At 61.7% G+C, this 56,980-nt stretch carries 55 protein-coding genes and 1 riboswitch (2 of these 56 running past the window's edge); of the genes, 27 read left to right on the top strand and 28 right to left on the bottom strand.

Annotated elements, in window-relative coordinates; genetic code table 11:
- A protein-coding gene (locus AC02Y0_RS18195) for a hypothetical protein (protein WP_476380240.1) crosses the window boundary here: on the bottom strand, positions 1-92 show its 5' end (the start). 1,606 nt of this gene lie to the left of the window's left edge; 92 of the gene's 1,698 nt are visible here — the first part of the coding sequence; the start codon lies at positions 90-92; the stop codon falls past the left edge of the window.
- A gap of 243 nt (positions 93-335) precedes the next feature.
- Between AC02Y0_RS18195 and AC02Y0_RS18200 the strand changes: the two genes are divergently transcribed.
- On the top strand, positions 336-1,733 hold the full coding sequence (locus tag AC02Y0_RS18200) for a nicotinate phosphoribosyltransferase (RefSeq protein ID WP_476380242.1): 1,398 nt from the start codon (positions 336-338) through the stop codon (positions 1,731-1,733).
- Positions 1,734-1,735: 2 nt separating this feature from the next.
- Here the strand turns inward: AC02Y0_RS18200 and AC02Y0_RS18205 are convergent, their stop codons facing one another.
- Complete coding sequence (locus AC02Y0_RS18205) at positions 1,736-1,987, bottom strand: hypothetical protein (RefSeq protein WP_102020535.1); 252 nt, start codon at positions 1,985-1,987, stop codon at positions 1,736-1,738.
- Between the two features lie 155 nt (positions 1,988-2,142).
- Here AC02Y0_RS18205 and AC02Y0_RS18210 point away from each other — a divergent pair, with 155 nt between their 5' ends.
- Positions 2,143-2,466 carry a DUF6665 family protein gene (locus AC02Y0_RS18210; protein ID WP_476380244.1) on the top strand — a complete coding sequence of 108 codons (324 nt, stop codon included), beginning with the start codon at positions 2,143-2,145 and terminating at the stop codon, positions 2,464-2,466.
- Between the two features lie 33 nt (positions 2,467-2,499).
- Here AC02Y0_RS18210 and AC02Y0_RS18215 read toward each other — a convergent pair whose 3' ends face one another.
- On the bottom strand, positions 2,500-3,123 hold the full coding sequence (locus AC02Y0_RS18215; protein WP_476380246.1) for a ribonuclease D: 624 nt from the start codon (positions 3,121-3,123) through the stop codon (positions 2,500-2,502).
- A gap of 598 nt (positions 3,124-3,721) precedes the next feature.
- On the opposite strand from AC02Y0_RS18215, the gene AC02Y0_RS18220 reads away from it, so the two are divergent.
- Both AC02Y0_RS18220 and AC02Y0_RS18225 read left to right on the top strand, forming a co-directional pair.
- Positions 3,722-5,146, top strand: coding sequence for a phosphomannomutase (locus AC02Y0_RS18220; protein ID WP_476380248.1), 1,425 nt, complete (start codon positions 3,722-3,724; stop codon positions 5,144-5,146).
- A 53-nt stretch (positions 5,147-5,199) separates the two neighbouring features.
- The gene (locus AC02Y0_RS18225; protein ID WP_476380250.1) at positions 5,200-5,952 is read left to right on the top strand and encodes an SDR family NAD(P)-dependent oxidoreductase; all 753 of its coding nucleotides are present in this window, start codon (positions 5,200-5,202) and stop codon (positions 5,950-5,952) included.
- Between the two features lie 33 nt (positions 5,953-5,985).
- Here the strand turns inward: AC02Y0_RS18225 and AC02Y0_RS18230 are convergent, their stop codons facing one another.
- From AC02Y0_RS18230 to AC02Y0_RS18240, 3 genes are read right to left on the bottom strand one after another with little or no spacing between them, the layout of a single operon-like run.
- Positions 5,986-7,203 carry a class I SAM-dependent methyltransferase gene (locus tag AC02Y0_RS18230; protein WP_476380252.1) on the bottom strand — a complete coding sequence of 406 codons (1,218 nt, stop codon included), beginning with the start codon at positions 7,201-7,203 and terminating at the stop codon, positions 5,986-5,988.
- Positions 7,200-7,994 carry a DUF1365 domain-containing protein gene (locus AC02Y0_RS18235; protein ID WP_476380253.1) on the bottom strand — a complete coding sequence of 265 codons (795 nt, stop codon included), beginning with the start codon at positions 7,992-7,994 and terminating at the stop codon, positions 7,200-7,202. Before AC02Y0_RS18235 ends, AC02Y0_RS18230 begins: the two co-directional genes overlap by 4 nt.
- Positions 7,991-9,349, bottom strand: a complete 1,359-nt coding sequence (locus tag AC02Y0_RS18240) for an NAD(P)/FAD-dependent oxidoreductase (protein ID WP_476380255.1) — start codon at positions 9,347-9,349, stop codon at positions 7,991-7,993. Before AC02Y0_RS18240 ends, AC02Y0_RS18235 begins: the two co-directional genes overlap by 4 nt.
- Before the next feature lie 241 nt (positions 9,350-9,590).
- Here AC02Y0_RS18240 and AC02Y0_RS18245 point away from each other — a divergent pair, with 241 nt between their 5' ends.
- Genes AC02Y0_RS18245 through AC02Y0_RS18265 form a run of 5 tightly spaced genes read left to right on the top strand, consistent with a single transcriptional unit; the run spans position 9,591 to position 13,940 of the window.
- Positions 9,591-10,160 (top strand): sigma-70 family RNA polymerase sigma factor, encoded by a 570-nt coding sequence (locus tag AC02Y0_RS18245; protein ID WP_102020527.1) that lies wholly within the window; start codon positions 9,591-9,593, stop codon positions 10,158-10,160.
- Entirely contained in the window at positions 10,157-10,831 is a 675-nt protein-coding gene (locus AC02Y0_RS18250; RefSeq protein WP_476380257.1) for a ChrR family anti-sigma-E factor, read from the top strand. Before AC02Y0_RS18245 ends, AC02Y0_RS18250 begins: the two co-directional genes overlap by 4 nt.
- 39 nt (positions 10,832-10,870) lie before the next feature.
- Complete coding sequence (locus AC02Y0_RS18255) at positions 10,871-11,272, top strand: DUF2177 family protein (protein ID WP_476380259.1); 402 nt, start codon at positions 10,871-10,873, stop codon at positions 11,270-11,272.
- A 39-nt stretch (positions 11,273-11,311) separates the two neighbouring features.
- The gene (locus AC02Y0_RS18260) at positions 11,312-12,325 is read left to right on the top strand and encodes a ligase-associated DNA damage response exonuclease (protein ID WP_476380261.1); all 1,014 of its coding nucleotides are present in this window, start codon (positions 11,312-11,314) and stop codon (positions 12,323-12,325) included.
- A gap of 1 nt (position 12,326) precedes the next feature.
- Complete coding sequence (locus tag AC02Y0_RS18265; protein WP_476380263.1) at positions 12,327-13,940, top strand: cisplatin damage response ATP-dependent DNA ligase; 1,614 nt, start codon at positions 12,327-12,329, stop codon at positions 13,938-13,940.
- A gap of 21 nt (positions 13,941-13,961) precedes the next feature.
- Here the strand turns inward: AC02Y0_RS18265 and glpK are convergent, their stop codons facing one another.
- From glpK to AC02Y0_RS18335, 14 genes are all read right to left on the bottom strand, one after another.
- Positions 13,962-15,455 (bottom strand): glycerol kinase GlpK, encoded by a 1,494-nt coding sequence (gene glpK, locus AC02Y0_RS18270; protein WP_476380264.1) that lies wholly within the window; start codon positions 15,453-15,455, stop codon positions 13,962-13,964.
- A gap of 81 nt (positions 15,456-15,536) precedes the next feature.
- A complete protein-coding gene (locus AC02Y0_RS18275; RefSeq protein WP_476380266.1) occupies positions 15,537-17,258 on the bottom strand; it encodes an ABC transporter substrate-binding protein in 1,722 nt (573 codons plus the stop codon).
- An 83-nt stretch (positions 17,259-17,341) separates the two neighbouring features.
- Positions 17,342-17,623 carry a DUF2160 domain-containing protein gene (locus AC02Y0_RS18280; RefSeq protein ID WP_102020520.1) on the bottom strand — a complete coding sequence of 94 codons (282 nt, stop codon included), beginning with the start codon at positions 17,621-17,623 and terminating at the stop codon, positions 17,342-17,344.
- Between the two features lie 10 nt (positions 17,624-17,633).
- The gene (locus AC02Y0_RS18285) at positions 17,634-18,452 is read right to left on the bottom strand and encodes a carbohydrate ABC transporter permease (protein ID WP_102020519.1); all 819 of its coding nucleotides are present in this window, start codon (positions 18,450-18,452) and stop codon (positions 17,634-17,636) included.
- A gap of 11 nt (positions 18,453-18,463) precedes the next feature.
- On the bottom strand, positions 18,464-19,330 hold the full coding sequence (locus tag AC02Y0_RS18290) for a carbohydrate ABC transporter permease (RefSeq protein ID WP_102020518.1): 867 nt from the start codon (positions 19,328-19,330) through the stop codon (positions 18,464-18,466).
- 3 nt (positions 19,331-19,333) lie between these two features.
- Positions 19,334-20,404: an ABC transporter ATP-binding protein gene (locus AC02Y0_RS18295; RefSeq protein WP_476380267.1), complete on the bottom strand. Its 1,071-nt coding sequence runs from the start codon at positions 20,402-20,404 to the stop codon at positions 19,334-19,336.
- Between the two features lie 11 nt (positions 20,405-20,415).
- Positions 20,416-21,495: an ABC transporter ATP-binding protein gene (locus tag AC02Y0_RS18300; RefSeq protein ID WP_476380269.1), complete on the bottom strand. Its 1,080-nt coding sequence runs from the start codon at positions 21,493-21,495 to the stop codon at positions 20,416-20,418.
- A gap of 51 nt (positions 21,496-21,546) precedes the next feature.
- Complete coding sequence (glpD, locus tag AC02Y0_RS18305; protein WP_476380271.1) at positions 21,547-23,058, bottom strand: glycerol-3-phosphate dehydrogenase; 1,512 nt, start codon at positions 23,056-23,058, stop codon at positions 21,547-21,549.
- Positions 23,059-23,149: 91 nt separating this feature from the next.
- The gene (locus tag AC02Y0_RS18310) at positions 23,150-23,938 is read right to left on the bottom strand and encodes a DeoR/GlpR family DNA-binding transcription regulator (protein WP_476380273.1); all 789 of its coding nucleotides are present in this window, start codon (positions 23,936-23,938) and stop codon (positions 23,150-23,152) included.
- A 72-nt stretch (positions 23,939-24,010) separates the two neighbouring features.
- Entirely contained in the window at positions 24,011-25,006 is a 996-nt protein-coding gene (locus AC02Y0_RS18315) for a FecCD family ABC transporter permease (protein WP_476380275.1), read from the bottom strand.
- A 69-nt stretch (positions 25,007-25,075) separates the two neighbouring features.
- A complete protein-coding gene (locus AC02Y0_RS18320; protein WP_476380276.1) occupies positions 25,076-26,032 on the bottom strand; it encodes an ABC transporter substrate-binding protein in 957 nt (318 codons plus the stop codon).
- Between the two features lie 21 nt (positions 26,033-26,053).
- Positions 26,054-26,848, bottom strand: coding sequence for an ABC transporter ATP-binding protein (locus tag AC02Y0_RS18325; protein WP_102020511.1), 795 nt, complete (start codon positions 26,846-26,848; stop codon positions 26,054-26,056).
- A gap of 202 nt (positions 26,849-27,050) precedes the next feature.
- A riboswitch (cobalamin riboswitch) is annotated at positions 27,051-27,283 on the bottom strand.
- Positions 27,284-27,388: 105 nt separating this feature from the next.
- A complete protein-coding gene (locus tag AC02Y0_RS18330; RefSeq protein WP_476380278.1) occupies positions 27,389-28,747 on the bottom strand; it encodes an NAD(P)/FAD-dependent oxidoreductase in 1,359 nt (452 codons plus the stop codon).
- A 222-nt stretch (positions 28,748-28,969) separates the two neighbouring features.
- On the bottom strand, positions 28,970-29,521 hold the full coding sequence (locus AC02Y0_RS18335) for a DUF4142 domain-containing protein (protein WP_476380280.1): 552 nt from the start codon (positions 29,519-29,521) through the stop codon (positions 28,970-28,972).
- 126 nt (positions 29,522-29,647) lie between these two features.
- Here AC02Y0_RS18335 and AC02Y0_RS18340 point away from each other — a divergent pair, with 126 nt between their 5' ends.
- The 17 genes from AC02Y0_RS18340 (at position 29,648) to hutC (ending at position 49,306) form a co-directional block, all read left to right on the top strand.
- Positions 29,648-30,601, top strand: a complete 954-nt coding sequence (locus AC02Y0_RS18340) for a sugar-binding transcriptional regulator (RefSeq protein ID WP_476380282.1) — start codon at positions 29,648-29,650, stop codon at positions 30,599-30,601.
- Between the two features lie 148 nt (positions 30,602-30,749).
- Positions 30,750-32,063, top strand: coding sequence for an ABC transporter substrate-binding protein (locus AC02Y0_RS18345; protein ID WP_476380284.1), 1,314 nt, complete (start codon positions 30,750-30,752; stop codon positions 32,061-32,063).
- Positions 32,064-32,207: 144 nt separating this feature from the next.
- A complete protein-coding gene (locus AC02Y0_RS18350) occupies positions 32,208-33,080 on the top strand; it encodes a carbohydrate ABC transporter permease (protein WP_476380286.1) in 873 nt (290 codons plus the stop codon).
- Between the two features lie 11 nt (positions 33,081-33,091).
- Positions 33,092-33,916: a carbohydrate ABC transporter permease gene (locus tag AC02Y0_RS18355; protein ID WP_102020506.1), complete on the top strand. Its 825-nt coding sequence runs from the start codon at positions 33,092-33,094 to the stop codon at positions 33,914-33,916.
- A gap of 12 nt (positions 33,917-33,928) precedes the next feature.
- Positions 33,929-34,927, top strand: a complete 999-nt coding sequence (locus AC02Y0_RS18360) for an ABC transporter ATP-binding protein (RefSeq protein ID WP_476380288.1) — start codon at positions 33,929-33,931, stop codon at positions 34,925-34,927.
- Entirely contained in the window at positions 34,924-35,700 is a 777-nt protein-coding gene (locus AC02Y0_RS18365; protein ID WP_476380290.1) for an L-iditol 2-dehydrogenase, read from the top strand. The genes AC02Y0_RS18360 and AC02Y0_RS18365 overlap by 4 nt, the downstream gene beginning before the upstream one ends.
- Positions 35,701-35,734: 34 nt before the next feature.
- A complete protein-coding gene (locus AC02Y0_RS18370) occupies positions 35,735-37,219 on the top strand; it encodes a mannitol dehydrogenase family protein (protein WP_476380292.1) in 1,485 nt (494 codons plus the stop codon).
- 6 nt (positions 37,220-37,225) lie between these two features.
- Positions 37,226-37,933, top strand: coding sequence for an HAD family hydrolase (locus AC02Y0_RS18375; protein ID WP_476380294.1), 708 nt, complete (start codon positions 37,226-37,228; stop codon positions 37,931-37,933).
- The gene (locus AC02Y0_RS18380; RefSeq protein ID WP_476380296.1) at positions 37,926-39,551 is read left to right on the top strand and encodes an FGGY family pentulose kinase; all 1,626 of its coding nucleotides are present in this window, start codon (positions 37,926-37,928) and stop codon (positions 39,549-39,551) included. The genes AC02Y0_RS18375 and AC02Y0_RS18380 overlap by 8 nt, the downstream gene beginning before the upstream one ends.
- 114 nt (positions 39,552-39,665) lie before the next feature.
- Positions 39,666-41,039 carry a formimidoylglutamate deiminase gene (gene hutF / locus AC02Y0_RS18385; protein WP_476380298.1) on the top strand — a complete coding sequence of 458 codons (1,374 nt, stop codon included), beginning with the start codon at positions 39,666-39,668 and terminating at the stop codon, positions 41,037-41,039.
- A gap of 60 nt (positions 41,040-41,099) precedes the next feature.
- Positions 41,100-42,608, top strand: a complete 1,509-nt coding sequence (locus tag AC02Y0_RS18390; RefSeq protein WP_476380299.1) for an HAL/PAL/TAL family ammonia-lyase — start codon at positions 41,100-41,102, stop codon at positions 42,606-42,608.
- Positions 42,605-43,825 (top strand): imidazolonepropionase, encoded by a 1,221-nt coding sequence (gene hutI, locus AC02Y0_RS18395; RefSeq protein WP_476380301.1) that lies wholly within the window; start codon positions 42,605-42,607, stop codon positions 43,823-43,825. The genes AC02Y0_RS18390 and hutI overlap by 4 nt, the downstream gene beginning before the upstream one ends.
- Positions 43,822-45,357, top strand: a complete 1,536-nt coding sequence (hutH, locus tag AC02Y0_RS18400) for a histidine ammonia-lyase (RefSeq protein WP_476380303.1) — start codon at positions 43,822-43,824, stop codon at positions 45,355-45,357. Before hutI ends, hutH begins: the two co-directional genes overlap by 4 nt.
- Position 45,358: 1 nt before the next feature.
- A complete protein-coding gene (gene hutG / locus AC02Y0_RS18405; protein WP_476380305.1) occupies positions 45,359-46,159 on the top strand; it encodes an N-formylglutamate deformylase in 801 nt (266 codons plus the stop codon).
- Between the two features lie 12 nt (positions 46,160-46,171).
- Positions 46,172-47,845, top strand: a complete 1,674-nt coding sequence (gene hutU / locus AC02Y0_RS18410) for a urocanate hydratase (RefSeq protein ID WP_476380307.1) — start codon at positions 46,172-46,174, stop codon at positions 47,843-47,845.
- 17 nt (positions 47,846-47,862) lie between these two features.
- Positions 47,863-48,480 carry a HutD/Ves family protein gene (locus AC02Y0_RS18415; RefSeq protein WP_476380309.1) on the top strand — a complete coding sequence of 206 codons (618 nt, stop codon included), beginning with the start codon at positions 47,863-47,865 and terminating at the stop codon, positions 48,478-48,480.
- A gap of 88 nt (positions 48,481-48,568) precedes the next feature.
- Entirely contained in the window at positions 48,569-49,306 is a 738-nt protein-coding gene (gene hutC / locus AC02Y0_RS18420; protein ID WP_476380311.1) for a histidine utilization repressor, read from the top strand.
- A 36-nt stretch (positions 49,307-49,342) separates the two neighbouring features.
- Here hutC and AC02Y0_RS18425 read toward each other — a convergent pair whose 3' ends face one another.
- The 8 genes from AC02Y0_RS18425 to AC02Y0_RS18460 are packed head-to-tail and all read right to left on the bottom strand — an operon-like array spanning position 49,343 to position 56,745.
- A complete protein-coding gene (locus AC02Y0_RS18425) occupies positions 49,343-49,675 on the bottom strand; it encodes a cupin domain-containing protein (protein WP_102020493.1) in 333 nt (110 codons plus the stop codon).
- A complete protein-coding gene (locus tag AC02Y0_RS18430; RefSeq protein WP_476380312.1) occupies positions 49,668-50,333 on the bottom strand; it encodes a cysteine hydrolase family protein in 666 nt (221 codons plus the stop codon). Before AC02Y0_RS18430 ends, AC02Y0_RS18425 begins: the two co-directional genes overlap by 8 nt.
- Positions 50,333-51,985 (bottom strand): ABC transporter ATP-binding protein, encoded by a 1,653-nt coding sequence (locus AC02Y0_RS18435; RefSeq protein WP_476384081.1) that lies wholly within the window; start codon positions 51,983-51,985, stop codon positions 50,333-50,335. The genes AC02Y0_RS18430 and AC02Y0_RS18435 overlap by 1 nt, the downstream gene beginning before the upstream one ends.
- Complete coding sequence (gene biuH, locus AC02Y0_RS18440; RefSeq protein WP_102020490.1) at positions 51,868-52,545, bottom strand: biuret amidohydrolase; 678 nt, start codon at positions 52,543-52,545, stop codon at positions 51,868-51,870. The genes AC02Y0_RS18435 and biuH overlap by 118 nt, the downstream gene beginning before the upstream one ends.
- Entirely contained in the window at positions 52,542-53,558 is a 1,017-nt protein-coding gene (locus AC02Y0_RS18445; protein ID WP_476380314.1) for a formamidase, read from the bottom strand. Before AC02Y0_RS18445 ends, biuH begins: the two co-directional genes overlap by 4 nt.
- Before the next feature lie 11 nt (positions 53,559-53,569).
- A complete protein-coding gene (locus AC02Y0_RS18450) occupies positions 53,570-54,490 on the bottom strand; it encodes an ABC transporter permease (protein WP_476380315.1) in 921 nt (306 codons plus the stop codon).
- Positions 54,487-55,599, bottom strand: coding sequence for an ABC transporter permease (locus AC02Y0_RS18455; RefSeq protein ID WP_476380317.1), 1,113 nt, complete (start codon positions 55,597-55,599; stop codon positions 54,487-54,489). The genes AC02Y0_RS18450 and AC02Y0_RS18455 overlap by 4 nt, the downstream gene beginning before the upstream one ends.
- A gap of 21 nt (positions 55,600-55,620) precedes the next feature.
- Positions 55,621-56,745: a BMP family ABC transporter substrate-binding protein gene (locus AC02Y0_RS18460; RefSeq protein ID WP_476380319.1), complete on the bottom strand. Its 1,125-nt coding sequence runs from the start codon at positions 56,743-56,745 to the stop codon at positions 55,621-55,623.
- Positions 56,746-56,916: 171 nt separating this feature from the next.
- Here AC02Y0_RS18460 and AC02Y0_RS18465 point away from each other — a divergent pair, with 171 nt between their 5' ends.
- Positions 56,917-56,980 carry the 5' end (the start) of a LysR family transcriptional regulator gene (locus AC02Y0_RS18465; RefSeq protein ID WP_476380321.1) on the top strand. The gene runs 845 nt beyond the window's last position, so the window shows 64 of its 909 coding nt (coding positions 1-64); the start codon lies at positions 56,917-56,919; its stop codon lies beyond the right edge, outside the window.

A 56,980-nucleotide genomic window follows, 5' to 3' on the forward strand; every position in this document is an offset into this window, starting at 1 on the left:
GTCGGACGTGCCGAGACCGTCTGATCCGGGCGCTGTTTTGCCTCGGTTGCCGAAGCATAGGCATTTGCGGACGCAAGGACTGGAGGAAGCATGGGCCACCTCTCCGGTTCTGGTGCCTCTGGACTAAGACCGCGATCGGAACGCTGGGATTGAGGTCCACCTGTTGTGGCTGACGCACCGACCTTTCGGCTCCGATCCTCAATCGTCGCTCGATATGGTTAACCAAATGCTAATCGCGCCAACAATCTGCAGGACACCAGCCTCGCGCATAGATTGACAGGCATCATGGAGACGGCGGCAGACTGTCGCCCGATGGACCAACGACAGGCGCAGGCATGACACGCAATCTTCTCCTGAATACGGACAGCTACAAGCTCGGCGTCTTTCTTCAGTATCCCAAGGACACGCGCTCCGTCAGCGCCTTCGTCACGACGCGCGGCAACTCCTTCCGTCCGGAGGTGATGTTCTTCGGGCTGCAGATGTTCCTAAAAGACTATCTGTCGACGCCGATCACGCTTGCCGATATCGACGAAGCGGAAGACGTGACGCGTGCGCATGGCCAACCTTTCGACCGTAGCGGCTGGGAGCATATCCTCAACGCCCATGGCGGAACGCTGCCGCTCAGGATCGAAGCGCTCCCGGAAGGCACGGCGATTCGCCGGGGTGTGCCGGTCATGCAGGTGGTGAACACCGATCCGCGCGTGCCATGGCTGACCTCTTACATGGAAACCGCACTTCTTCGTGCCGTCTGGTATCCGTCAACCGTTGCGACCACCGCCTGGCGGCTCCGTCTGGCGATCCAGCCCTTCCTGGAGCGGACGACCGATGATCCAGCGGGACTGCAGCCGAGCCGAATCAGCGACTACGGTTGCCGCAGTACATCCAGCGTCGAACAGGCCGCAATCGGCGGGGCGGCGCATCTGGTGCACTTCCACAGTTCCGATTCGCTTCCCGCCATCATGCAGGCGCGGCGCTTCTACAAGACATCCATGCCAGCCTATTCCGTGCCGGCAGCCGAACACGGCACGATCATCGCCTGGGGCCAGGCGCATGAGGCCGAGGCCTATTCCAACATGATCGACAATTTTGCGAGCTTCGGCGCCTATTCCGTCGTCTCCGACAGCTTCGATCTGCACAATGCCGTCGCTGAAATCTGGGGCAAGAAGCTGCAGACCAAGGTGCGCGCGGCTGGCGGCGTTCTTGTCGTGCGCCCCGACAGTGGCGATCCGATCGACACGCCGGTCCAGGTCGTTGCGCAGTTGGCCTATGCCTTCGGCACACGCCTTAACGGCAAGGGCTTCAAGGTCCTTGATGGCAATGTGCGGGTCCTGCAGTCAGACGGCGTCTCGATCCAGGACATTCAGATGATCCTCGGGCGGCTCGAGGGCATGGGCTTCTCGGCGGAGAACATCTCTTTCGGCATGGGTTCCGGACTGCTGCACAAGATCAACAGGGACACCATGTCCTTCACGATGCGCACGAGCGCGGTCGAAGACAGCGCGGGACAATGGCGGCCGGTGGCGCGTCGACCTTCCAATCCGCAGGAGAAAACGCCGATGGCCGGGCGCGTGGCCGCGATCGCTGACGGCTATGACATCGCGACCGTACCGCTGGAAGATCTCGGCGGACGGGCCAATCTGCTTCGGCCCGTCTGGCAGAATGGGGAACTGCTGGTGGACTGGAGCCTGGACGAGATCCGGGCAAGGGCGACTGCCGCCAGCCTGCCCCGCTAGGATCAATCAACCAGTCGCATGTAACGCGGGTAGAGACCGGCTTCGTCGGATGGTACAGGCACGCGTTCGCCAAATGCCTCGTCGGAACGGCTGCGCTCATCGACGATGAACGCATCCAGCCAGTTGGCAGGTGCGTAGCGAGGACCTTCGTCTTCACTGTTTGCGTGGTCGACAGGCGCTTCGATCAGGTCGAGGTCGTAGGTGGATGGATTACGCGATACCTGGTCGAGGAGGATACTGGATGCTTCCGTCATGGTCGCCTGATCAACGCCTTTATGGGAGCGGGCGACTTGAAAGACCCGATCCGTTACCGATTTTTGTTGGAGCGATGATGCGAAGTCTCGGTTAACGAAACCTTGGCAGATGCTCTTCTCTTTGGGTCAATTCTCATCGATGAAAAGATAGAGGCATGAGTTTCAGACCTCCCGTTTTTCTGCTGTCGTCATCTACAAACGATACGATGACACCACTCGACATCGAGCTTGCGGGCGAAAAGGCTGATGCGCTGGCGCGCGCCGGTCGGAAGACCGAAGAGGCGCTCAGCCGGCTTGCAGCCGCACGAAATCAGGACAAAGCGTCGCTGGATGCTCTGATCGATACGGCAGCCGATGCGGTTTTTTCGCTGACCATTCAGCGGGAACTGTGCGGCTTGAGAAACCAGCAGGACATGATCCGCCGATACGAAATTCCGGGCGATGTCATGGCGCGAGTCGGGATTACCCGGAAAGGGTAGAGAGGCGCACCGGCCGCCATGCGTGCCCTGACGTCAGCTATGCGCGAAAATGTCGGTTTCTTCCCAGCCCAGCAGATCCAGCTTGGCGCGTGTCGGCAGGAACTCGAAACAGGCCTTTGCGTGCTCCAATCGTCCATCTCGCACGAGGCGGTGCATCAGCTTGTCGCGAAGTGCATGCAGATGCAGGACATCGGATGCCGCATATTCGAGCTGGGCCTGGCTCAGTGTTTCGGCCGCCCAGTCGGAGGACTGCTGTGCCTTGGAGATGTCGATCTCCAGCATCTCCTTCAGATTGTCCTTCAATCCGTGCCTGTCGGTGTAGGTCCGGGTCAGACGAGATGCGATCTTCGTGCAGAAGACGCCGGTGGTGGTGACGCCGAAGGTTTGAAAGAGGACGGCGATGTCGAATCGGCCGTAGTGGAAGATCTTCACGCGCGCCGGATCCGCCAGCATGGCAACCAGATTGGGGGCTTGCGCCTGCCCGGCAGCAATCCGGATGACATCGGCTGTGCCATCACCCGGCGAAAGCTGGACCACGCAAAGGCGATCCCGGCGCGGGACCAGACCGAGGGTCTCCGTATCGATTGCTATGGCATCCGTATAGCGGGCTGCATCTGCGGCGGAGATATCTCCGTCGTGATAGCGAATTTTCGTCATTTTTGCCTCCGGAAGCCATCAATCAGTTCCTGCCCGCTATAGCGGAAAGCTCCCGGCAGCACCATCCCGGGCCGGAACGGCGGGTCTGCTCACCATCAGGAGGGAGGTGAGATGAGGTTCGAAGGCGATGACAGCTTTGTGACAGGTGCATGCAGCAATTCGTGCAGGGGTCAAAACTGATCAATTTGTGATCAAACGCGTGTTCGAATTCGGCGAATCGAAAGAGACGAAAGGCATTCGCGCGCCATTTGTCGAAGTCGAAACCCGTCCCTGCCCAAAGCTATGCAATAAACGCACTGCTGCGTTGCAACAACCGCGATTGGCAAATCAGAGCGATGTGCATATAACAAAACCATCGAAGCGGCGCACTCCTCCTCCCAGTGCCGCTCGGTAGGATCGGCAATACTCCTCCTCCTCCCAATTGCCGATCAAGTTTAAGAGCCTGGCGCATCCTCCTCCCGCGCCAGGCTCTTTTCATTTCTGGCTCCCCCATTCCGATATCATCCTCCATGCCGGTCGCACCGCAGAGTGTTCTGCTTGCTGCAGAGGCGTGCGGACCCATATAAGGCCTTCAGGCGAAACCGCTGAGGAGGCATACATGTCGGTAAAGTTCGGGACGAGTGGATTGAGAGGACTGTCGACGGAGCTCGTCGGTTCTGTTTCGGCGCTCTACGCCACCGCCTTTGCGCGGCAGATGCTGGACAGCGGCGCTCTGCAGGCGGGATCGCCCGTGGTTATCGGCCGTGACTTTCGACCATCGAGCCCCGAAATCGCCGGCACAATCATGGCGGCTGTGAAGCGCCTTGGACTTGAACCCATCGACTGCGGCACAATCCCGACACCGGCACTCGCTCTCTACGGGGCCTCGATCGGGGCTGCAGGGATCATGGTGACGGGTTCCCATATTCCCGCCGACCGGAATGGCATCAAGTTTTACCGACCTGACGGCGAAATCAACAAGACCGACGAAGAGGCGATCACTCGGCTCGCCAACGAGCTCAAGGATAGTGCCGAGGCCAACATGGTCGATGCCGGCGTCGGAGCGAACCACGAAGCCGACGCGACGAAACTGTTCGTCGATCGCAATCTCGGCGTCCTTGCGGCAGGCTCGCTCGACGGAAAACGGATCGGGATCTACCAGCACAGCTCGGTTGCCCGGGACATGCTGGTCACCGTCTTCGAGCATTTCGGTGCCACCGTCTTTCCGCTCGGACGCTCCGAGCAGTTCATCCCCGTCGATACCGAGGCCGTTTCTCCCGACACCGTGACACAGCTTGCCCGATGGACGGACGAACTGGCGCTCGATGCGGTTCTTTCGACAGACGGGGACGGCGACAGGCCGCTGGTCGCGGACGAGCATGGCATGCCGCTTCGCGGCGACCTGCTTGGGCTGGTCACCGCACGTTTTCTTGGGGCAGCCGTCGTCGCGACACCTGTGACCTCGAATTCCGGCCTTGAACAGGATGGTGGCTTCAGCGTTCGGCGAACCCGGGTTGGGTCCCCCTATGTGATCGCCGCCATGGAAGAGGCGCTCGCGAGCGGCGAACGCGGCGTCATCGGTTTCGAGGCGAATGGCGGCCTGATGCTGGGATCGGACTTTGCGATCGGAGAAACGCTGCTCAAGGCCCTGCCGACCCGCGACAGTTTCCTGCCGGCGCTAGCCGTGCTTGGCACGGCCGCACAACGGGGCCTGTCGCTCTCGGCACTGGTCGATGACTTCAGTCTCCCCGTGGCGCTCAGCGACCGCCTGGAAAACTATGCGAGCGAGCGCAGCGCCTCTTTGATGGTGCATCTGCGCGGCTCCCGGCAGCAGTTGGAAACACTCGTCTCGCCGATCGGCACCGTCGAGACGGTGAGTGACATCGACGGGCTGCGGGTGACGTTGACCGATGGTCGCGTCATCCATTTCCGTCCGTCCGGCAATGCTCCGGAAATGCGGTGCTATGTCGAGGCGGCCGACGCGGACAGTGCTGCGGCCCTGCTCAAGCAGGGTCTTTCGCTGCTTGCAAGCTGGTCGATCTGAACCGAGCCGCCTGACGGGGCGTATTGGTTGATGACAGAAAACATGAGGACGTCATGACCAAGATTGCCTGGATTACCGGCTCAAGCACCGGCATCGGCCGCGCGCTGGCGGAACGACTGATACGCGACGGATACCGCGTGGCCGTCAGTGCACGCAGCGCCGATGCGCTCGCTTCGCTGGCCGCGAGCCACACGGGCAAGGTCGGCGTCTATCCGCTCGATGTGACCGATCCTGTCGCAGTAAAGCAGGTCTTCGCCTCGATCGAGAACGAGATGGGCCCGGTCGATCTCGCGGTCTTTGCGGCCGGCTCCTATACGCGCGACTATGCCGAGGATTTTGACAGCGCCCGCACGCGGCAGATGTTCGAGCTCAACGTGCTCGGCACGGCGTCATGCCTGGAAACGGTGATGCCGGCGATGATTACCCGCCGAAGCGGTCATATTGCGGTGGTGGCGTCTGTTTCGGGTTATGTGGGACTGCCGGGCGCGGCGACATACGGCGCGACGAAGGCCGCACTCAATGTGATGTGCGAAGCGCTTTATCCGGAGCTTGAGCGCCACGGCGTCAAAATGACGATCATCAATCCGGGTTTCGTCGACACGCCGCTGACGAAGAAGAACGACTTCCCGATGCCGTTCCTAGTGTCATCGGAAGAAGCGGCCGATACGATCGCCAAGGGACTGGCGAAGGGGAAGTTTGAGATCATCTTCCCGTGGAAGATGGCTCTTGCCATCCGCTTCCTGCATGCCCTGCCCCATTCGCTGCGCTTTGCGCTGACGCGAAAAATGCTGCGCCCAAATCCCTGAACGCAGCATTCATTCGACATTCGAGTTCAAAGTTCAGGCTGGCTTGTCCAGCCTGAACTGCACGACGTCGATGCGACCGAAGCGGAAGCCGACGGCGCAATAATGCAGGTAAAGACGCCACATGCGGTAGAAGCGGCGATCGAAGCCCAAGGGCTCGATTTTCTGCCAGTTGGCGGTGAAGGCGTGGTCCCAGGCGATCAGCGTGCGATCATAGTCGCGGCCGAACCGGAAGCGGTCGCCAATCTTCAGACCGGCAGCTTCCGCATCCCGCTCGAAGACGGTGACCGAAGGCAGCATGCCACCTGGAAAGATGTAAGTCTGGATGAAATCAGCGCTGCGGCGATAATAGTCGAAGCGGCTTTCGTCGATGGTGATCGTCTGGATGAGCGCCTTGCCACCCTGAACCAAGCGTTCCTGCACGGATTTGAAATAGACCGGCCAATTCTCTTCGCCGACGGCCTCGAACATCTCGATCGAGACGATCTTGTCGAACTGGCCGCGGCAATCGCGGTAATCCTCCAGCCGGATGTCGACCCGATCGGCAAAGCCTGCCTTTTCCAGGCGGTCGCGGGCGAACTTCGCCTGTTCGTTGGACAGGGTGAGTCCGGTGACCCGACAGCCGGTCTTTCGGATCGCATGCTCGGCAAAGCCGCCCCAGCCGCATCCGATTTCCAGGACGTGGTCATCCGGCCCGATCTGCAGTTCTTCGATGATACGGGCGTATTTGGCTTCCTGGGCATCCGCAAGACTGATTGCCGGCGCGGTGTAGAGCGCCGAGGAATAGGTCATGGTCTGGTCGAGCCAGAGACCATAGAAGGCATTCCCGAGATCGTAATGATAGGCGATATTTCGCCGGCTACCCTTTTTCGAGTTGCGGCGCAGCTTGTGACGCAGGCGGGCCAACGCCTTGAAGAGGGATGAAGATGCCAGGACTGCACCGAGCTGCGCTTCGTTTGACAGAGCGAGTTCCAGGACGGCGCCGATATCGGGCGAATCGAGGTCGCCATCCATGAAGGACTGTGCGAAGCCGAGCGTTCCGCCAGTCAGGAGGCGCAGGACCGGGCTTGCATTGCGCACGCACAAGACGGCATTCGGCCCCGGCTTTGCGCCGATCGCCACATGCTCTCCGTATCCTTCGAATTGAAGTGTGAGGCGCCCGACGGCTATGCGATCGGCCCAGCGGCACATCATGCGCTGCCAGAATGTGAGAGAGCTAACCACAGGGTGCATTTCCTGCTCAGCGTGACTCATGACTTATTCATCCCATTCTGCACGACGATCGTAGACGCTATTCTGGCTGGTGCCGGCTCATGTCGATAGATGGGAACCCCCTTCCACCAAAGCCTCAGTGCCTCCCAATGAATGCCACCCATCACTTTGAGGGTCATCAAAGGGTACTTCAGCAACATGTGCAACAAGCCTCTGTCCGACAAAGGACGGCGCCGGCCGGAAAAAGTTGCAAACAAAAGTGGCCCATCGGGATCGCTCTCGCCGATATTGATCGCGACATCGTCATCCGGCGGGCTGATGCGGAAATTGTATTCGCAGTTCATCGGCATGAAGGGCGAGACATACATCTCCTTGGCGCAGCTATGGCGCAGGATACCGTTCGCTTCTGCTTCCACCGGGATCACATAGGTGTGGCGCTCGTTGAAGGTGTTGCACACTTCGTAGAGGACTGCGGCAAGACCGCCTTCGGCGCGGTAGCAGAAGAAGACGGTAATCGGATTGAAAACGTAACCGAAAATCCGGGGATAGCAGAGCATGCGGATCTTCCAGCCGGCGTCTTCCAGCCCTGCCTCTGAAAGTCGTTCCTCAAGCCAGGGGCGCAGTTCTCCGGTGCGGCCATTGCCATGATCGACATCATGCACGGAATACAGCGCTGCGCGGTTGTAGCCGAAGAGGCGCAAGCCGTCGTTCAGCTGATCGATTTCGTCGAGGTCGATCAAAAGCGAGAAGACGCTGTAGCGAAGGCTGTGCTTCTTGGGCCGGCTGCGGACATGCAGCACATGCCCGGCATAAATGGCGGACTGAAACGTCATTCCGCAGCCTCAAGCTGACGACCGATGACGATGCGGCCGGATTCGTTTTCAACCGACCAGGGACGGCGAACGCCGCCCAGCGCCTCAGCGACAGCAAGACCCGCCTGCAGGCCATCCTCGTGGAAGCCGCTTCCGAAATAGGCGCCGCAGAACCATGTGTTGCGGCGACCCTGCAGCTGCCAGATCCGGCGCTGGGCGCGGATGGCGGCGACATCGAACAGCGGATGTTCATAGTTGAATGTCCGGATGACCTTGGACGGGTCGATCGGGCGGCATGGGTTGAGCGTCACGAAGAGCGGGGTCGCCGGATCGAGCGACTGCAGCATGTTCATCCAATAGGTGACGCAGAGGGTTTCGCTCGCGTCCGCCTGCTTGCCAGCCACGTAGTTCCAGCTCGACCAGACAGACTTGCGCTTTGGCATCAAGTGCTCGTCCGAATGGAGGACGGCGAGATTGGGCGTGTACTGGAAGGACTCCAGGATCTCACGCTCCTCTGTGTCGGCATCTTCGAGCAGGTCGATGCTCTGATTGGCATGGGTGGCGAGCACGACATCATCGTAGGCTTCGACGCCGCCATGCACATCCGTCACTTCCGCGCCGGTAATGCCGCGACGAACGCCCGTCACGGCCGTGCCGAGCCGCACCTCGCCGGTGAAATCGGCAAGGATCCGCGCGACGTATTCGCGGCTTCCGCCCTTCACGGTGCGCCAGCGCGGCCGATCCTTGAGGACTAGCAAACCATGGTTTGCGAAGAAGCGGATGAAGGCGTGGAGCGGATAAAGCCGCATCTCCGAAGCCGTTGTGGACCAGATGGCAGCGCCCATCGGCAGCAAGTGATCCTCAATGAAGGATGGCGCATAGTCGGCCGAGGCCAGATAGTCGCCAAGCGATACGCCTTCGAGCTCACGGCGATCGAGAAGGCCCGGCGCCTCCTTGTAGAAGCGGAGGATGTCTTTGACCATGCGCCAGAAGCGCGGGCGCAGGATGTTCGACTTCTGCCCGAGGAGACCGGAAAGCCCCGAACCCGAATACTCGAAGGCTCCGTCACCGAGCGACGCTGCAAAGGACATGTTTGATGGCAGGGTCGGGACGTCGAGATGCTCGAACAGCTTTACGAGATTGGGATAGTTGCGGTCATTGTAGACAATGAAGCCGGTGTCGACGGGAATGTCTTTGGCTACGCCCGGCGCCAGGACCGTGTTGGAATGGCCACCCGGCCGGCTCTCCGTTTCATAGAGCACAACGTCGGCGCTTTTCGACAGCAACCAGGCGCAGGAGAGACCTGAAATGCCCGATCCGATGACCGCGATCCTGCGTTTACCGCCGAATGCGGCCTTCGTCGTACCAGTGTCCATTACCCGCCCTTTACAAACTCTTTTATCCAATGGATTCGCCAATGATTACGCAAGGTAAATCTCAATGGATTGATTGGCGCGAATAAATTCGCATCCGGTGATCCGTCCGCGAAACGGCGGCGTAAAGCGCTTCATGATGAACGCGATACACATCTCGGCAGATGCGTGCCACAATGACCCCGGGCGAACCGCACGGCAACAGGTCGTTGCGTCGCTCAAACGAGGGAAAAAAAGCGTTTCGATGACCGAGTCGGTGGAAGAACTGGACCAGCGTAACTTCTCGCAGCTTTTGGCCGCCGTTGGCCGCGATAGAGACATCGAAGCATTCGAGACGATCTTCAAATATTACGGTCCAAAGGTGCGTGCCTACATGGCGAAGCTTGCCCGCGATGGGCAGGCGGCCGAAGAACTGATGCAGGAGACGATGCTCGCCGTCTGGAACAAGGCCGAGCAGTTCGACCCGACAAGGGGAAATGTTTCCAGCTGGATCTTCACCATCGCTCGAAATCAACGCATCGACGCCTTCCGTCGCGAAAAACGTCCGACCTTCGACCCGTCTGATCCTGCCTTCGTGCCCGATGACGTGCCGCCGGCCGATGTCGAATTCGAAGGCAGGCAGGAGGCAGATCGCCTGCGCCGCGCCATGGAAACCCTACCACCCGAACAGCTCGAACTCCTCAAAATGTCATTCTACAGAGAAGCATCCCACAGCATGATCGCAGCCGAACTCGGACTGCCGATGGGAACCGTTAAATCCCGCATTCGCCTCGCCTTTGCGAAGCTGCGCGCAGCCTTGGAGGAGCGAGCATGACGCTCCACGTTCAACATCATCTGAGCGACGAACTGCTGCTCGATTACGCGACCGGAAATCTGGCCGAAGGCTGGAGCATTGCGGTTGCGACGCATCTGGCGCTCTGCCCGGCCTGCCGCGATCGGCTTTCCTTCATGGAACACACCGGCGGTCAGCTTCTCGAAGCGACCGAGGTGATGCCTGAGGAAACGTCGTCCGCAGACAGCTGGGCATCGATGAAAGCCAAGCTTGGAAAGAAGGGTGGCGCGACGTCCTCCGCAAAGCCCGTTGCCACGCCGGCGGACATTCCGGTCCTTCCCGAGCCGCTGCGTTCTTATCTGGGCGGCGATGTGGAGGCCCTGAAATGGAAGGCTCTCGGTCGCGGCGCCTATCATATACCGATCAAAACCGGTGATTCGGAAAGTCAGGTTCGCCTGCTGAAGATCCCGGCGGGTAAGCCCGTGCCAGAACATTCGCATGGCGGGCGGGAACTGACGCTTGTGCTCAAGGGTGCCTTCACCGATGGTGCAACCGTGTTCAAGCGCGGTGACATCGAGGAAGCCGATGAGACGTTGACGCACCAGCCGGTGGCGACACCGGACGAGGATTGCATCTGTCTCGCTGTGACCGACGCGCCGCTGAAGTTCAAGAGCCTTCTGGTCCGTCTGGTCCAGCCGGTTCTTGGTATCTGATTGAAGGCCGGGCAGGCGCCCGGCCGAGAGGGAAGACAAATGCCTTATGTGATCGCCTACGCCGCCACGGCCGTTGTCTTCTTCGCTCTCGACTATCTCTGGCTGACGCGCATTGCGATCGGATTTTACCGTGAGCATATCGGCAGCCTGCTTTTGGCAACGCCCAACTTTGCAGCCGCCGGTATCTTCTACCTCTTCTACGTGATCGGGCTCGTCTACTTCGCCGTGATGCCGGCCGTCTCGGCGGGCAGCGTGCTGACGGCCATCTTCAATGGCGCCCTGCTTGGTCTGCTTGCCTATGGCACCTACGACATGACCAACCTCGCCACCTTGAAGGGCTGGTCGCTGCAGGTCAGCCTTGTCGACATGGCCTGGGGTGCTTTTCTTTCGGCGACCGCCTCGGCGGCCGGCTACTACGCCGTTTCGCGCTTTACACAGTGAGCGCTGGAAGGGCGTCTTCGGGCGCCCTATGTTCTCGGTATGATCAAGCCGGACCTTCTTCTCCATCCGACACCCGGTGGGCTTTATTGCCCGCTGGGTGATTTTTTTGTCGATCCGGTTCGCCCTGTCGACCGGGCGTTGATCACGCACGGACATTCCGACCACGCTCGCTCGGGCCATACACACGTTCTCGCCACCCGACAGACCCTCGACATCATGGCGATCCGCTACGGTGAGGATTTCTGTGTTACGTCACAGAGCGCTGCCTTCGGGGAAACCATTTCGATCAATGGTGTTGCGATCCGCTTTCATCCGGCAGGGCATGTGCTTGGCTCGGCACAGATCGAAATCGAAGCGCAGGGCACACGGATCGTGGTCTCCGGCGACTACAAGCGCGGGGCGGATCCTACCTGCGCGAGCTTCGAGCCGGTTCCCTGCGATGTCTTCATCACCGAGGCCACCTTCGGACTGCCGGTCTTCCACCATCCGGAGCCACGGCTGGAAATCCAGAAGCTGCTGACCTCCCTGCAGCAGTTTCCAGAGCGCAGCCATCTGATCGGGGCTTATGCGCTGGGCAAGGCACAGCGGGTGATCTCGCTCATCCGGCGCGGCGGGTACGAGAAGCCGATTTATATTCATGGCTCGATGGCGCGGCTCTGCGACTATTATACCGAGCAAGGCGTCGAACTGGGGGATCTCAGACCAGCGACCACCGAGGACAAGAAGTCTGGCAACTTCAAAGGCGCTGTTGTCATCGGCCCGCCCTCTGCCTTCAACGACCGCTGGGCGCGGCGCTTCGAGGATCCCCTCGCCATTTTTGCGTCCGGCTGGATGATGGTGCGCCAGAGAGCCAAGCAGCGCGGCGTGGAACTGCCGCTTGTCATCTCCGATCACTGCGACTGGCCGGAACTTCTGGACACGATCCGCGAGGTCGGCCCCCAGGAGGTCTGGGTCACTCATGGCCGCGAGGAAGCACTGGTGCGCTGGTGCGAACTCTCCGGGATCAAAGCACGGCCGCTGCACCTTGTCGGCTATGAAGACGAGGGAGACTGAGATGAAGGCCTTTGCCCGCCTCCTTGATCGCCTCGTGCTCACGCCCAGCCGCAACGGCAAGCTGACGCTGCTCGTCGACTATTTCCGCAACACGCCGGATCCCGACCGTGGCTATGCGCTGGCCGCGCTGACCGATGGGCTCGACATCAAGGGTGTGAAGCCGGCGCTGCTGAAGGAATTGGTGCTGGAACGGATGGACCCGATCCTGTTCCAGTATTCCTACGATTATGTGGGAGACCTTGCCGCGACCATCTCGCTCGTCTGGGAGCCGCAGGCGCTGGAAGCCGAGGACGAGCAGGATCTCGAAAGCCTGTCAAAGATCGTCGAGCGGCTGCAGCGGCTTGGGCGAAACGAGACGCGCTCCGTCATGCGCGACCTCTTTGACAGGCTCGACACATCCGAGCGGTTCGCGCTGATCAAGCTCGTGACCGGAGGACTTCGGATTGGCGTCTCGGCGCGCCTCACCAAGCAGGCGCTGGCGCTCTATGGCGACAAGGATGTCGTTGACATCGAGAGCCTCTGGCACGGGCTGAAGCCTCCTTATACCGAGCTGTTCGAATGGCTCGAGAACCGGGTCGAGAAACCTGTCTTGTCGACGCCAGCGATCTTCCATTCGGTGATGCTCTCGACACCGATCGAAGACAGGGATCTGCCCAATCTCGATCCGAAGGATTTCGCCGCCGAATGGAAGTGGGATGGCATCCGTGTGCAGCTGTCCTGTTCCGGCGGCAAGAGCCGGCTCTATTCCCGCTCCGGCGACGATATCTCGGGGGCGTTTCCAGACATCATCGAGGCAGCGCAGTTCGAGGGCGTGATCGACGGCGAACTGCTCGTCGGCGGTACATCGCGGACGAATGCGCCGACGCGCACTTTTTCAGATCTCCAGCAGCGGCTCAATCGCAAGACGGTCACGGCCAAGATGCTGGAGGACTACCCGGTCTTCATTCGCGCCTATGACATCCTGTTCGATGGTGAAGTGGATGTGCGGCCCGAGACCTTCCTCACACGCCGCGAACGCTTAAGCGCCCTCATCGAGCAACAGGAGCCGCGGCGGTTCGATCTCTCGCCGCTCGTCTCCTTCTCGACTTGGGAAGAACTGGAGCAACTGCGCGCTGCCCCCCCTGATCCCGTCATCGAAGGGGTGATGCTGAAGCGGTTGGACAGCAGCTACCAGGCCGGGCGCGCCAAGGGCCCGTGGTTCAAGTGGAAACGCGACCCGATGAATGCCGATGCCGTGCTGATGTATGCCCAGCGCGGGCACGGCAAACGCTCCAGCTACTATTCGGATTTCACCTTCGGCGTCTGGACGGCGATCCCCGGCGGAGGCGATGTGCTGGTGCCGGTGGGCAAGGCTTACTTCGGCTTCACCGATGAGGAGCTGGAAGTGCTCGACCGTTTCGTCCGCAACAATACGGTAGAGCGCTTCGGCCCGGTTCGCAGCCTGAGGGCGGAACCCGAGCATGGCTTTGTCGTCGAGGTGGCCTTCGAGGGGCTAGCGCGGTCGACGCGGCACAAATCTGGGATCGCGATGCGGTTTCCCCGCATCGCACGGCTCAGGCAGGACAAGCTGCCGAAGGATGCCGATCGCCTGGAGACGCTGGTCGCGATGCTCTGACGGCCAGCGTGTGTCCAGGGGTTAGCGCGTGGTCAGGCAGCGGGAGACGCTGTCCTGCCAGCCGGCGATGGCTGCTTCCCGTTCGGTTACATCCATGCCCGGCTCGAAGCGGCGATCGCGCTTCCAGGTCGCGGCAAATCCCTTCTGGTCGGGCCAGAGGCCGGCACGGGAGCCGGCAAGCCAAGCCGCACCGAGGACCGTGGTTTCGAGAACCACGGGACGATCGACGGGGGCAGCGAGGATGTCGGCCAGCCGCTGCATCGTCCAATCGGACGCGACCATGCCGCCATCGACGCGGAGCACTGTCTTCGACGCGCTGCCATTCCAGTCCTTCTTCATGGCCTCCAGCAGGTCATGGGTCTGGTAGGCGACGCTTTCGAGTACGGCGCGGGCAAATTCTGCCGGACCCGTTCCACGCGTCAGGCCGAAGATCGCGCCACGCGCATCGGCATCCCAATGGGGTGCGCCAAGGCCGGTGAAGGCCGGCACGAGATAGACGCGCTGATGCGGATCGGCCTTGCTGGCGAGCGCATCCGTTTCCGAAGCGACCTTGACGAAGCCCATCTGGTCGCGGAGCCACTGGACGGCGGCACCGGCGATGAAGATCGAGCCTTCGAGGGCGTAGGTTGTTTCGCCATTCATGCGATAGGCGATGGTGGTGAGCAGGCGGTTCGACGAGGCGACGCGATCGCGGCCGGTGTTGAGAAGCGCAAAGCAGCCCGTGCCGTAGGTTGACTTCATCATGCCCGGCTCGAAGCAGGCATTGCCGATGACGGCGGCCTGCTGGTCGCCTGCGACGCCTAGGATCGGGATTGCGGCACCGAGCACGGCAACATCCGTGATGCCGAAATCGTCGGCACAATCCTTGACCTCCGGCAGCATGGCGCGCGGGATCTCGAAGATGGACAGAAGCTCATCGTCGAAGCTGTTGGCGCTGATGTCGTAGATCAGGGTGCGCGAGGCATTGGTCGCGTCGGTCGCGTGGACCTTGCCGCCGGTCAGCTTGTAGATGAGCCAGCTATCGACCGTCCCGAAGCAGATCTTGCCGTTTTCCGCGCGGGCCTTCAGGCCGTCGACATTCTTTAGGAGCCAGGACAGCTTGGTGCCGGAGAAATAGGGATCGAGCAGCAGACCGGTCTTGTTCGTGAAGAGCGGCTCCAGGCCCTTATGCTTGAGCTCGTCGCAGAACCGGGCCGTGCGGCGGTCCTGCCAGACAATGGCATGGTGAACCGGCTGGCCGGTCTCGCGGTCCCAGACGACAACGGTTTCGCGCTGGTTGGTGATGCCGATCGCGGTCACATCGGTGATATCGATCTTGGCCGCGGCGACCGCCTTTTCGATGGTCGCAAGCACAGTCTGCCAGATCTCGTCCGCATCATGCTCAACCCAACCGGAATCCGGGAAATGCTGGGTGAACTCCTGCTGGGCGACGCCGACGATATGCATCTCGTGATCGAAGATCATCGAGCGGGTCGAGGTCGTTCCTTGGTCGATGGCCAGAATGTAACCGCTCATCAGGCGCAAACTCCTTAATTGAAGAAGCCGGGGCGTAGATTTCGCCCCGGCGGTTGTCAATGGATCAGAATACTGACCGGATCACTTCTGCCAGCTCTTGACCAGTTCGTCGTAGTTGACGGTGATCGGCTGTTCCTTCTCGTTCTCGATCTTCAGCTGCGGAGCGAGATTGCCCTTGGCAACGGCATCGGCGTTCCACTCTTCGAGGGTCTTTTCCTCGGCAAGCTTCGGACCGATATCACCCTGGACGCCAGCGCGTTCGAGACGCTCAAGGACCTTTTCCTGCTCAGCGCAGAGCGAGTCCATGGCTTCCTGCGCAGTCTTTGCACCGGAAGAAGCGTCACCGATTGCCTGCCACCAGAGCTGAGCCAGCTTCGGATAGTCAGGAACGTTGGTGCCGGTCGGCGACCACTGCAGGCGAGCCGGCGAGCGGTAGAATTCGACCAGACCGCCGAGCTTCGGAGCGCGATCGGTGAAGGACTGGTGATCGAGGGTCGACTGACGGATGAAGGTCAGGCCGACATGGCTCTTCTTCACGTCAACAGTCTTCGAGGTGACGAACTGTGCGTAGAGCCAGGCGGCCTTCGCACGGTCTTCCGGGGTGGACTTCATCAGCGTCCAGGAACCTGCGTCCTGATAGCCGAGCTTCATGCCGTCCTTCCAGTAGACGCCATGCGGGCTCGGAGCAAAACGCCACTTCGGCGTACCGTCGGCGTTGACGACCGGCAGGCCTTCCTTGACGAAGTCGGCGGTGAAGGCGGTGTAGGTGAACATCTGCTGGGCGACTTCACCCTGCGACGGCACCGGACCGGATTCGGAGAAGGTCATGCCCTGAGCAGCCGGAGGGGCGTACTTCGTCATCCATTCGAGATACTTCTCGATGGCGTAGACCGAGGCAGGGCCGTTGGTGTCACCGCCGCGGGCGACGCAAGAGCCGACTGGACGGGAGTTTTCGTCGACCTTGATGCCCCATTCGTCAACCGGGTTGCCGTTCGGGATGCCCTTGTCGCCGTTGCCGGCCATGGAGAGCCAGGCGTCGGTGAAGCGCCAGCCGAGCGACGGGTCCTTCTTGCCGTAGTCCATGTGGCCGAAGACCTTCTTGCCGTCGATTTCGCGACCGGTGAAGAATTCAGCGATGTCCTCGTAAGCCGACCAGTTGACCGGAACGCCGAGATCGTAGCCGTACTTCGCCTTGAAGTCGGTCTTGTTCTTCTCGTCGTTGAACCAGTCGTAGCGGAAGAAGTAGAGGTTGGCGAACTGCTGGGTCGGCAGCTGGTAGAGCTTGCCATCCGGAGCGGTCGTGAACGACTTGCCGATGAAGTCGTCGATGTCGAGGGTCGGGCTGGTGACGTCCTTGCCTTCGTTCGCCATCCAGTCGGTCAGGTTGCGGACCTGCTGGTAGCGCCAGTGGGTGCCGATCAGGTCAGAGTCGTTGATGTAGGCGTCGTAGATGTTCTCGCCCGACTGCATCTGCGTCTGCAGCTTTTCAACGACGTCACCTTCACCGATCAGGTCATGGGTGATCTTGATGCCGGTGATGGCGGTAAAGGCCGGAGCGAGGACCTTCGATTCATATTCATGCGTGGTGATGGTTTCGGAGACGACCTTGATCTCCATGCCGGAGAAGGGCTTCGCAGCGTCGATGAACCACTGCATTTCGGCTTCCTGCGTGGCACGGTCGAGTGCCGACATGTCGCCGACCTCGGCGTCCAGGAACTTCTTCGCCGCTTCCATGTCGGCGAATGCGACACCCGTCATTGCCAGAAGCATGGCGGCCGTCGTCGTCAAAAGGTGCTTTCGCATAGTTTCCTCCCTAAGGTTGCGAATGCGTTCAGTTTGCAGTCCCGAGGATGGCGACCTCCCGCCGCCATCCATCTTGTCTTGCCCTAGACGAAGCGGAAGACGCCGATGGCGTAGACCACGGACAGGGCGAGAGCCCACCACAGGTTCGGTCCAACGAGACCGAGCCAAGCGAGATTGATGAAAGCCGATCCAAGCAGCGACACGAAAAGGCGGTCACCACGGGTCGTCTCGAAGCGCAGAATGCCGGTTCGCGGATTGCCGCCCGGGGACAGATATTCCCAGACTGCCATCGACAGGATCAGGCTGAAGATCACGACGAAGAATATGGCCGTCGGCGTCGTCCAGGCCATCCATGTAAAGTCCATTTGAACCTCCTCAGACGCGGCCCAGGGCAAAGCCCTTGGCGATGTAGTTGCGGACGAAATAGATCACGAGCGCTCCGGGTATGATCGTCAGCACGCCGGCTGCGGCCAGCACGCCCCAATCCATGCCGGAAGCAGACACCGTACGCGTCATGATGGCGGCGATCGGCTTGGCATCCGTTGTGGTCAGAGTGCGGGCAATCAGAAGCTCGACCCAGGAGAACATGAAGCAGAAGAAGGCGGCGACACCGATGCCGGATGCGATCAGCGGCATGAAGATCTTCACGAAGAACTTCGGGAAGGAATAGCCGTCGATATAGGCGGTCTCGTCGATCTCCTTCGGCACGCCCGACATGAAGCCTTCGAGGATCCAGACAGCCAGCGGCACATTGAACAGGCAGTGTGCGATGGCGACTGCGATATGCGTGTCGATCAGGCCGAAGGCAGAGTACAGCTGGAAGAAGGGGAGTGCGAAGACGGCAGGCGGCGCCATACGGTTGGTCAGCAGCCAGAAGAACAGATGCTTGTCACCCAGGAAGCGATACCGCGAGAAGGCATAGGCTGCCGGCAGGGCGACGGCGACTGCGATCACGGTGTTCATGCACACATAGATGATCGAGTTGATGTAGCCCTTGTACCACGAGGGATCGGTGAAGATCACCGCGTAGTTGGCGAGTGTCGGATTGACGGGCCAGAGCGAGAAGGCGCCCGTGATCTCTGCATTCGTCTTGAAGCTCATGTTGACGAGCCAATAGATCGGCAGGAGCAGAAAGATGATGTAGATCGTCGGGACCAGAAAGCCGAGGCCGGTGCGGTTGTCAGTGCTTTTCATCGGTATCTCCCTCAGCCCTTCGCGTCACTGTTGGTCATGACGGTGTAGAAAACCCAGGACAGCGCGAGGATGATCAGGAAGTAGATGATCGACATCGCAGCCGCCGGACCAAGGTCGAACTGGCCAACCGCCATCTTGACGAGGTCGATAGACAGGAAGGTGGTCGAATTGCCCGGGCCGCCGCCTGTCAGGACGAAGGGCTCGGTGTAGATCATGAAGCTGTCCATGAAGCGCAGCAGCACGGCGATCAGAAGCACGCGCTTCATCTTCGGCAGCTGAATGAAGCGGAACACGGACCAGCGCGAGGCGCCGTCGATCTTGGCTGCCTGGTAATAGGCATCTGGGATCGAGACGAGACCGGCATAGCAGAGCAGCACGACAAGGCTCGTCCAGTGCCAGACATCCATGACGATGATGGTGACCCAGGCGTGGATCGGGTTCTGCGTGTAATTGTAGTCGAAGCCAATGGCGTTCAGCGAATAGCCGAGAAGACCGATGTCGACGCGGCCGAAGACCTGCCAGATGGTGCCGACGACATTCCACGGAATGAGAAGCGGCAGCGCCATTAGTACGAGGCAGACCGGAACGCCCAAACCCGTTTTCGGCATGTTGAGCGCGATGAAGATGCCAAGCGGCACCTGGATCGCCAGAATGATCATCGAGAAGATCAGGTTGCGTCCGAGCGCATCCCAGAATCGGTCAGACGAGAGGATATCGGTGAACCAGTCGGTGCCGGCCCAGAAGAACTGATTGTTGCCGAAAGTGTCCTGGACGGAATAGTTCACCACGGTCATCAGCGGAATGACGGCCGAGAAGGCCACCAGCACCAGGACCGGAATGACCATGAACCAGGCTTTGTTGTTCCAAGTCTTTTCCATGGTTCAGCCCTCCATTCCAACGCGCCAGGAATCGGCGAAGATGCCGACGCCCTCGGGGACGAATGTTACCTTTGGATCTGCGGGGATATCCGCATCCTCGGGGATGACGATCGACAGCGGATTGCCGGCAAACTGAGCCCGCACGATCTTCTGACGGCCGATATCCTCGACCTTGGCGACGGTCACAGGCATGCCTTCGCGTCCGAGACGCAGGAATTCGGGGCGGATCCCGAGTTCGATCTTGCTCTGGCCGGACAGTTTCGGCGTTCCCGGCAGGTTCACCGTCTGGTCGCCAACGATCGCGGTTGCGCCATTCACCTTGACCGGCATGACATTCATGCCCGGCGAGCCGATGAAATAGCCGACAAAGGTGTGGCTCGGGCGCTCGAAAAGTTCGGCCGGCGTCCCGATCTGGACGATCTGGCCGTCATACATGACGACGACCTTGTCGGCGAAGGTGAGCGCTTCGGTCTGGTCATGGGTGACATAGACCATGGTAAAGCCGGACTGGCGGTGCAGGCGCTTCAGCTGCGAGCGCAGCACCCACTTCATATGCGGATCGATAACGGTCAGCGGCTCGTCGAAGAGGATCGCGTTGACATCCGAGCGTACAAGGCCGCGACCGAGCGAGATCTTCTGCTTCTGGTCCGCCGTCAGGCCTTGCGCCTGCTTGCGGGCCATGGGCTGCAGGTCGATCATGTCGAGGATCTCGTTGACCCGCTTGTTGACCTGATCTTCCGGCACATGCCGATTGCGCAAGGGGAAGGCCAGGTTGTCGTAGACGCTCATGGTGTCATAGACGACCGGGAACTGGAAGACCTGGGCGATGTTGCGGGCAGCCGTCGGCAGGTTGGTAACGTCAACGCCGTCGAATTCGATCCGGCCATCCGAGGGATGGATCAGGCCCGAGATGATGTTGAGCAGCGTAGTCTTGCCGCAGCCCGAGGGACCGAGCAACGCATAGGCGCCGCCATCATCCCATTCGTGATGGACTTCCTTCAGGGCGTAATCGCCGGCTGCGCGGGCGGCTGGGGTGTAGGCGTGGCGGATATGGTCGAGGTTGATGCGTGCCATGACGTTCCTCCTCACGCAGCCAGTTCGGCGGGGGCGCCGAGCGCCCTGCCGTCGGCGTCGAACGCCATCAGGTGACGGGTGTCGATGAAGACGTCGATCTCGCGGTCGGGATCGATGTCGTGTATGCCATGCGCCAGGCAAACCCAGCGGGCAGTTCCATATTCGACGTGGATGAAACTCTCGGAGCCGGCGATTTCCGACACGAGGGTGCGCGAACGCATGGCCATGGCGCCAGGCAGGGCAGCGAGCGACAGGTGGTGCGGGTGGAAGGCCACGGTCACCGGACCGTCTGCAATGGATGAGAGATGAGCCGGCATGCCGAGAACCGGCTGGCCATTCAGCTCGAAGCTTGCGCCTTTTTTGACGAGCGCGATGGTGTTGAGCGGCGGATCGGCGAAGGTCCGGGCTGTCAGAAGATCCGACGGACGACGATATACATTGATCGTCTCGCCGAACTGGGTGATGCGGCCTTCGGAGAGCGTCGCCGTGTTGCCACCCAGCAGCAGAGCCTCGGACGGCTCGGTCGTCGCGTAGACGAAGATGGCGCCGGATTCGGCAAAGATCTTCGGCAGTTCCTCGCGCAGTTCCTCGCGAAGCTTGTAGTCGAGGTTGGCGAGCGGTTCGTCGAGGAGCACGAGGGTCGCGTTCTTGACGATGGCGCGGGCCAAGGCCGTGCGCTGCTGCTGTCCGCCGGAGAGGCTGAGCGGGGTGCGATCAAGATACGGCGTCAGTCGGAGCAGATCAGCGGCCTTGCGGACTTCACGGTCGATCGTCGCCGCATCCTTGCCGCCCACGCGCATCGGCGAGGCGATGTTTTCGTAGACGGTCAGGGCCGGGTAGTTGATGAACTGCTGGTAGACCATCGCGACATTGCGCTTCTGGACCGGCATGCCCGTGACATCCTTGCCGTCGAAATGAACGGTTCCGGAAGTCGGCTTGTCGAGGCCTGCCATCAGGCGCATCAGGGATGTCTTGCCCGAAAGTGTGGGCCCGAGCAGGACATTGAGCGTACCCCGCTGCAATGTCAGATCGGTCGGGTGAATGTGATATTCACCTCCCGCCATTTTCGAGACTTTACGCAGTTCCAACATATGTCCTCGGGCCTCCTCCAAACCGTCGGTCTTCTTCAGTGGGATGGGCGATCAGGCCGCCGCCAACATCCCCAGATAGGCATCCAGCCCCTTCGCCTCCTCTGGCGTCAGGAACAGACCCTGTTTCGTTCGGCGCCACAGCACATCTTCGGCTGTGACCGCCCATTCCATGTCCACCAGCCAGCGGACTTCCGCTTCATAGAGCGTGCCGCCAAAGTGGCGTCCGAGATCGGCGACCGATCGGGCTTTGCCCAGGATCGACTTTGAATCCGTTCCGTAGCAGCGGATCAGGCGCTCGGCATGTCCCCGCTCCAGGAAGGGATAGGCCTTCAAGAGATCCGCAACCGTCGGCTCAAAAGCTGTTGCAGCGAAATCACCACCCGGCAGACGACTGCCTGCCGTCCAGGCCGGTCCTTTTTCGCCGATCGATTCACCGATCTTTTCCAGCGCATGTTCGGCCAGACGGCGATAGGTGGTCAGCTTGCCGCCGAAGACGTTGAGCAAGGGGGCGTCGCCGCTGTTGCCTTCGATCTTCAGCACGTAGTCGCGCGTCGCTTCCTGGGCCTTCGAGGCTCCGTCATCGAAGAGAGGACGGACGGCCGAATAGCTCCAGACGATATCGTCAGGGCGCACCGGTTCCTGGAAATATTCGCTGGCCGCATCGCAGAGGTAGTTCACCTCTTCGGGGCTGATGCGCACATCCTTCGGATCTTCGGTGTAGTCGCGGTCTGTCGTGCCGATCAGGGTGAACTCGCCCTCATAGGGGATGGCGAAGATGATGCGATTGTCGGGGTTCTGGAAGAAGTAGGCACGCGGATCGGTGAACTTCTTACGGACGATGATATGGCTGCCTTGGACCAAGCGCACATTGTGTACGTTGTTGCGGCCGAAAGCACCAGCCAGCACTTGGTCTACCCAGGGACCGGCGGCATTCACCAGCATGCGCGCCTTGTGGGTGACCACGGAGCCATCACGCTGCGACTTCGTGGTGACGACCCAGTGTCCATCTTCACGGTGAGCGGACACGACGCGAGCGCGGCTCAGGATGTTTGCGCCGCGGATCTGCGCATCACGAGCGTTGAGCACGACCATACGGGCGTCATCGACCCAGCCGTCGGAATACTCAAAAGCCTTCGAGAAGACCGGCTTCAACGGCTTGCCGGCAGGATCGCGGCGCAGGTCGAGCGTCTTGGTTGCGGGCAGAAGCTTGCGACCACCCAGATTGTCGTAAAGGAAGAGGCCAAGGCGGATGAGCCAGGCCGGGCGAATGCCGCCCTTCTGGAAGGGCAGGACGAAACGCAGCGGCCAGATGACATGCGGCGCCATGGCCCAGAGGACCTCGCGCTCCATCAGAGCTTCGCGCACCAGGCGGAATTCGTAATGCTCGAGGTAGCGCAAGCCACCATGAATGAGTTTGGTGGCGCCGGAGGATGTGCCGGAGGCGAAGTCGTTCATTTCAGCCAGGGCGACAGAATATCCACGGCCGGCCGCGTCACGCGCGATCCCGCATCCATTGATCCCGCCGCCGATCACAAACAGATCGTAGATTGGCTGCCCCGACATCATCCCTCCACATGTTCGCACCTGCAGCATTTGCTGCTATTGCGAAAGCATGAATATAATTTTCGAAATTTAAACGAATGTCAAACGAAACTTATTCCGCAGGTCGTTGGCCATTCGTCGGAGCGGTTTCGATGATGCGGACGTCCTGCTCCGCGCAAATCGTCCGGATGCTGTCTGAAGGACAATGATCGGTGATAAACGTCTGAACCTGCGAGATATGGCCGATCCGGACAGGCGCCGTGCGCTCGAATTTCGACGCGTCGGACACCAGAATGACGTGGCGCGCATTCGCAATGATCGCCTGCGCGACTTTCACTTCGCGGAAATCGAAATCGAGCAGTGCACCATCTTCATCGATTGCCGAAACTCCGATGACGGCGAAATCCACCTTGAACTGACGGATGAAATCCACGGCCGCCTCACCGACGATGCCGCCATCCGATCCGCGGACCACGCCGCCGGCGATCACCACCTCAATTGAAGGGAAAATTCGCAAGTGATTGGCAACATTGATGTTATTGGTAATGACCATCAATTCCTTATGGTCGACCAATGCGTCACCGACCGCTTCCGTCGTGGTGCCGATGTTGATGAAGAGCGAGGAATTGTCGGGAATCAGGTCGGCCGCGGCGCGGCCGATCGCCTGTTTCTCGGTTGCAGCCATGGAACGGCGCGCTTCGTATTTGACGTTTTCATTTCCGCTCGGGAAAACAGCGCCACCATGAATGCGGTTGAGGGCACGCGCGTCGCAGAGGTCGTTGAGATCCTTGCGAATCGTCTGCGGCGTGACTGCGAAACGCGCCGCGAGTTCGTCCACGAGAACGCGACCCTGCTCCTTCGCCAGAGCCATGATCTCCGCCTGCCTCGCCGAAAACATCATGTCGGCCCCTCCCCTTTTCGTTTTTCTTCAGTCTAGGCAAAAACGAAACATGAGCAATAGCCGAGACTGAAACTATCTCCGGCGCAGGAGGAGTATGAAAGCCAGGCCTCCGGCGAGACCGGTGATCACGCCGATCGGCACATCCTCCGGTGCCATGATCGTGCGCGAAACAATGTCGGCGAGGATCAGGATCACGGCACCAGCCAGCGCGGAGAGCGGGATGACGCGGATGTTGTCACTGCCCGCGGTGAGACGGACGAAATGCGGAACGAGCAGACCGACGAAGCCGATTGCGCCGGAGAAGGCGACCATGACACCGGTCAAGAGAGCGGTGGCGACGAAGAGTTCGGCCCGGAAGCGGGCAACGGGAACACCAAGGGTCGCTGCCGTTTCGTCACCCATGGCCATCGCATTGATTTCGCGGGCGCGGACGACCAGGAAGACCAGGCAGGCGGCCAGCACGATCACGGGATAGATGAGATGCGACCACTGGGCGAGGCCAAGGCCGCCCAGCATCCAGAAGACCACCGTATGGGCGGCCCGGGGATCGCCCAGGAAGATGGCGAGATTGCCAAGCGACGTCGCGACGAAAGCGATTGCCACGCCCGTCAGCACCAGGCGGTCGGCTCCGGCACCGGTGAAGCGCGTCACGGCGACCACGGCGAGCGTTGCCAGCAGCGAGCCGACAAAGGCGAAGAGCGGCACGGTGACCAGGCCGAAAATCAGGCCGGTGTGCAGTAGAGCAATGATCGCTCCAAGCGCCCCGCCTGAGGACACGCCGAGAAGATGGGGGTCGGCGAGCGGATTGCGGGTCACAGCCTGCAAGACGGCACCGACTGTCGCCAGACCGGCGCCGACAAGACCGGCGAGTATGGCGCGGGGAAAGCGCACGTCCCAGACAATGCTCTCGCGGCCCGCAGACCATGTCGGCTCGAAGGTGCCGGGCACCAGCTTGTTTACCAGGATCGACCAGACCGTTTCAGCGGGGATGGCGGCGGACCCCAGTGAAACGCCTGCCGTGAGGCACAGGGCAAGCAGCACGAGCGCCAGACCTGTCCAGAGAAACATGCGACCGTGCATCATGCTGCCTTTGGTAGTGCTTGCGGGCGGGGCCGAAGATCAGCCCCGCCTCAGCGATCACATGTTGCGCGGGTGGAAGGCGTCCGCCAGGCGGTCGATGGCCTGGACGTTGCGCGGACCAGGCGTTGCCTCGACATATTCCAGCACGACGAAGCGGTCCTGCTTGACGGCGTCGAGGTTCTTGAAGGCCGGGGTCTCCTTCATGAAGGCGATCTTCTGCTCGGCGGTCACATCGCCGTAGTTGACTATGACGATCACTTCCGGATTGCGCTCGATGACGGGCTCCCAGGAAACCTCGGTCCAGCTCTTTTCCACGTCATCCATGACGTTGACGCCGCCTGCGGCCTCGATCATCGCAGTCGGAATGCCGAAGCGGCCCGAGGTGAAGGGCTTCTCGGTACCGGAATCATAGACGAAGACGCGCACGGGCTTCTCGATGCCGCCGATCCGCGTGGTGATCTCGTCGAGCTGCTTGCGATAGCCGGCGACCAGTTCTTCAGCGCGCTGCTCGACACCGAAGATCTTGCCGAGATTGAGCAAGTCCGCGAACATGTCGTCCATCGTTGGCTTGTTCTTGGCCATGATGTGAATGCAGGATTCGGTCAGTTCATAGACCTTGATGCCCAGCGGTTCGAGCGTCTCGGGCGTCACTTCGCCACCGACCTTCATGCCGTAGTTCCAGCCGGCAAAGTAGAAATCGGCATCGGCGTTCAGCAAGACTTCCTTTGTCGGATATTTCGGCGAAAGTTCCGGCAGTTCCTTTACGCCTTCGCGCAGCCCCTCATCCAGCGTCTTCCAGCCGGAGATGCCTGTGTAGCCGACCATGCGATCCTGCAGTTTCAGGGCGAGCATCATCTCGGTGAGGTTGACGTCGTTGGAGATGGCTCGGGCGGGCGCGGCATCGAAGGTGACGTCGCGACCGCAACTCTTGACCGTGACCGGATAGGCGAAGGCGGAAGAAGCCGTGAAGACCGATGCGAGCAGAGCGGCGGACAGGAGAAAACGGTTAGCCATGGTATCGGGGTCCTTTCGAAATCAGTTCAGTGCGAGTGAGAAAGAAAAACGGTGCGCGCGAAGACCTTCCGCCTGCTGGCGCGCGGCGAGCACGCCGAAGGTCCCCGACAAGGCCTGTTCGGTCAGAACCGCCTCCGGCGCCCCGAAGGCACTCATTCGGCCGCCATGCATCAGAGCGACATGGCTTGCGAATTCGGCCGCAAGATTGATGTCGTGCAACGTCGTGATGATCGTCAGATTGAGCGCGCCCAACAGATCAAGGATTTCGAGCTGGTGGCGGATGTCCAGATGGTTGGTCGGCTCATCGAGGATCAGGATCTCCGGCTTCTGGGCGAGCGCACGCGCCACAAGCACCCGCTGCTTTTCGCCGCCCGAGAGGGTCGAGAACTGGCGGTTCGCCAGACGAAGAAGATCGAGATGGTCGAGGGCGTGTTCGGCTTCGGCTCTGTCCTGATCATTCCAGCCGGAAAGCCCCTCGCGCCAGGGAACGCGGCCCATCATCACCACGTCGCGGACCGTGAAGGGGAAATCGCCAGGCATTTCCTGCAGGACGACAGCGACGCGCCGTGCAACCTGGCGGGCACTCATGGACCAGATGTCCTGGCCATCCACCTCGACGCGGCCTTCCAGGGGAGAGACGCCGCGATACAGGCAGCGGAGCAAGGTCGTCTTGCCGGCGCCATTCGGGCCGACGATCGCCAGCCGGTCGCCGGCGTCGAGCGCAAACGACACGTCACGAACGAGGAAATGGGATGATTTCGGACCCCAGCCGAGATCCGTGACGCGGATGGGGCACCCTTTGCTGCTGCAACTCATCAGCGCACCTCCGCATGGGAGCTACGGCCAGCGGTTACGCCATGGGCGAGCTTGGATCCAAGCCTGAGCGGCTCAAGATCGAGACGGAAATGCATGCCAGTCCTCCGCAGGATTTCTCCGGAGGCAAAATGGCATGTGTTCGGCGCGCCCGAGGGCGCTGTGCAAAAGCCAGTTCGTATCCATCGGAACACCCCGTCCGCTTCGGTTTCATCGCTTGACGGCAGGTCTCCTGGCTTGCGGATATACGCTTTCCATTTGCCTTCCCACGGTGACCCGCAGTGGCCCGGCGTGTGAACGCCGCGAGAATGGACAGCAATCCGCTTACAGTTGCGGGGGCAGCCACGGTCTTGGTCCCTTTTGGGTCTTCCGCACCGTGTTCCCTATTAATCCCCTTCGGAGTCATCCGTTGAGGGAACCGTCACCTGCTTGCATAAGATCTGCAGACCCCGCCGGTCAAGCCACTATTCTTTCCAGTTATGTAATACCATTACATCTATCGACCAACGTTGACCTTGTCCACCCTGAAACTGCGCCTGCACATCAGGTGGTTGTTCTATTTTCGGCAGCGGCCTCCGGCAGGACAGCAGAGACGGCCTTCTCGTCGATGACGCGCGCGCCTCTCTGGCGGGTGGAATAGCGCCAGATCCACTGAATGCTGACCAGCAGCCTCTTCTCGAAATTGACCAGCAGATAGACGTGAACAAGGGCCCAGAGCAGCCAGGCGAGGCGTCCCTTGAGCTGCCAGGATCCAAAATCGAAGATGGCGGCATTGCGCCCGATGACTGCGGTGTTGCCGCGATTGTGGAAGTGGAACGTGGGAATGGGCTTTCCGGACAGGAGGCTGGCTTTCAGCGCACGGCCGAGAAATTTCCCCTGCTGCTTGGCTACCTGGGCCAAGGCCGGCATCGGCTTGCCGTCTTCGCCGACCGCAAGCGCCGTATCGCCGAGGGCATAGATGCCGGGCTTGTCGACAACCGAAAGATCGGGCGCCACCGGCAGGCGACCGCCGGGGCCTGCCTCGATGCCCAGCCATTCGGCGGCCGGGGAGGCTTTCACGCCCGCACCCCAGACGATGCAACTCGCGGGCAGGAACGCGCCGCCAACCTGAACGCCCTCCGCGGTGATATCTTCGACAGGCGTATTGAGGCGGATATCGACACCGATCCCAGCGAGGTAATCGGAGGCGTATTGCGAGAGAGGCTCCGGGAAGGTGGATAGAATTCTCGGCCCGGCCTCGACCAGCAGGACCGCCAATTGATCGGCGTGAAGCTTGCGGAAATCCTGGGCGATCATGAAGCGGCCGAGTTCAGAGATCGCGCCCGCCATTTCGACACCTGTCGGTCCGCCGCCGATGACCACGCTGGTCAAAAGCCTGCGTTTCTCGGCCTCATCGGTGCTCCGCTCCGCCTTTTCGAAGGCGAGGAGCAGCCTGTGACGGATGTCGCGGGCTTCGTGGATGGATTTGAGACCCGGTGCATGCTGCTGCCAGTCATCATGTCCGAAGTAATTGTAGGTGGAGCCGGTGGCGAGCACTAGGCGATCGAAGGGGATCGAGCCGCCGTCCTTAAGCATGATCGCCCGAGCGTGCGCATCGACCGACACGACCTCGGCCATGACAACATGGATGTTGTCGTAGCGACCCAGTGTGCGCCGAATCGGTTCGGAGATGTCTGCAGGCGACAAGGCCGCCGTTGCGACCTGATAGAGAAGCGGCTGGAAGAGATTGTGATTGCGGCGATCGATGACCGTCACGTCGATTGCCCTATTGCCCAGAGCCTGGGCGCAGGCGAGGCCGCCGAAGCCGGCCCCGACGATCACTACATGTGGTCTCTTCGTGGGTTCCGTTCCGCTTTCCATCATCACCTCTTGGTCCTGCCCCACGACAAACAGGAGGGACACGCAAATGTTCCTCTTCGAATGACGCGATGCAATAGCCCGAAAATCATTGTTCCGACGATGGAACAAATTCTGCGGCTACCCGTTTTTCGGTTGAATTGCTTTTGTTCCCTCCCCCCAACCTCCCCCGGCCGCCCCTGAGGGCGCCTACCTGAACCCCGCCAATGGCGGGGTTCTTTTTGCTGGGTTCGGGCATCACCTGATCCCCTGAGACGCGGCGCTTTCTTACTGGCTGGTCAAAGACTGAGCACGGACCATGTGGTTGCGGACGGCGGGATAATGGGCCGTGGCATAGGTCTTCAAGCCACCGGGAGGCCCATCGGCGGCATAGGAGCCAAGCAGTTGGATCGCCTGATCATGGGCCTTCATCTGTGCGGAGAGATAGGCACTGTCGAACTGGCTCTCTTCCGCCTGCTCCAGCGCTAGCAATGTCTGCCTCTGCTCCATGGAAAGGTCTTCGGACAGGCTGACATTGTCGGACGTGGCCGAATCTTGAAGCTCCCTCTGGGCGCGACGATGGTCGTCGATCATCGTTCGGGCAAACGCCCTTACCTCGGGTGAGAGACCCCGACGGAGCGCCACCTCGGACGACAGAATTTCGAAGGCATTGGCCGTAGCAGCTTCCTTGGCGAAGCCCGCAGGGTCGAGGGCAAGGGTCGTGGCGGCCTGGCCCGGAGCGGTCGCAGGGGTGAGTTCCTGGGCAGGCGTGCTCTCCTGCGCGTAAGCTGCGGTGGAGCAAGTCAGCAAGATGATGGCGAGCGTGATTTTCGGGGTCATGGTGTCATCCTTTTTCCCCTGACCAACCGTTCAAAGCCGCGACCGTTCCCAAACGGCTATGCCGGGCGCCGATTTGACAGGGCTCGGCAAAATTGGCAGCACTGTTCCAGACGGAGAGGAGACCGCATGGCACGGCGTGGCGAGGGGCAGACGAGACTGGATGATGCAGCAAGGGCCGGCTGGCTCTACTATGTCGCCGGGCGGACACAGGATGAAATCGCTGCGTCCATGGGCATTTCGCGGCAAAGCGCCCAGAGGCTGGTGTCGCTTTCCGTTGCGGAAAAGCTGATCAAGGTTCGGCTCGACCACCCGATCGCGGCGTGCCTCGAGCTTGCGGAAGCGCTGCAGAAGAAGTTCGGCCTCAAGGAGGTCGAGATCGTGCCCTCAGATCCGGCTTCGGAATCGGCGACGGTCGGCGTTGCGGAGGCAGGCGCTGCACAGCTCGAACGCTGGCTCAAACAACCCGACCCGCTGGTGATTGCCATGGGGACCGGCCGCACGCTGCGCGCCATGATCGACCAGCTGTCGCCGATGGAATGTCCGCAGCACAAGATCGTTTCGCTGACCGGGAATATCAGCCCGGACGGGTCGGCCGCCTATTTCAATGTCATCTTTTCGATGGCTGACGCGATCAAGGCACCGCATTTCCCGATGCCACTGCCGGTCATAGTGTCCTCTCCTGCAGAGCGGGAGCTGCTGCACAACCAGCCTCTCGTTGCACCGACAATCGCACTCGCCCAACATTCCGGCGTCGCTTTCGTCGGCATCGGCGAAATGAACATGAGCGCGCCGCTGCTGGTCGACGGTTTTCTGAAACGCGACGAAATGCAGGATCTGCTTCAGGCAGGCGCGGTGGGAGAGATCTGTGGCTGGATCTTCGGCGAGGACGGCACCTTGCTGAAACATCCGGTCAATGAGCGGGTCGCGAGCCTTGAGATCCCTTCCCGCCAAACATCGACGGTCGTGGGGCTTGCACGGGGTCGCCGCAAGCATCCGGCCATCCTCGCAGCGGTCCGGGGTGGTCATATCAACGGCTTGATCACGGACGAAGAGGCGGCTCGGCACCTCTTGGCGAGCTAGCGGCGGCGAAAATTTTCAATTTGAGTTCTGAGGCTTAACGGGTCCATGCCGCATCGCAGCATGGAATCCCGATTGACATTTTTTGCGCACAGAGTGAGTAATTGCCCATGAGCAAAGCGAATGCTCATTTTTCTTCTGGGAGGAAGACATGACATTGAAGACGATTCTGCTGGGCGCATGCTCGGCGCTGGCCCTTGCCGGCATGGCTTCGGCCGAAACCCTGACGATCGCGACCGTGAACAACGGCGACATGATCCGCATGCAGGGCCTGACTTCCGAATTCACCACGGCGAACCCCGACATCCAGGTCGAGTGGGTCACGCTTGAGGAAAACGTCCTGCGCGAGCGCGTCACGACCGACATCGCGACGAAAGGTGGCCAGTACGACATCATGACGATCGGCACTTATGAAGTTCCGATCTGGGCCAAGCAGGGCTGGCTGCTGCCGCTCGAAAACCTTGGCGCCGACTACGACGTCGACGACCTTCTGCCGGCCATCCGCTCGGGTCTGACCGGCGACGACGGCAAGCTCTATGCTGCACCGTTCTACGGCGAGTCTTCCTTCATCATGTACCGCAAGGACCTGATGGAGAAGGCCGGCCTCACCATGCCCGATGCCCCGACCTGGGAATTCGTGGCCGACGCTGCCCGCAAGATGACCGACCGCGCCAACGACATCAACGGCATCTGCCTTCGCGGTAAGGCCGGCTGGGGCGAGAACATGGCATTCCTGACGGCCACGTCGAACGCCTTCGGCGCCCGCTGGTTCGACGAGAACTGGAAGCCGCAGTTCGACCAGCCGGAGTGGAAGAACACGCTCGACTTTTACGTCAAGCTGATGAACGACGCCGGCCCGCAGGGCGCCTCGTCCAACGGCTTCAACGAAAACCTGGCACTCTTCCAGCAGGGCAAGTGCGGCATGTGGATCGATGCCACGGTCGCTGCTTCCTTCGTGACCAACCCGAAGGATTCGACTGTTGCCGACAAGGTGAGCTTCGCGCTCGCTCCCGACACGGGCCTTGGCAAGCGCGGTAACTGGCTCTGGGCCTGGAACCTCGCCATCCCGGCCGGTTCGCAGAAGTCCGCTTCGGCTGAAAAATTCATCGGCTGGGCAACCGGCAAGGCTTATGCCGAACTCGTTGCTTCCAAGGAAGGCTGGGCCAACGTTCCTCCGGGCACGCGGACCTCTCTCTATGAGAACCCGGAATACCAGAAGGCAGCTCCGTTCGCGAAGATGACCCTCGACTCGATAAACGCAGCTGACCCGAAGAGCCCGACCGTCAAGCCGGTGCCCTATGTCGGCGTGCAGTTCGTAGCCATCCCCGAGTTCCAGAGCCTTGGTACCTCCGTAGGCCAGCTCTTCTCGGCAGCACTTGCGGGCCAGATGTCGGTCGATGACGCGCTTGCCCAGGCTCAGAGCCTGACCGAACGCGAAATGACCCGCGGCGGCTACATCAAGTAATACAACCCTCCCGAACCCACCTGCCCGGATTGCGATCCGGGCAGGAAAGACCTCGACCGCTTGCGGCCAATGCCGGTCGTCGTCACTTTGCCTCCAACGGGTTCCCGGACCTTCGTCCCTGGCGACCATCAGGCGAGCTTCACCATGGCTACTCAAAACACACGCACCCTGGCCCGTCTGATGATGGCGCCGTCTGTCGGGCTTCTGTTGATCTGGATGATCGTTCCACTGTCGATGACGCTGTGGTTCTCGTTCCAGAACTACAACCTGCTGAACCCGGCCAATGTCAGCTTCGGCGGCTTGTTCAACTACCGCTATTTCTACACCGATCCGGCCTTCTTCCAGTCTGTCTGGAATACACTGTTGATCGTCGGCGGCGTGCTGTTCATTACCATCGTCGGCGGCATTCTGCTGGCCATGCTGCTCGACCAGCCGATGTTCGGACAGGGGATCGTGCGTATCCTGGTGATCTCACCCTTCTTTGTCATGCCGCCCGTCGCGGCGCTGATCTGGAAGAACATGATCATGCATCCCGGCTACGGCGTGCTCGCGGATATCAACCGAGCCCTCAGCCTGACACCCGTGGACTGGTTCGCGCAATACCCGCTTCTCTCGATCATCATTATCGTTGCTTGGCAGTGGCTGCCCTTTGCGACGCTTATCCTTCTGACCGCTCTGCAGTCACTGGACGGCGAGCAACAGGAGGCGGCTGAAATGGACGGCGCGCGGTTCATCGACAAGTTCATCTATCTGACCGTGCCGCATCTCGCCCGCGCCATCACCGTGGTCATCCTGATCCAGACGATCTTCCTGCTCGGCGTCTATGCGGAGATCCTCGTCACCACCAATGGCGGGCCCGGCTATGCCTCGACCAACCTCGCCTTCCTCATCTACCGCACGGCACTGCTCGGCTACGACGTTGGCGGAGCCTCTGCGGGTGGAATCATCGCCGTCATCTTGGCGAACCTCGTCGCGATCTTCCTGATGCGCGCCGTCGGCAAGAACCTGGACCGGTAAGGAGATCGACCATGGCCCGTGCCACAAGTCCCCGCCGCAAGATCATCTTCACGATCCTCGCCTGGATCGCTGCCTCGGTGATCTTCTTCCCGATCCTCTACACGCTGATCACCAGCGTGAAGACGGAGACGGAAGCGATCCAGGGCTTCGACCTGATCCCGACCTTCACGTTCGAGAACTACGTGACCGTCCAGACGCAGCGCGATTACATCAAGCCGTTCATGAATTCCGTCATCCTGTCGGTCGGCTCGACGATCCTGGCACTTTTTGTCGGCATCCCGGCAGCCTGGGCCATGGCGTTTTCGCCCACCAAGCGGACCAAGGACATCCTGATGTGGATGCTCTCCACCAAGATGATGCCGGCGGTCGCCGTACTCGTGCCGATCTACCTGCTGTTCCGCGACTTCGGCCTTCTCGACACCCGCATCGGCCTCACGATCATGCTGACGCTGATCAACCTGCCGATCGTCATCTGGATGCTCTACACCTATTTCCGCGAGATTCCGGGCGAGATCCTGGAAGCCTCACGGATGGACGGCGCGTCGCTGTTCAACGAAATCGTCTATGTGCTGACGCCAATGGCGCTGCCCGGCATCGCCTCGACGCTTCTCCTCAACATCATCCTGGCGTGGAACGAAGCCTTCTGGACGATCCGTCTCACCACCACCAATGCGGCACCGCTGACGGCCTTCATCGCCTCCTTCTCCAGTCCGCAAGGGCTGTTCTGGGCGAAGCTGTCGGCTGCCTCAACGATGGCGATCGCGCCGATCGTCATCCTGGGCTGGTTCAGCCAGAAACAACTCGTGCGCGGCCTCACCTTCGGCGCCGTCAAGTAAGGAAACCCGACCATGGGCAGCATCAAACTCGAACAGCTCTCCAAGTCTTTTGGCGAGCATGCGGTCATCCCGGGGATCGACCTTGAGATCAACGACGGTGAGTTCGTCGTCTTCGTCGGCCCTTCCGGCTGCGGCAAGTCCACACTTCTGCGGCTGATCGCGGGTCTCGAAGACGCGACCGGCGGACGCATCCTGATCGACGGCAAGGACCAGACACAGACGCCGCCGGCTCAGCGTGGGCTGGCTATGGTGTTCCAGTCCTACGCCCTTTATCCGCATATGAGTGTGCGTTCGAACATCGGCTTCCCGCTGAAGATGGCCAAGATCGATCCGGCAGAGATCACTCGCAAGGTCGAGGAGGCTGCCCGCATCCTCAACCTCACCGACTATCTTGAGCGTCGGCCGGGTCAGCTCTCCGGCGGTCAACGCCAGCGCGTTGCCATCGGCCGCGCAATCGTGCGCAATCCGCGCTGCTTCCTGTTCGATGAGCCGCTGTCCAACCTCGACGCGGCACTGCGCGTCGCGATGCGCCTCGAGATCACAGAACTGCACCAGAAGCTGAAGGCGACCTCGATCTACGTGACCCATGACCAGGTGGAAGCCATGACCATGGCCGACAAGATCGTGGTCCTCAACAAGGGGCGCATCGAGCAGGTGGGTTCACCGCTCGAACTTTATCGCAGCCCGGCCAACCTCTTCGTCGCCGGCTTCATCGGCTCGCCGAAGATGAACCTGATTTCCGGACAGGCCGCTACGGCCCATGGCGCCCATACGATCGGTATCCGGCCGGAGCATGTCACGCTGTCGACGACAGAGGGCATGTGGCGCGGCCTCGTCACGGTCGCCGAGCATCTCGGCTCCGACACCTTCCTGCATGTGCAGGTGGACGGCGTGGGCACGATCACCACACGCACCGGCGGCGAGTTCCCGGTTCGGCACGGCGACACCGTCTATGTGACGCCGGATCTCGAGCGCCTGCACAAGTTCAACGACAAGGGACTTGCACAATGAACGGGCGTCTCAGCGGGAAATCCGCTCTTATTACCGGCTCCGCACGCGGCATCGGGCGCGCCTTTGCAGAGGCCTATGTGCGAGAAGGTGCCACGGTCGCCATCGCAGACATCGATCTCGATCGCGCAAGCCGCACGGCATCTGAGATCGGCCCCGCCGCCTATGCGGTCAAGCTCGACGTGACGGATCAGGCCTCGATTGACGCGGGTATCCGCGCCGTCGAAGAGCGACAAGGCGGCCTCGACATTCTGATCAACAACGCTGCGCTCTTCGACCTCGCACCGATCGTCGAGATCTCGCGAGCGAGCTATGACCGTCTCTTCTCGATCAATGTCGCCGGCACGCTGTTCATGATGCAGGCGGCTGCCCGATCGATGATCGCGAAAGGCCAGGGCGGCAAGATCATCAATATGGCAAGCCAGGCAGGCCGGCGTGGCGAAGGGTTGGTTGCCGTTTACTGCGCGACCAAGGCTGCCGTCATTTCGCTCACGCAGTCTGCAGGTCTCGACCTCATCAAGCACGGCATCAACGTCAACGCGATCGCGCCCGGTGTCGTGGATGGCGAGCATTGGGACGGGGTCGATGCTCTCTTCGCCAAATATGAAAACCGACCGCTCGGCGAAAAGAAGAAGCTGGTTGGTGCGGAGGTTCCCTTCGGCCGCATGGGCCGGGCGGAGGACCTGACCGGCATGGCGATCTTCCTCGCCTCGGCGGACGCCGACTACATCGTTGCCCAGACCTACAATGTCGACGGCGGAAACTGGATGAGCTGACGGCTCACACGGCCCCAAGCCAAGGAATGCACCCATGACGACCAAACTCTCGCTCGCAACTCTCGATGACATCGGCAACCGGGCTTCCCTGCCCTCCTATCGCCGTGACGAGATCCGTCCCGGGATCCTGCATTTCGGTGTCGGCAATTTCCACCGCGCGCATATGGCGATCTATCTGCATGACCTGTTCAACAAGGGGCGTGACCTGGATTGGGGCATCATCGGCGCGGGCGTCATGCCATCAGACCAGCGGATGCGCGACACGCTCAAGGCCCAGGATTTCCTGACAACCGTGGTCGAGCAGGACATCGATCGCTCGGCGGCCACGATCACCGGGCCGATGCTGGATGTGATCACGGCACCCGATTTTGACCGGATCATCGCGACGCTCGCCTCGCCCGATATCCGCATCGTCTCACTGACGATTACGGAAGGCGGCTATTTCATCGATGCGGCCACTGGCAAGTTTGATCCTGATCATCCGGCCATCGTCGCTGACGCGCAGAATCCCGCGCATCCGAAGACCGTCTTCGGGCTCATCATCGCTGGTCTCAAGGCTCGCCGGGAAGCCGGGATCCCTGCCTTTACCGTGATGTGCTGCGACAATATTCCGGGCAATGGCGAAGTCACAGAGGCGACTATCTGCGGGCTCGCGCGCCTTTCGGATCCTGAATTTGCCGACTGGATCCACCACAATGTCGCTTTCCCGAACTCCATGGTTGACCGCATCACGCCGGCGACGGGGCAGCGGGAGATCGACATCACGCGCGACGCTTACGGCATCGAAGACGGCTGGCCGGTGTTCTGCGAAGGCTTCAAGCAATGGGTGCTGGAAGACAAGTTCCCACTCGGCCGCCCCTCGCTCGAAGATGTTGGCGTCACCTTCGTGCCTGACGTCGCCCCTTACGAACTGATGAAACTGCGGATCCTGAATGGGGGGCATGCCGCCATTGCCTATCCGGCCGCGCTCATGGACATCCACTTTGTGCATGAATCCATGGAAAACTCGTTGATCCGGGCCTTCCTCGCCAAGCTGGAAAACGAGGAGATCATCCCCGTCGTGCCGCCGGTGCCCGACACCAGCCTTCAGGACTATTACAGCCTGATCGAGAACCGCTTCTCCAACCCGAAAATCGGCGACACCATTCCCCGCCTTGCCCAAGACGGATCGAACCGGCAGCCGAAGTTCATTTTGCCTTCGACCGCCGACCGGCTGGCCAAAGGGCTGGACGTGCAGGGTCTCGCGCTCGTCTCGGCTCTCTGGTGCCGCTATTTCGAGGGCACGAGTGACGGCGGCAAGACGATCGCCTTCAACGACCCGAGTGCTGAACGCCTGCACACGGCCGCTCTCGCGTCCCGCAGCGATCCGATGGCCTTCATCGGGATTACCGACATCTTTGGATCCGTCGGCTCCGATCCGCGTTTTCAGAAGCGCTTCGCTGAAGCCATCGACAGCTTGCGGAGCCGTGGGGCCGCCGCTACTCTGCAGAGCTATATCGACGGAACCCTTGCCAGCTGAGTGACCATGGACCCGCAGCCGATCCGCCTCGTGATCTTCGACTGTGACGGGGTTCTCGTCGACAGCGAGGGTATCGCGTTGGAGGTGCTGGTCGAGGCGCTAGCCGAAAAGGGCATATCGCTGACGACCGGGGAAGCCGCAGACCGCTTTCTCGGCCGCAGTCTCGGTTCGCTCACCGATGTCGTTCGCTCCGAATTCGGCGTCGAAATCGACCCGCCGTTTCTCGCCAGCATGCGGGAGGTGCTTTACGCCCGTTTCCGTGCGGAACTGAAACCCTTGTCAGGCGTGGCGGCTGTCATTGACGGCCTGAAGGCTACCCATGTCGACTGTTGCGTGGCGTCTTCCAGCCAGCGGGAACGGATCGAGCTTTCGCTTTCCGTCACCGGTCTCCTTTCGCGGCTGACGCCGCATATCTTCAGCGCCACCATGGTGAAGAATGGCAAGCCGGCGCCGGATCTCTTCCTGCACGCGGCGGCCGAAATGGGGGTCGCACCTGAGTCATGTCTCGTCATCGAGGACAGCCCTGCTGGGATCAGTGCCGCCCGGGCCGCCGGCATGAAAGTCGTCGCCTTCACCGGCGGATCCCATACCCACCATGCCAGCTATGGGCAGGCTTTAGCGCTCCTCAAACCAGATGCGCAGTTTGACGCCATGGAGAATTTGCTCCACTTTGTCGTCGGAGCGAGGAGACCGGAAGATCTGACTGATGCGTGAGCACCTCTTGGCCGTGGATGTTGGCACGGGCAGTGCACGAGCCGGGGTGTTTGATCTCAGCGGTCGCCAGCTGGCCCGTTGCGTGGTGCCGATCAGTGTCCACCATTCTTTGCCAAAACACATGGAGCAGGACAGCGAAGAGATCTGGGCTGCTGTCTGTTCGGCCGTCCGCGCTGCCCTTGCCGAGAGTGGTGTTGCCGGGGACACCGTGCTTGCCATCGGCTTCGATGCTACCTGCTCACTGGTGGTGCGGGATGCGGACGGGAAACCGATTTCCATTTCGGCATCCGGCAGCCCCGGCCTCGATACCATTTTATGGATGGATCATCGGGCGATCGCCGAAACGGACGCCTGCAACGCTATCGCCGATCCCCTTCTCGACCGCTTCGGTGGCCGCCTCTCGGTCGAAATGCAGATCCCCAAGCTGCTCTGGCTGAAGACGCATCGCCCTGACATCTGGGCCAGTTGCGGGCAGATCTTCGATCTTTGCGATTACCTGACATGGCGCGCATCGGGTTCACAGAAGCGAAGCCATTCGGCGTTGGCGTCCAAGTGGGGCTATACGCCGGAAGCCCCCGGCGAACCGCCGCTCGACTACTACCGAGCTGTTGGGCTTGGTGATGTCATGGAGCGGGCCGGCCTGCCGGCGCAATCGGAGCCTCCGGGGCAAGCCATCGGCACGCTCACGGCCGCAAGTGCGGCCGAGCTCGGCCTCGACGAACAGTGTCTGGTGGCGCCGGGCCTCATCGACGCTTATGCGGGGACGGTCGGGCTATTTGCAGCGGGCGCGCGGCCTGAGGTGCCATTCCCGGCAGAGGCCGTGCTGATCGCGGGGACTTCGAGCTGTATCGTCAGGCTCAGCAAGGAGCCGATCTCCGGTCCGGGTTGCTGGGGTGGTTTCCGCGACGCTGCCGTCCCGGGGCTGTGGCTCACGGAAGCCGGCCAATCCGCTTCAGGCGCCTTTCTTGATCATATCCTGAAGCTGCATCCTGCTGGCGGCACGCCGATGAAGGCGCGGCACCGCGCGATCCTCGACGCGATTTCCGAGCATCTCGCCGAGGAGGGCTCCGATTTCGGGCTTCCGATCTCCGTGCTGCCCGACCTGCATGGAACGCGTTCGCCGCTCTCGGATCCGCTTCTGACCGGGACCATTGCCGGACTGGACCTCGATCAGAGCCTCACATCCCTGCACAAGCTCTATTGGCGCAGTTGCGTCGCACTTGCCTGCAGCATCAGCCATATCATCGAGCGCCAGCCGCGCCGTGCGGGCCTCCCGAAGCGACTGTTGCTTGCGGGTGGATTGGCTGATCATCCGCTTCTGTCGCAACTCTATGCCGATGCGACAGGCTGTGATGTGCTCGTGCCGAAGGATTGCGACGCTGTGCTCCTGGGCTGTGCGCTGCACGCCGCCGTGGCGGCGGGTGCGTTTGCGTCTGTCGAGGAGGCCGGCAGGGCGATGCAGTTTGCCATGAACCATTTCCCGCCGTCGGCCTTACGCCAGGCGGCGCTTTCGCGGGACCACGCAATGCTGAAAGCGATGATGCGGCATCGGGACGAGCTGGCCGCACTGGCCTCGCCGCCAGCAGCCAATACGGCTGTCGTGCACCGGGTGAGCTGATCCGCACCGGCGGTCACGCGGCCAAGGCTGCGTTTTCTCGAGCCGTGCCACCACCCGCTTGCGCTCAAATCAGAAACCTGCCATGTTGCCTATACAACTTGACAAGGTTTCCAGATGAAGACGCCTCAGACGCTGTTTTGTGAACGTGTTCTGCTGCCGGAGGGCTGGGCCCGCGACACGACACTCGAGATCGATTCGAGCGGGACGATTGCCTCGATCACGACCGACAGCGCGGGCGATGCAACGTCGACCCGACTGTCCGGACCTGTCGTTCCGGCCTTGCAAAACCTGCATTCCCACGCCTTTCAACGCGCCATGGCTGGCCTTGCCGAGCAGGCGGGTTCGACGGATGACAGCTTCTGGACCTGGCGGGAGACCATGTATGGACTGGTCAATCGCATGTCGCCCGACGATGTAGAGGTCGTAGCGACGAAGTTGTATAGTGAACTTCTCAAAGGTGGCTTTGGTCATGTCGTGGAGTTTCACTATTTCCACCATGCGGTGATCGACCTTGGCAAATCCGACGGCCTGGAAATGTCTGCTCGGATCCTGCGCGCAGCCGCGACGTCCGGGATCGGCCTGACCCATCTGCCGGTATTCTACGCGCATGCAGGCTTTGGCGGGATCGCGCCCAATGCCGGCCAGAGGCCTTTTATTCAGAATGTGGACAGTTTCCTCAGCCTGCTCGAACGGTTGGAGCCGGAATGCCGGACCGCTGGCGCCCGGCTCGGTCTCGCGATCCATTCCCTGCGCGCAGCAACGCCGGATGAAATGCGCGCTGTTCTCACGTCTGAACAGACGGGCGGCCCCATCCATATCCATGTGGCCGAACAGGAACGCGAAGTCGAAGATTGCCTTGCCTGGAGCGGGCGCCGGCCCGTGACCTATCTGCTTGACGAGTTTCCCGTCGATCAGCGCTGGTGCGCCATCCATGCCACCCACCTGACACCGGAAGAAACCGCGCGCCTTGCCGGATCGGGTGCCGTGGCTGGTCTCTGCCCGGCGACAGAGGCCAATCTCGGCGATGGCATCTTCCCCGCCACAGATTATGCCGGCCATGGCGGGCGATACGGGATCGGCACGGACAGTCATGTCGCGACCTCGGTAGCCGAAGAATTGCGCCTGCTGGAATATGGCCAGCGGCTGCGCGATCGTCGCCGCAACCGCCTGGTTTCCGGTCCGGGGGCATCGGCCGGTCGTACCCTGTTCGAGGCAAGCCTTTCGGGCGGGGCGCAGGCCGCGGGTCTGGCGATCGCCGGCATCCGTGTTGGTGCCCGGGCGGATCTCGTGGTGCTCGACGGCGAAAACCCCTTCATCGCGACGGCGAAAGAGGACCAGATCCTTGATCGCTGGATCTTCGCGCTCGGATCCGAAGCGGTCCGGGATGTGATGGTCGGGGGCGAATTCGTTGTCCAGCAGGGGCGTCACCGATTTGAAGAGGCGATTGATCGGGACTTCAAGCGGGTCCTCAAGACGCTTGCGAGTTAATGTAGCCGACTAATCAAAGGTTGAGATTGAAACGCCCATGCCGCAGCAGTGGAGGATCTGATGCCCGACACGATCGTTCTTGAGACGGCACTCACCGCCGACGAGATCCGCGCCATCGCGGGTGGCGCACGGCTCGAATTGGGCGAGACGGCCCAAAGCCGCATCGTGGCAGCCCGTGCCATTGTTGAGGCGCTGGTCGATCAGGGGATCCGCGGCTACGGCATCAACACCGGCGTCGGCGCCTTGTGCGATGTGATCATCGACCGCAAGGATCAGTCGGCACTGTCTCGCAATCTGCTGTTCAGCCATGCTTGTGGCGTGGGTGAACCGCTCGGCCGGATCGAGACGCGAGCGATCATGGCGGCGCAGATCAACAATTTTGCGCATGGCTATTCCGGCATCCGGCTTGACGTCGTCGACACCCTTCTCGCGCTTCTCAACAACGACATGCTGCCGCTGATCCCGTCCCGCGGCTCCGTCGGTTACCTGACTCATGCGGCCGCCATCGGCCTCGTCTTGATCGGCGCAGGTGAATGCCTAGATGGCGAAAAGGTCATTTCGGGAAGTGAAGCTCTGCACGCCCTCGGGCTGAAGCCCCTTGTGCTCCAGGCCAAGGAAGGCCTGAGCCTGGTGAACGGCACGCCGTGTGCGACGGGGCTTGCGGCCCTTGCCGTGACACGACTCGCGCATCTGCTCGACTGGGCCGATGCGGCAGCGGCGATGAGTTATGAGAACCTCGGCGCGCAAGCCGATCCTTTCGCGGAAATGCCGCTTGCGCTGCGAAAATCCGACGGACTGCAGGAGGTGGGCTACAACCTCCGGCGACTTCTGGCCGGTAGCCCGCTGCTTGCCGAAGCTGCTGGCAAGCGGACGCAGGATCCGCTCAGCCTTCGGGCCGTGCCGCACGTGCATGGCGCCGTGCGTGACGCGCTGATCCAGGCGCGTGCGGTGGTGGACCGGGAGCTTGCGAGCGTCACCGACAACCCCGCCGTCAGCGGCTCGCCGAAGGATCCGCAGGTGCATTCGCAGGCGCATGCGGTTGGCGCGGCGCTCGGGCTTGCGATGGATAGCCTTGCCACGGCTGCCGCCGAACTGGCAGCCATTTCCGAGCGGCGGATCGACAGGCTCGTCAATCCGCTGGTTAGCGGCCTGCCCGCCTTTCTTGCGTCGGGAAGCGGCGTGGAATCCGGTTTCATGATCATCCAGTATACCGCTGCAGCACTGGTCGCGGAGAACCGCCGCCTTGCCATGCCGGCCAGCCTCGACGGCGGGCTCACCTCGGCACTGCAGGAGGATATCCTGACCCATGCGACGCCGGCCGCGGCCAAGGCGCTGGCAATCCTCGACAATCTCGAAACAGTTCTCGCGATCGAACTTGCGGCCGCTGCACAAGCCTATGATCTGCAGACGTCGTCTGCCGCAAAGGCAGAGATAACGGAGGCCCTCTACCGACGTGTGCGGCACGAAACCGCCTTCTACCGGGATGATCGGCCTCTCAATGTCGAGATCGGAAACGTCCAGCGAATGCTGAAAACGACGGCCGCCTGGTCCGAAAGCGAGGTCGCATGATAACGGTTCTGACCAATGCGCAGCTGGCGACCATGACGCCCGACCAGCCAGGGCTCGGCGTGATCGAGAATGGCAGGGTGGTGATCGAGGGTGGACGGATCGTCGCCGTCGGCGAAGCGCGCGAGGTCGCGATCCCCGGCGGAGCTGAGGTGATCGACTGCGAGGGCCGGTGGGTGACGCCGGGCCTCGTCGATTGCCATACGCATCTGGTGCATGCCGGCAATCGTGCCAAAGAATTCGAGATGCGCCTTGCGGGCGCCTCCTACGAGGAAATCGCACGCGCCGGCGGGGGTATCGTCTCGTCGGTGCGGCAGGTTCGCGAGGCGAGCGAGGCGGAGCTCGTCTCGCAAACGCTTCCCCGGCTCGATGCGCTGATCGCCGAGGGCGTGACGACCGTCGAGGTCAAGTCCGGCTATGGGCTGACCGTCGAAGACGAGTTGAAGATGCTGCGTGCCGCCCGGAAGCTGGCCGAGCGGCGTCAGGTCGCCATCACCACGACCTATCTCGGCGCCCATGCAACGCCCGCTGACTACAAGGGGCGCAATCGCGCTTTCATCGAGGAGGTGGTGCTACCGGGTCTGAAGGCGGCTCACGCGGAGGGACTGGTCGACGCGGTGGACGGCTTTTGCGAAGGAATTGCATTTTCGCCTGATGAGATGCGGCTCGTTTTCGATGCGGCGCGGTCTCTCGGACTGCCAGTGAAACTGCATGCGGATCAGCTGTCGAACCTGCATGGGGCAGCGCTTGCGGCCGAGTATCAGGGCCTTTCGGCCGACCACCTGGAATACACCGATGAAGACGGTGCGGCTGCTATGACCCGGGCCGGAACCGTCGCCGTGTTGCTGCCCGGAGCCTACTACTTCATCCGCGAGACGAAGAAGCCGCCGATCGAGATTTTCCGCAAACACGGGACTGCCATGGCGCTTGCGACAGACTGCAATCCCGGTACCTCGCCGCTCACCTCGCTGCTGCTCACCATGAACATGGCCGCCACGCTGTTTCACATGACGGTCGAGGAATGCCTTGTCGGCGTGACCCGTAATGCCGCCCGCGCGCTCGGGCGTCTCGATACGATCGGCACCATCGAGGTCGGAAAGCAGGCCGATCTTGCCATCTGGTCGGTCGAGAGCCCGGCGGAGCTCGTCTACCGCATCGGTTTCAATCCGCTTCATCAGCGCATCTGGAACGGCCACATCACCAAAGGAATTCTGTCGTGACCATTACGCTTCACCCCGGCCGCGTCTCTCTCGCCGAACTGGCTGAAATCTACTGGAACGGCGAAAGTGCCGTACTCGACCGCAGCTTCGACGCGGGGATCGAGAAGGCGGCCGCGCGCATTGCGGAAATCGCCGCCGGCAACGAGCCGGTCTATGGCATCAATACCGGCTTCGGCAAACTTGCCTCGATCAAGATCGATGCGGCCGATACGGAGACACTGCAGCGCAATCTGATTCTCTCGCATTGCTGCGGCGTGGGCCAGCCTCTTGCAGACAAGATCGTGCGCCTGATCATGGCGCTGAAGCTGATCTCGCTCGGTCGCGGCGCCTCCGGGGTCCGCCTCGAACTGGTGCGGCTGATCGAGGGCATGCTGGACAAGGGCGTCACCCCGCTCATTCCCGAAAAGGGCTCCGTCGGCGCGTCCGGCGATCTTGCACCGCTTGCCCATATGGCAGCCGTGATGATGGGCGAGGCGGAGGCCTTCTATCAGGGTGAACGGCTTTCCGGCGCCGAGGCGCTGAAGCGCGCGGGGCTGACGCCCGTCGTGCTCGCGGCCAAAGAAGGTCTGGCGCTGATCAACGGCACGCAGGCCTCGACGGCGCTGGCGCTGGCCGGCCTCTTCCGCGCCCATCGGGCCGCACAGGCGGCGTTGATTACCGGCGCGCTCTCGACGGATGCCGCAATGGGCTCGTCGGCACCCTTCACCGCCGACATCCACACGCTGCGCGGCCACAAGGGGCAGATCGATACGGCTGCGGCTCTGCGTGGCCTGCTCGCCGGTTCCGTCATCCGGGAAAGCCATCTGGACGGCGACGAGCGGGTGCAGGATCCCTATTGCATCCGCTGCCAGCCGCAGGTCGATGGTGCCTGCCTCGATCTGCTGCGCATGACGGGTCGGACACTTGAGATCGAAGCCAATGCCGTCACCGACAATCCGCTCGTGCTTTCCGATATGAGTGTCGTCTCGGGCGGCAACTTCCACGCGGAACCGGTGGCCTTCGCTGCCGACCAGATCGCGATTGCCGTTTGCGAAATCGGCGCCATCGCGCAACGTCGCATCGCGCTGCTGGTCGATCCGGCCCTATCCTATGGATTGCCGGCCTTCCTCGCCAAAAAGCCCGGCCTCAACTCCGGTCTGATGATCGCGGAGGTCACCTCGGCGGCACTGATGAGCGAAAACAAGCAGATGGCGCATCCGGCCTCTGTCGATTCGACGCCGACGTCGGCCAACCAGGAAGACCACGTTTCCATGGCGTGCCACGGAGCGCGGCGTCTGCTGCAGATGACCGACAACCTCTTCTCGATCATCGGGATCGAGGCGCTGACGGCAGCACAGGGCGTGGAGTTCCGCAGTCCGCTAACGACAAGCCCGGAACTGCAACGGGTGATCTCCACCTTGCGTGCCCATGTCGCCACCCTGGAGGAGGATCGCTACATGGCGCCGGATCTGGAGGCTGCCGGTCGCCTGGTTGCGGATGGGACACTGGTTTCGGCGGTTTCCGCCGGGTTGTTGCCGGGTCTGGAGGGCTGAAATGGCCGTCTTCGAAGTTAATAAAGGCACTTCGCCCGTCATTCTCGCCTTTCCGCATACGGGCACGGATGTGCCACCTGCGATCTGGGATCGCTTGAACGACAATGGCAAGCTGCTGGCCGATACCGACTGGCATATCCATGAGCTCTATGCCGGGTTGTTGCAGGAGGCGACGACAGTCCGGGCGACCTTCCATCGCTACGTGATCGATGCGAACCGCGACCCTGATGGCGTGAGCCTGTATCCGGGACAAAACACGACCACCCTCGTGCCGGAAACGGATTTCGACGGGGTCGCCATCTGGAAAAGCGGCGAGCAGCCAACGAGCGAGGACATTGCGGATCGGCTGGCAGACTTCCATGCGCCCTATCATGCGGCGCTCCGGGCTGAGATCGAGCGCGTGAAGGCGATGCATGGCGTGGCGGTGCTGTATGACTGCCATTCGATCCGATCGCTCATCCCTTTCCTGTTTGAAGGGCCTCTGCCGGACTTCAACATCGGCACGGATATGGGCCGCACCTGCAATGCCAGGATCGAGAAAGCCGCTACGGAGATCGCCGGTCGGGCCGAGGGCTACACGTCGGTGGTCAATGGGCGCTTCAAGGGCGGTTGGACGACACGGCATTACGGGCAGCCGGAGACCGGCGTGCATGCCATCCAGATGGAACTGGCGCAGATCACGCATCTGACCACCGAAGCGCCACCCTTCGACTACGACGCCGAAAAGGCCGAGGCGCTGCGACGGCATCTCAAGGACATTTTGACATCAATCGAAGCCATAGCGCTCGATCTGAAACGCTGAGGAGCGAGGACCATGAGCAATCCCAGACACAATATCCGCGACGTCCGCGCCGCCACCGGAACCGAACTCTCGGCCAAGAGCTGGATGACGGAAGCGCCACTCCGGATGCTGATGAACAATCTCGACCCCGATGTTGCTGAGCGACCGCATGAGCTGGTCGTTTATGGCGGCATCGGCCGCGCCGCCCGCACCTGGGAGGATTTCGACCGGATCGTCGAGACGCTGAAAACGCTGACAGAGGAAGAAACACTCATCGTGCAGTCGGGCAAGCCGGTCGGCGTGTTCCGCACTCACAAGGATGCGCCGCGCGTGCTGATCGCCAATTCCAATCTCGTGCCGCACTGGGCGACCTGGGACCATTTCAACGAGCTCGATAAGAAGGGGCTCGCCATGTACGGCCAGATGACCGCCGGCTCGTGGATCTATATCGGCACCCAGGGCATCGTGCAGGGCACCTACGAGACCTTCGTGGAAGCCGGGCGCCAGCACTACAACGGCAATCTCAAGGGCAAGTGGATCCTGACGGGTGGCCTCGGCGGCATGGGTGGCGCCCAGCCGCTGGCGGCTGTCATGGCCGGCGCCTGCTGCCTCGCCGTCGAATGCGACGAGACCCGCATCGATTTCCGCCTGCGCACCCGTTACGTCGATGCCAAGGCGCATACGCTGGACGAGGCGCTTGCCCTCATCGACCAGTGGACCAAGGCGGGGGAAGCGAAATCCGTCGGCCTGGTCGGCAATGCCGCCGACATTTTCCCCGAGCTCGTGCGTCGTGGCGTGCGCCCCGATATCGTCACCGACCAGACTTCGGCCCACGACCCGATACATGGCTATCTGCCGCTCGGCTGGACGGTTGCCGAATGGCGGGCAAAGCAGGAGAGCGATCCGAAGGCGGTGGAAGTCGCCGCCCGCGCCTCGATGAAAACCCATGTGCAGGCGATGGTCGACTTCTGGAACAGGGGCGTTCCCACGCTCGATTACGGCAACAACATTCGCCAGGTCGCCAAGGAAGAGGGCTTCGAGAATGCCTTTGCCTTCCCCGGCTTCGTACCGGCCTATATCCGCCCGCTCTTTTGCCGCGGCATCGGCCCCTTCCGCTGGGCCGCACTTTCGGGTGATCCGGAGGATATCTACAAGACCGATGCCAAGGTGAAAGAGCTGTTGCCGGACAACAAACACCTTCACAACTGGCTGGACATGGCGCGCGAACGCATTGCCTTCCAGGGCCTGCCGGCGCGCATCTGCTGGGTCGGTCTCGGCGATCGCCACAAGCTTGGCCTCGCCTTCAACGAGATGGTGCGGAGCGGCGAGTTGAAGGCGCCCGTCGTCATCGGCCGCGATCATCTCGATTCCGGTTCGGTCGCCTCGCCCAACCGCGAGACGGAAGCGATGAAGGACGGTTCCGACGCCGTGTCCGACTGGCCGCTTCTGAACGCTCTGCTCAACTGCGCTTCGGGTGCGACCTGGGTCTCGCTGCATCACGGCGGCGGCGTGGGTATGGGTTTCAGCCAACATTCCGGCATGGTCATCTGCGCCGATGGCACTGACGATGCTGCACGCCGGCTAGAGCGCGTTCTCTGGAACGACCCGGCGACCGGTGTCATGCGCCATGCCGATGCGGGCTATGATATCGCGCTCGATTGCGCCAAGGAAAAGGGCCTTCGTCTGCCCGGCATCCTCGGCAATTAAGAGGACACTACACGCCCATGTCCCTCCGCATCCAGCGCTTTGGCGAGCACCGGCAAATGCCCTGGAAGAACGGGCTGGGGATCACCCGCGAGGTGATCTCCAGGCCTGCTTCGGATGGCTTGGGCGGGTTTGACTGGCGGGTCAGTCTCGCAACCGTCGGGGCCTCCGGTCCATTCTCGATCTTTGCCGGGATCGACAGGACGATTGCCGTTCTTGAAGGCGACGGCATGCAGCTGACAGTCGATGGGAGACGCGCGCCGCCGCTTCTCGTGGGCTCGCCGCCCTTCGCCTTTTCCGGCGATTCGGAGGTTCAGGCGGACTGTCTGGGTGGGGAAACGCTGGACCTCAACATGATGAGCCGTTGCGGGCGTTTCGTTCATCGCATGACGGAGATCGTCGTGTCTGATGCGCAGACGCTTTCAGTAACCGCCAATACCGTCGCTGTCGTCTTCCGAGATGAAGCCGTTGTTACGATCGATAGCCTGCGATCGGATGTGGGGCTCGGTGATGTTCTTGTTGGCCTCGAGGGGCCACTCGAGCTTTCGATCATGCCTCGTGGTTCGGGATGCATGCTCTACATCATCGAAGTGACTGCCTTGTCCGGCCAGACACCGGATATGGAACAGGTTGCCTAGACAAGGCCTCTGCCGATAAAGGGAGCGGCTGAGGCGTTCCGGCAAAGGCAAATGCCGACACGCTCCTCAACAATCAGGGTCGACCACCATGTCCGAAGAGCAGCCAGGATTTGCACTCCCCGAGGAACGGCAGGACACGCCGCTCTACGAGCAGATGAAATCCGAGATCAAGGCGCGGATCGAACGCGGCGACTGGCCGACCAATCATCGCATCCCCTCGGAGAACGAGCTCGTGGAACTGCTTGGGGTAAGCCGGATGACGGCGAACCGGGCGCTCAGGGAGCTTGCCAGCGAGGGCGTGATCATCCGCGTCCAGGGACGAGGCTCCTTCGTCGCGCCGAAGAAGCGCAGCGCCAGCGTGGCTGATGTGCGCAGCATCGCGGACGAGATCGCGGAGCGTGGCGGGCTTCATTCAGCCGAGCTCGTGCTGAAGCAGGCCGAAATTTGCGATCACGACCTCGCCGATCGGCTGGAGGTTGCCGCCGGCACGACCGCCTTTCATTCAGTGATCGTCCACAAAGAAGACGATCTTCCGATCCAGATCGAAGACCGGTTCGTGAATGTGGAAGTGGCGCCCGACTATCTCAACCGCGATTTTCAAACGATGACGCCGAGTGCCTATCTGAGCTCGATCGCGCCGATCTCGCGCGCCGAGCAGTTTGTCGAGGCCGTGCTCCCACAGCCCTGGGAATGCCGGCTTCTGGCGATTGCCAAATCGGAACCCTGCCTTCAGGTCAGGCGAAGGACCTGGTCAGGCGACCGGTTGGTGACGTCGGTGCGGCTTCTTTATCCCGGCAGTCGTTATAGCCTGGAGAGTTCCTACTAAGCTGAGGAACCGCAGAACATTAGCCGGCAACATATTTTAGAGAATTTTGACCGGCTTCGTCCACTGGATGAGCACGACGCAGCCCTCCTCCGACGAGACGGAATGCGTCGTTCCTTCGGGATTGGCGATCAACGATCCCTTGGGATAGTGGCCGAATTCATCGCTTTGAGATCCTTCCAGCACCAGGATCGTTTCGAGCCCCACATGCAGATGCCTCGGCACGGAGGCGCCGGGGGCGTAGCGCAGCAGTGCCAGTTCGGGCTCGCCCGTTACCAGCCGGCAGATCTCCACCCCTTCGCGGAAGTATTCGAACTGGCAATGCTGCCAGCCTCCGCGCAGGAAATCCGGAAAACTCAAGGCTTCAGACATCGAGCGCCTCCACGATCTGATCGACGGTCGCCGCCCATCCGACGATCGCTCCTTGCGCGGTGATCATGTCGATGGCCGCCTTCTTGAATTCGGGGAAATAGCTTTCGGTGGCATCGGTCGCGAGCAGGCATTCAAAGCCACGATCATTGGCTTCACGCATGGTGGTCTGGACGCAGACTTCGGTGGTGACGCCTGCGAAAACCAGCTGACTGATCTTACGCTCCGCCAGGATCTCACCGAGGGGCGTCGCGTAGAAAGCACCCTTACCAGGCTTGTCGAGCACGATTTCGCCTTGCACCGGATAGAGCTCCGGAATGATGTCGGCACCGGGTTCGCCCGAGATGAGGATGCGGCCCATGGGGCCGGGATCGCCGATGCGCAGAGATGGTTTGCCGCGGTCGCGCTTGGCCGGCGGGCAATCCGATAGGTCGGGACGATGGCATTCGCGCGTGTGGATGACGGGCAGTCCGGCAGCCCGGAAAGCGGCGAGGAGGCGCGCCGTTGCCGGGATGATCGCCTGAAGGAGAGCGACCTTGTTGCCCAGTGTTTCGCCGAAACCGCCGGGCTCGACGAAGTCGCGCTGCATGTCGATGATAACGAGGGCCGCATGGTCCCGATCGAGGTCGAAATCGAAGGGACGCGCCTTGATGATTGCCATCAGTGATGTCCTGCCATGTGCCGGCCGATCTCGCCGATGTCGGCGTTCGCGGCTGGGGTCTCATATGCGATATGCCCTTCCGACATGACGAGGATCCGGTCGGACAGTTGGAGAATCTCGTCGAGATCTTCAGAGATCAGGAGAACTGCGGCGCCTGCGTTTCTTGCGGCCATGATACGGGCGCGGATTTCGGCAACGGCGGAGAAATCGAGGCCGAAGCAGGGATTGGTGATGATGAGGAGATCGACGTCGCCGGTCAGCTCGCGGGCAAGAACCGCGCGCTGCACATTGCCGCCTGAGAGCGAGGCGATCGGGGATTGGAGCGAGGCCGTCTTCACCTTGTACTCGCCGACCAGATGGCCCGCCTGTTCGAGCATGCGGCTTCCATCGAGCCAGAACTGGCTGCTGCCGGAGGCGAAGTCGAAATCGCGGAAGAAGATGTTTTCCGCCACCGTCATGCGCGGCGCACAGGCGTTCTTCAAGGGCTCCTCGGGCAGATAGCGGACGTTGAGCTTGCGGGCTTCGCCGCGCCGGGCGTGATAAGGCTCCGCCTTGACCCGGATCTCGCCCTTGTCCAGCGGGCGCTGGCCGGTCAGGATCTCCATAAGCTCCATCTGTCCATTGCCGGAAATGCCGGCGATGCCGACGATTTCTCCAGATTTCACGGTGAGATCGGCGATGTCGATGGTCTTCAGGCCGGAGCGATCCGGGGCCCTGACGCCGGAGACGGAGAGGACGGGCACACCCTGGTAAGCGACGCGGGTGGCCGGCTTCACCAGTTCCTTTTCTCCGATCATCATCGCCGCCATGTCGGAGGTCGAGAGATCGGAGACCTTGCCGCCGCCGACATATTCGCCGCGTCTCAGGATCGAGACCTCGTCGGCAAAGGCCGTCACTTCGCGGAACTTGTGGCTGATCATCAGGCAGGTGAGTTCACCGGCACTCGTCAGACCCCGGACCATGCCAAGCAGTTCGTCGGCTTCCGCCGGTGTCAACACCGAGGTCGGCTCGTCGAGGATGAGGAAACGGCGACCGAGATAGAGCTGCTTGAGGAGTTCCAGCTTCTGCTTTTCACCCGCAGCGAGCCGGCCGACGGGAATGTCGAGCGGCACGGAGAAAGGCATGCGGTCCATGAAGACGGACAGCGCCTGACGCTCCTTCTTCCAGTCGATCAGCGCCGGTGCATCGGCCCGGCTGATGACGAGGTTTTCGGCGGCGGTCAGCGAGGGCACGAGCGTGAAATGCTGGTAGACCATGCCGAGCCCGAGATCATGAGCGGCACGGGGATCGGGGATCTCGACCTCAAGGCCTTCAACCATCATCTGGCCCGAGGTCGGCTTGTAAAAGCCCATCATGCATTTGACGAGGGTCGACTTTCCCGCGCCGTTCTCGCCAAGAAGCACATGGAAAGAGCCGGCGGCGACACGGATCGAGACGTCGTTGAGCGCCGTGAAGCTGCCGAAGCGCATCGTCATGCCGACGGTTTCCACCGACATGGCGTGATCGGGTGTTTGGAACTCTTGCGCCGGAACTCTCATGGCAGGGCGTCCACGAGCTTTTCGCTGTCGGAGACGGAGCCGAAGACGCCACCCTGCATCTTCACCATCTTGATGGCGGCGGCATGGTTGCCGGGGTCGGTCGCGCCGCAGCAGTCCTCGAGGATGACGCATTCGAAGCCACGGTCATTCGCCTCGCGCATTGTTGTGTGCACGCAGACATCGGTGGTGATGCCGGTCAGCACGATGTTCTCGATGCCACGCGTCCGCAGGATGAGTTCGAGATCGGTGGCGCAGAAAGAGCCCTTGCCCGGCTTGTCGATGATCGCTTCGCCCGGCAATGGTGCCAGTTCATCGATGATCTCCCAGCCCGGTTCGCCGCGTACGAGAATGCGGCCGCAAGGACCCGCATCGCCGATGCCGGCGCCGATCTGCTGCGAGCGCCAGCGCTTGTTCGGCGGCAGGTCGGAGAGATCAGGGCGATGGCCCTCGCGGGTGTGGATGATGTGGTAGCCCTTGGCGCGCATGGCGGAGAGCACCTTCTTGATCGGCTCGATCGGCGCGCGAGTGAGCGAAAGATCGTAGCCCATCTTGTCGACATAACCGCCGACGCCGCAGAAATCGGTCTGCATGTCGATGATGATGAGTGCGGTGTTTTCCGGACGGAGATCGCCGTTATAGGGCCAGAGATAGGGATCTGCCTTTATGGTCGTCATTCCGCCGCCTCCTTGTTGGTCTCGCCATAGCGACGCACCGGTTTCGGGAAGCCACAGGATGTGCCGTCGGTCACCTGGACCTCGTCCTCCCAAGGCAGTTTGTACTCTCCGGCCACAAGGTCCTGCATGAAGGTGTAGGGGCAATCGCCCGCGCCGCCGGCAACGGCCGAAAAGCCGCGATGGCCAAGCTGGTAGATGTTGTTTTCGACACCCCAGACACGGCGCGCCTCACGCACGAGATCGGGGCGGACTTCCGCCGTGATGATCTCGTCCGGGCGACCGGACGTGCCATGGGCGATGATGCTGCCGTCGAAATTGACGACCATGCCCTCGCCCATGGAATCGAAGGTACCGTCCGATCCGCACATGCAGACATTGGCGGTCACCATCAGATTGCAGAAGGAATTGGACTGGTTGGTGAAGCGCCAGGCCTCGCGCATGGGGGCGGTGTAGCCCGCCGTGCGCAGCATGATCTCGGCGCCCTTGTAGGCCGCCTCGCGCGCCATTTCCGGGAACATGCCGTCGTGGCAGATGATCAGCGAGAGCTTGCAGCCCTTCGGTCCCTCGATGACGGGAATGCCGAGATCGCCCGGCTCCCAGGGTTCGACCGGCACCCAGGGGTGGAGCTTGCGGTAATAGAGCCTGATCTCGCCCTGATCGTCGATAACAAGACCGGTGTTCCACGGATTGCCGCCCGGATTGTATTCCATGATCGAAAAACAGCCCCAGATGCGGTTGTCGCGGCAGGCCTGCTTGAAGGCTGCGACTTCCGGGCCATCCATCCGGCACATGATCTCCGGGTTCGTGTCCATCGACAGGCCATGCAGGGCATATTCCGGGAAGACGACGAGATCCATGCCGGCGATGTTGCGGCGCGCCTTGGCGACCATGCCGACGACCTTGTCGGTCTGGGCTGCGAGATCGGCCCGCGTCACCGTGTTCGGCAATTGCAGCTGCACGAGGCCGATGACCACCCCCTCGGGCGACTTGTTGAGACCGCCAAGTCCGTTCATGGATCCTGCTCCTATTTGGTAATGCTGAGTTCGCCCGGGGCCGAGACCATGGCCCGGCTGCGCGAGCTGATCGCGATCAGAAGGCCAAGGGTGAGCACGTAGGGTGCGGCGTAGAAGAGGTAGTAGCCCTGGGTGACGCCGACCGATTGAAGCGCCGGCCCAAGCGCGCCCGCGCCGCCGAAGAGCAGCGAGGCATAGAGGCAATGGACCGGGTTCCAGCGGGCGAAGATGACCAGTGCGACGGCCATCAGGCCCTGGCCTGAAGAAATGCCTTCGTTCCAGCTGCCGGGATAAAACAGCGAGAGATAGGCGCCGCCGACGCCGGCCAGTGCACCGCCCGCCGCCGTTGACCAGAGGCGCACACGGTTGACATTGATCCCAAGCGCACGCGCCGCATCGGCACTGTCGCCGGCAACGCGGATGGTGAGGCCGACGCGGGTGTTCTTCAGGACCCAGGCGGCGAGGAAGGCGAGCGCGATGCCGACGAGGAAGAGGACGTTGACGTTGAGGGCCGCCTGGACCTGCGGGATATCCGACCAGAAACCGAGCGGAATGGACGGCAGATCTGGAGCGACGGGCTGGACGTAGGGCTTGCCAAAGAAGAAGGCGAGCCCAGAGCCGAAGATCATCAGGGCGATGCCGATCGCGATGTCGTTGACCTTGGGGAACTTGCAGATCCAGCCGTGCAGGAGACCGAAAAGGAGACCGGAGACGGCAGCGGCCAGGGTCCCCGCCCAGGCGGAGCCGGTATGGTAAGCGACGGCATAGCCGCTCATAGCGCCGAAGACGAGCGTGCCTTCAAGGCCGAGATTGATGCGGCCGGAGCGCTCTGTCAGGCATTCGCCGATGCTGACGAAGATGAAGGGGGTGGAGACACGGATCGCGCCGCCGAGGATGGCAAGGGGCACGCCCCAGAGACCGATATCCGTCATGAGCGCTTCCCCTTCAGCAGGAGGCCATCCAGCGTGATGCGCTCACGGAACGCGTCGGACAAGAGGATGGCGATGAAGATCATGCCCTGGAAAACCACGATGGTCGCATCCGGCAGGTCGAGACGTCGCTGGACGAGGCCGCTCGATGCTTCGAAGCCGGCAAAGAGCAGGGTGGCCGGAATGATTGCCAGGCAATTGTGCCGGGCGAGGAAGGCGATGAGGATACCGGTATAGCCATAACCGCCGGCAAGCGAGGCGTTGGCTGACCCATGGACGGCCGCCACTTCGAAAGCCCCGGCAAGGCCGGCGAGGGACCCACCGAGCGCTGTAAAGCCGATCATCAGCAGACCGGCCGGCAGGCCCTGGACCTGGGCGGCTCTGATGTTGCCGCCGACGATGCGGGCCGCAAATCCGAAGGTCGTCTTTTCGATCAGTATCCAGCAGAGGATGCAGGCGATGATGCCGGCTGCGAGGCCCCAGTGCACGCCGATGCCGGGGATTTCGCCGATCCGATAGAGCTCCGGAAGCGGTGCCGTGGAGGGTTTGTTGAGGCTGGCGGGATCGCGGAGCGGTCCTTCCACCAGATGGTTCATGAGCGCGATCGCGATATAGGCCAGCAGCAGGCTGGAGATCGTCTCGTTGACCCCGCGGAAATGCCTGAGAGCCCCGATGCCGCCGATCCAGATGGCACCGACGAGCGCACCCGCGATCATCATGGCAAGGATGCCGACCGGTCCCGGGATGCTAGGTGCCAGCATGGCGATGGCACCGGCGCCGACACCGCCCAGCACGATCGCCCCCTCCCCGCCGATCACCACGAGACCAAGCCGGGCCGGCAGGGCGACGCAGAGGGCTGCGAGAAGCAAAGGTGCTGCGCGAGCCAGCGTGTTGGTCCAGGAGAAGGACGTGCCGAAGCCCGCCTTGTAGACCAAGGTGTAGAACTCGATCGGCGAGGTGCCGATCAGGAGCAGAAAGACGGCAAAGAGGAGCATGCCGGCGAGAAGTGCCGCCAGCGGCAGGAAGAGCGGATCGAGCCAGTGCAGAACCGTCTCGAACGAGACATTGCGTCTGGCCAGGCCCTGGCTTGCGAGATCCGCCGGTGCGCTCATGGCATGCCCCTCCCGGATGCTTTACGAGGTCGATCCGACAACGCCCTCGACGAGGTAGCTCATGCTTTCGAGCGCTACGTCGGTCTCGGCGAAGGCCTGGCCTTCGGTGGCGATGACATTGCCCTTGTTGTCTTTGAGCGGTCCCTTGATGGCCGAGAAGCCACCCTTGAGGATTTCGGCAAGGGTCGCGTCGAACTGCTTGCGTGCCGGTTCGGTGACCGCCGGGCCGAGCGGGCTCATCTTGACGAAGCCTTCAGCAAGACCGCCGCGGACGAAGTTGTCGATGGTGCCGCCGGCCAAGGTCGTGTTGACCATGTCCGTATAGACCTTGGACCAGTTCCACTCGGCGCCGGTCAGATATTTTTCCGGTGCGAGCGGGCTCTGGTTGGCGTGGTAGCCGCAGAGGAACATGCCGCGACCGGCGCCGGTTTCCATGACCACCTTCGGGCCGTCGACATGGCAGGTGACGACGTCAACGCCCTGGTCGGCGAGTGCGTTTGTGGCTTCCGCTTCCTTGACGGCGAGCGACCATTCGCCGGTGAAGATGACCTGGCAGGTGATCGTCGGATCGACGGCGCGGGCGCCGAGCAGGAAGGAGTTGATGTTGAGCAGAACCTGCGGAATGGGCTTGGCAGCCACGAAGCCGATCTTCTTGGTCTTGGTCATGTGACCGGCGACGATGCCGTTCAGATACTGGCCCATGCCGATATAGCCGAAATAGGAGCCGGTGTTGGCGGGCTTGTCCGGGGTCCAGAGGCCGCCGCAATGTTCGAAGCGAACGTTGGGATATTTCGGCGCCATGGTCAGGATATGGGGGTCGAAATAGCCGAAGGAGGTCGGGAAGAGCAGCGTCGCCCCGTCGAAGTTGATCATGCTCTCCATGGTCTTCTGGACGTCGACCGTTTCCGGTACCTGTTCTTCTTCGACCACGGTCACGCCCTCAATCGCCTTGATCGCGGCAGCACCTTCGGCATGAGCCTGGTTGTAGCCGAAGTCATCCTTCGGGCCGACATAGACGAAGCCGACGGTGAGGCCTGCGGCGCGGGCGATGTCGAAAGGAAGCATGCTGCTGGCAGCGGCAAGGCCGGCGAGACCGGCTGATTGGCGCAGAAACTGGCGGCGGCTCGGCATAAGAAACTGGCTCATGAAGGATCTCCCAGATCAGGATGAACAGTGAATTTCGTGCGGGCGCTGGTTCCCCTGATTATTGATGGCGCTCCGCGTTCACCTTTGAGTAACCCATATGGCGCCGCTTCTGTCTTGTGCTAAGTTTTGGTCAAGCTGCTGCAAAATTTGCATCACCATGGGAGACCTCGCATGCGGCACCTGACTTCGCTTCGTTACATCGATGCCGTCGCCAAGGCGGGCTCGATCCGCGGTG

It is taken from the genome of Allorhizobium sp. nf9_anc, assembly GCF_056323085.1.

Coding starts and splice junctions, on each gene's coding strand:
- AC02Y0_RS18200 (WP_476380242.1), top strand. CDS start 336: ATGACACGCAATCTTCTCCTGAATACGGACAGCTACAAGCTCGGCGTC.
- AC02Y0_RS18205 (WP_102020535.1), bottom strand. CDS start 1,987: ATGACGGAAGCATCCAGTATCCTCCTCGACCAGGTATCGCGTAATCCA.
- AC02Y0_RS18210 (WP_476380244.1), top strand. CDS start 2,143: ATGAGTTTCAGACCTCCCGTTTTTCTGCTGTCGTCATCTACAAACGAT.
- AC02Y0_RS18215 (WP_476380246.1), bottom strand. CDS start 3,123: ATGACGAAAATTCGCTATCACGACGGAGATATCTCCGCCGCAGATGCA.
- AC02Y0_RS18220 (WP_476380248.1), top strand. CDS start 3,722: ATGTCGGTAAAGTTCGGGACGAGTGGATTGAGAGGACTGTCGACGGAG.
- AC02Y0_RS18225 (WP_476380250.1), top strand. CDS start 5,200: ATGACCAAGATTGCCTGGATTACCGGCTCAAGCACCGGCATCGGCCGC.
- AC02Y0_RS18230 (WP_476380252.1), bottom strand. CDS start 7,203: ATGAGTCACGCTGAGCAGGAAATGCACCCTGTGGTTAGCTCTCTCACA.
- AC02Y0_RS18235 (WP_476380253.1), bottom strand. CDS start 7,994: ATGACGTTTCAGTCCGCCATTTATGCCGGGCATGTGCTGCATGTCCGC.
- AC02Y0_RS18240 (WP_476380255.1), bottom strand. CDS start 9,349: ATGGACACTGGTACGACGAAGGCCGCATTCGGCGGTAAACGCAGGATC.
- AC02Y0_RS18245 (WP_102020527.1), top strand. CDS start 9,591: ATGACCGAGTCGGTGGAAGAACTGGACCAGCGTAACTTCTCGCAGCTT.
- AC02Y0_RS18250 (WP_476380257.1), top strand. CDS start 10,157: ATGACGCTCCACGTTCAACATCATCTGAGCGACGAACTGCTGCTCGAT.
- AC02Y0_RS18255 (WP_476380259.1), top strand. CDS start 10,871: ATGCCTTATGTGATCGCCTACGCCGCCACGGCCGTTGTCTTCTTCGCT.
- AC02Y0_RS18260 (WP_476380261.1), top strand. CDS start 11,312: ATGATCAAGCCGGACCTTCTTCTCCATCCGACACCCGGTGGGCTTTAT.
- AC02Y0_RS18265 (WP_476380263.1), top strand. CDS start 12,327: ATGAAGGCCTTTGCCCGCCTCCTTGATCGCCTCGTGCTCACGCCCAGC.
- glpK (WP_476380264.1), bottom strand. CDS start 15,455: ATGAGCGGTTACATTCTGGCCATCGACCAAGGAACGACCTCGACCCGC.
- AC02Y0_RS18275 (WP_476380266.1), bottom strand. CDS start 17,258: ATGCGAAAGCACCTTTTGACGACGACGGCCGCCATGCTTCTGGCAATG.
- AC02Y0_RS18280 (WP_102020520.1), bottom strand. CDS start 17,623: ATGGACTTTACATGGATGGCCTGGACGACGCCGACGGCCATATTCTTC.
- AC02Y0_RS18285 (WP_102020519.1), bottom strand. CDS start 18,452: ATGAAAAGCACTGACAACCGCACCGGCCTCGGCTTTCTGGTCCCGACG.
- AC02Y0_RS18290 (WP_102020518.1), bottom strand. CDS start 19,330: ATGGAAAAGACTTGGAACAACAAAGCCTGGTTCATGGTCATTCCGGTC.
- AC02Y0_RS18295 (WP_476380267.1), bottom strand. CDS start 20,404: ATGGCACGCATCAACCTCGACCATATCCGCCACGCCTACACCCCAGCC.
- AC02Y0_RS18300 (WP_476380269.1), bottom strand. CDS start 21,495: ATGTTGGAACTGCGTAAAGTCTCGAAAATGGCGGGAGGTGAATATCAC.
- glpD (WP_476380271.1), bottom strand. CDS start 23,058: ATGTCGGGGCAGCCAATCTACGATCTGTTTGTGATCGGCGGCGGGATC.
- AC02Y0_RS18310 (WP_476380273.1), bottom strand. CDS start 23,938: ATGATGTTTTCGGCGAGGCAGGCGGAGATCATGGCTCTGGCGAAGGAG.
- AC02Y0_RS18315 (WP_476380275.1), bottom strand. CDS start 25,006: ATGTTTCTCTGGACAGGTCTGGCGCTCGTGCTGCTTGCCCTGTGCCTC.
- AC02Y0_RS18320 (WP_476380276.1), bottom strand. CDS start 26,032: ATGGCTAACCGTTTTCTCCTGTCCGCCGCTCTGCTCGCATCGGTCTTC.
- AC02Y0_RS18325 (WP_102020511.1), bottom strand. CDS start 26,848: ATGAGTTGCAGCAGCAAAGGGTGCCCCATCCGCGTCACGGATCTCGGC.
- AC02Y0_RS18335 (WP_476380280.1), bottom strand. CDS start 29,521: ATGACCCCGAAAATCACGCTCGCCATCATCTTGCTGACTTGCTCCACC.
- AC02Y0_RS18340 (WP_476380282.1), top strand. CDS start 29,648: ATGGCACGGCGTGGCGAGGGGCAGACGAGACTGGATGATGCAGCAAGG.
- AC02Y0_RS18345 (WP_476380284.1), top strand. CDS start 30,750: ATGACATTGAAGACGATTCTGCTGGGCGCATGCTCGGCGCTGGCCCTT.
- AC02Y0_RS18350 (WP_476380286.1), top strand. CDS start 32,208: ATGGCTACTCAAAACACACGCACCCTGGCCCGTCTGATGATGGCGCCG.
- AC02Y0_RS18355 (WP_102020506.1), top strand. CDS start 33,092: ATGGCCCGTGCCACAAGTCCCCGCCGCAAGATCATCTTCACGATCCTC.
- AC02Y0_RS18360 (WP_476380288.1), top strand. CDS start 33,929: ATGGGCAGCATCAAACTCGAACAGCTCTCCAAGTCTTTTGGCGAGCAT.
- AC02Y0_RS18365 (WP_476380290.1), top strand. CDS start 34,924: ATGAACGGGCGTCTCAGCGGGAAATCCGCTCTTATTACCGGCTCCGCA.
- AC02Y0_RS18370 (WP_476380292.1), top strand. CDS start 35,735: ATGACGACCAAACTCTCGCTCGCAACTCTCGATGACATCGGCAACCGG.
- AC02Y0_RS18375 (WP_476380294.1), top strand. CDS start 37,226: ATGGACCCGCAGCCGATCCGCCTCGTGATCTTCGACTGTGACGGGGTT.
- AC02Y0_RS18380 (WP_476380296.1), top strand. CDS start 37,926: ATGCGTGAGCACCTCTTGGCCGTGGATGTTGGCACGGGCAGTGCACGA.
- hutF (WP_476380298.1), top strand. CDS start 39,666: ATGAAGACGCCTCAGACGCTGTTTTGTGAACGTGTTCTGCTGCCGGAG.
- AC02Y0_RS18390 (WP_476380299.1), top strand. CDS start 41,100: ATGCCCGACACGATCGTTCTTGAGACGGCACTCACCGCCGACGAGATC.
- hutI (WP_476380301.1), top strand. CDS start 42,605: ATGATAACGGTTCTGACCAATGCGCAGCTGGCGACCATGACGCCCGAC.
- hutG (WP_476380305.1), top strand. CDS start 45,359: ATGGCCGTCTTCGAAGTTAATAAAGGCACTTCGCCCGTCATTCTCGCC.
- hutU (WP_476380307.1), top strand. CDS start 46,172: ATGAGCAATCCCAGACACAATATCCGCGACGTCCGCGCCGCCACCGGA.
- AC02Y0_RS18415 (WP_476380309.1), top strand. CDS start 47,863: ATGTCCCTCCGCATCCAGCGCTTTGGCGAGCACCGGCAAATGCCCTGG.
- hutC (WP_476380311.1), top strand. CDS start 48,569: ATGTCCGAAGAGCAGCCAGGATTTGCACTCCCCGAGGAACGGCAGGAC.
- AC02Y0_RS18425 (WP_102020493.1), bottom strand. CDS start 49,675: ATGTCTGAAGCCTTGAGTTTTCCGGATTTCCTGCGCGGAGGCTGGCAG.
- AC02Y0_RS18430 (WP_476380312.1), bottom strand. CDS start 50,333: ATGGCAATCATCAAGGCGCGTCCCTTCGATTTCGACCTCGATCGGGAC.
- biuH (WP_102020490.1), bottom strand. CDS start 52,545: ATGACGACCATAAAGGCAGATCCCTATCTCTGGCCCTATAACGGCGAT.
- AC02Y0_RS18445 (WP_476380314.1), bottom strand. CDS start 53,558: ATGAACGGACTTGGCGGTCTCAACAAGTCGCCCGAGGGGGTGGTCATC.
- AC02Y0_RS18450 (WP_476380315.1), bottom strand. CDS start 54,490: ATGACGGATATCGGTCTCTGGGGCGTGCCCCTTGCCATCCTCGGCGGC.
- AC02Y0_RS18455 (WP_476380317.1), bottom strand. CDS start 55,599: ATGAGCGCACCGGCGGATCTCGCAAGCCAGGGCCTGGCCAGACGCAAT.
- AC02Y0_RS18460 (WP_476380319.1), bottom strand. CDS start 56,745: ATGAGCCAGTTTCTTATGCCGAGCCGCCGCCAGTTTCTGCGCCAATCA.